This is a genomic window from Massilia yuzhufengensis (assembly GCF_900112225.1).
GTDB lineage: Bacteria > Pseudomonadota > Gammaproteobacteria > Burkholderiales > Burkholderiaceae_D > Telluria > Telluria yuzhufengensis.
In genome coordinates this window covers 1-57,671 of the sequence record NZ_FOLD01000019.1, presented here as the reverse complement: position 1 = coordinate 57,671, position 57,671 = coordinate 1, and the positions used below count along the sequence as shown (strand labels likewise).

The following is a 57,671-nucleotide window of genomic DNA, read 5'->3' as shown; positions in this document are numbered from 1 at the left end:
CGAAGCCGACGGCAGCTGGAAGGTGTCGGGCTACGCCGTCAGGTAAGGCGCCTTAGATCTCTCCGCCCTGCAGTTTCCACAGTTCGGTGGGCAGGGCCGGCGGCGCGTCCGGCTGGAAGAAGGCCGAATCCTGGATGTGCGAGGTGGTGATGTAGATCGTGCCGTCCGGGCCCTGGGTGAAGGTGTCCGGCCAGCGCAGGCGCTTGTCGTGCACCAGCACCCTGGGCCGGCCTTCGGGCCCCGCATCGAGGTCGCGCACCTTCACCGCATCGTCTTCCACGGCGCTGAGCAGCATCCGGTTGGAGCCGCGCGGGATCAGCAGGCCGTCCGAGACGCCGTTCTTGCCGAAGTCCTCGACCTCGCCGCCGATGTCCTTGCCCGCCAGTCCCTTGCCAAGCAGGGTGGCGGTGGCGATGCGGTACAGGGTGTCGCCCTTGATCGCCTGCCAGTACAGCCAGCTTCCGTCGTCGGACAGCGCGATGCCGTCGGCCGAGAATTCCACGCCGCGCCCGTCCGGCCGGCGCAGCACCTTGCCGTCGGCCTTCACGTCCAGGCCTTTTTGCACCTGGGTCGACGGATGGCCGTCGAGCAGGCGCGTCGTCTTGCCGCTCTTTAGCTCCACTACCAGGATCGCGCCGACCACGCCGGAATCGGTGATGAAGGCGAACTTGCCGTCGCTTGAGAAGCGCACATCGTTCAGGTAGGAGCCCTGCGGTGCGGCCTCGTCGTCGAAGGCGATGGTGCGCGCCACGCGGTCGGTCGCCAGGTCCACCTGCACCAGCTTGGCGCCGCCGGCGACCAGGTGCGACTGCGCCGGCGCGGCCGGATCAAGCACCCACAGGCTGCCGCGGCCGTCGGCCACGATGCTCTGCACGCAGACCCAGTGCTCGCCTGGATCCAGCTCGTCCTTGCGGGCGTTGCGCCAGGCGTTCCATTGCTTGTCGGGGTAGGGGCGCAGCGCGCCCCCTTTGCCCACTTCGGCGACCGATACCGCCGTGTCCTCGGTCCAGCGCGGGAAGTTCACAAAGATGCGGCCATCCTCGGACACCGATACGCCGGTGACCTGGTGTTCGAAGGCGGCCACCTGTTCGATGGTCCAGGGCGATGCGTGTGGCTTGCTCATGCGGCTCCTCTCAGGGCTTGGGTGGTGGCGCGGCGGCGCGGCGCGCGCGGGGTTTTCCTTGGCTTGGGCCGCAGCTTTTCCTCTTCCTGCTCGCGGCTCAGGCGCTGCTGCAGCATCGCCAGCACCGCGGCTTCCTCGGGCTGCAGCGAGTGCAGGTCCTCGAGCAGCTGCTGCTCCGTGCGTTCGCGCATCACTTCCAGCACCGTGCCGTCCAGGTAGGCGTCCAGCACCGCCGGGTGCACGTAGCACTTGCGGCAGATCGAGGGCGTGTTGCCCAGCTTTTCGGATACCGACTCGATCGCGCGCACGATATTCTTCTTGGCCTGGGCCTCCGAATCGAACTTCTCGAACTCCTGCAGCGCCAGCGCGGCCAGCACGGTACCGGACCAGGTGCGGAAGTCCTTGGCGGTGTAGTCTTCGCCCGTGATACCGCGCAGGTAGTCGTTGACGTCGCTCGAGTCGATGCTGTGGGTCTCGCCCGCGTCGTCGACATACTGGAACAGCTCCTGGCCAGGCAGGTCGCGCGAACGCGCGATGATCCGGGCCAGGCGGCGGTCGCGCACCTGCACCTTGTGATAGACCCCGCTCTTTCCGCGGAAGCTGAACACCACTTCGCTGCCTTCCACCTTGGCGTGGCGGTTGCGCAGCGTGGTCAGGCCGAAGGACTTGTTGGTGCGCGCGTATTCCTCGTTCCCGACCCGCATCATGGTCGCTTCCAGCAGGGCCACGATGGTGGCCAGTACCTTCTCGCGCGGCAGGCCGGGCAGGCCGAGGGCGCGGTCGACTTCGGCGCGGATGGCGGGCAGGGCCTGGCCGAAGTTGAGCATGCGCTCGTACTTCACCTCGTCGCGCACGCTGCGCCACTTGGCGTGGTAACGGTACTGCTTGCGCCCCTTGGCGTCGCGGCCGGTGGCCTGCAGGTGGCCGTTGGCCTGGGGGCAGATCCAGACCTCGGTCCAGGCGGGCGGGATCACCAGCGATTTGATGCGGGCGAGCGTGTTCTCGTCGGTGACCCGGTCGCCGCTGGCGTCGAGGTAGTGGAAACCCTCGCCGTCCTGCTCGCGCCGGATGCCGGGGCGGTCGTCGAGGACGTAGCGCAGCCCGGCGGCCTTGGCGGCGGCGGGCGGGTCGCTGAGCGGATTGTCGGCGCTTCCGTTTTTTTCACTGTGCATGGCGTGGCTTCCCAGGGTCAGGTTGCCCGATGCTACGCCGAAGCGGACGCGGGCTCCGTTCGGGAGATAACCTTGGCAAAGTGCGGAAGTGCGGGGTGAGATGAGGTTTGCGGCAACCGCCAGCCTCCGAACCGTCGTAGGCACCAGTGGTGCGTACGACGCGACGGCTCAGCGCGTGGCCGCCCCCGCCTGCGCCAGCAGCTCGCTCAGCTGCACCGTATTGACCGGCTTGACCATGTAATGGTCGAAGCCCGCGTCGCGCGCCGCGTCGCGGTCTTGCTGGCGGCCGTAGCCGGTGGCGGCAACCAGCACGGCGCCGGCGGTTTGCGGCAGGCGGCGCAGGCGGCGCGCCAGTTCGTTGCCGTCCATGTCGGGCAGGCCGATATCGAGCAGGCAGACCTGTGGCGCGAAGCTGGTGGCCATGGCGATGGCGTCCTGGCCGTTGTAGGCGATCTCCACCCGGTGCCCGCCGGCGGCCAGGAACAGGTTGAGCGTGTGCGCGGCATCGAGGTTGTCGTCCACCACCAGCACCCGCAGCGGGGCCTGGGCGGTGGCGGCGTGGCGCACGGCTTCGGCTACCGGCGACTCGGCTTCCTGGGTGAAACGCGGCAGGCGCACGGTGAAGGTGCTGCCCTTGCCGCTGCCGGCGCTGGCGGCGCTCACGCTGCCGCCATGCAGCTCGACCAGGCTGCGGGCCAGCGCCAGGCCCAGGCCCAGGCCACCCTGCGAGCGGTCGGGCGTGCGTTCGGCCTGCGTGAACAGGTCGAACACGCGTTCGACCAGGGCCGGCTCCATGCCGATGCCGTCGTCGGCCACGGTCAGCAGATAGTCGTCGCCGTCCTCGGCCAGGCGCAGCTGGATGTGGCCACCCTCGGGCGTGTACTTGGTGGCGTTGCCCAGCAGGTTGGCCACCACCTGCACCAGCCGCTTGTGGTCGCCCTTGACCCTGGCCGTGTCGAGCGGCAGCTCGAGCACCACCTTGTGTCGGCGCGCGGTGATCAGGGGGCGGATCTGTTCGGCCGCGTCGTCCACCACCTTGCGCAGGTCCAACACCTGGGTCGACAGCGACACCAGGCCGCGCGTCACGCGCGACACGTCCAGCAGGTCGTCCACCAGGCTGGTCATGTGCTCGACCTGGCGCGCGATGATGGCGCAGGTCTGGGTGATCTGGGCGTTGTCGGAGTGGAGCAGCTTGAGCAGGTGGGCGCCGGTGCTGATCGGCGCCAGCGGATTGCGCAGTTCGTGGGCCAGCATCGCCAGGAACTCGTCCTTGCGCTGGTCGGCCGCACGCAGTTCGCGCTCGGCCTGGCTGCGCGCGGCTTCCTTGGCCTGCAGCGTGGTCGCCATTTCATCCAGCGCGGCGGCCAGGCGGCCGATCTCCTCGCGGCTGTAGCCGATGCCGGTGCGGGCCCCGAGTTCGCCGGCGGCGATGCGGCGCGCGGTGTCCATCAGCTTGCGCACCCGCTGCACGATCAGGATGTCGCCCGCCAGCCAGGCCGCGAGCAGCGCCAGCATGGTGGTCACGCCCAGGCCCAGCAGCGACACCAGCTGGGCTTCGCGCGCCGCCGCGGTGATGATCTCCATCGGCACGCCGATCGTCACCGTGTATTCCGACAGCGACGGTCCGCCCACGCGGGCGAAGGCATGCAGGCGCTCGATACCGTCTTCGCCCAGCAGCACCACCGGGCGCAGCGCCGGGTCGCGCATGGCCGCGAGCAGGGACGGGCTGATTTTCTTGCCGAACCAGCGCTCGGGGTCGGGCCGGCGCGAGATCAGGGCGCCGCCCGCGTCGGCCGTTTCCAGGATCGAGCCGAGCGGCAGGTTGATGTCGTTCACAAACGTGTCCAGGCCGGCCAGGTCCATCGCCGAGAACACCACCGCCACGACCTTCCCACTGCGGTCGGTGACCGGGTAGGTGAGGTTGATCGTGTGCTTGCGGATGACGCGCCCGAAGATGTAGTCGCCGGCGATGAAGCGGCGCTCGGCGATGGCGCGCCGGAAGTGGCGGCGGTCGCCCAGGTTCACCGGGTGCAGCATCGGCACCGCGCTGCAGGTGATGTCGCCGTTCAGGGCGATCAGTCCGAAGTTCACATAGCCTTCGTTCCGGTCCAGCACATCGGCCAGCAGCGCGTTGCAGCCGCGCGCATCGCCCATCAGGTCGGGCACGCTCACCAGGTCGACCAGGATCTGGCGCGCGCGCTCGATCGACTGTGCCTCGTTGGCGGCGGCCAGGCCAGTCAGGCGCTGCAGGTTTTCCTGGGACGCGCGAATGGCCGCTTCCCGCTCGCGCACCCCGCCCAGCAGCGTCATGATGGCAATGGGCGTGATCGCCAGCGCCACCAGCAGCATCAGGCGGCTGCGCAGGCTATCCAGGCGTAAGCGCGACAGCAATCGGTTCATCGGGGTCTTTACAGGAAATGTGCAACGAAGGGGTGCAATACGTTTCCGCATTGTACTAAAACATTCGGGTACAAATGTTCCGATTGCGTTTCGCCGGCGGGGCAATGCCGGACATTAGTTGACACCTAAAGCATCTGCCCATGTAATATATGCGCAACACCAGATCGGGAGCAGGAATGAACATCGTGTGCGTGGGCGGCGGCCCGGCGGGCCTCTACTTCGGACTACTGATGAAGAAGCGCCATCCCGGCTACACCGTCACCGTCGTCGAGCGCAACCGCGCCAGCGATACCTTCGGCTGGGGCGTCGTGTTTTCCGACCAGACGCTCGGCAACCTGGCGGCGGCCGACGAGCCGAGCGCGCGCGCCATCCTGCAGTCGTTCAACCACTGGGACGACATCGACGTCCACTTCAAGGGCCGCAGCGTCAGCTCCGGCGGCCATGGTTTCTGCGGCATCGCGCGCAAGCGCTTGCTGAACATCCTGCAGGAGCGCGGCGCCGAACTCGGGGTGCGCCTGGAATTCGAGCACGAGGTGCGCGACGACGCCGAACTGGCGCGCGACTACGGCGCCGACCTGGTGGTGGCCTGCGACGGCGTCAACAGCGCCGTGCGTAACCGCCACGCCGCCGTGTATGAGCCCGAAGTCGAGCAGCGCCAATGCCGCTTCGTCTGGCTCGGCACCCGCAAGAAGTTCGACGCCTTCACGTTTGCCTTCGAAGAGACCGAATTCGGCTGGTTCCAGGCCCACGCCTACCAGTACGACGGCGAGACCTCGACCTTCATCATCGAGACGCTCGACGCCACCTGGCGGGCGGCCGGGCTGGATGCGATGGAGCAGGGCGAGGCCCTGGCTTTCTGCGAGCGCCTGTTCGCGCGCTACCTCGACGGCCAGGGCCTGATGGCCAACGCCGCGCACCTGCGCGGCTCGGGCATGTGGATCCGCTTCCCGCGCATCGCCTGCCGCCAGTGGGTGCATTGGACCGAGGCGGGCGGGCGCCGCGTGCCGGTGGTGCTGATGGGCGACGCCGCCCACACCGCCCACTTCTCGATCGGCTCGGGCACCAAGCTGGCGCTGGAGGATGCGATCGAGCTGGCGCGCTGCCTTGAAGATCCCGCCGCCAGCCTGCCGGTGGCGCTGGAGGCGTACGAAGCCGCGCGCCGGATGGAAGTGCTCAAGCTCCAGAGCGCGGCGCGCAACTCGATGGAATGGTTCGAGAACGTGCAGCGCTACACCGCCATGGAAGCCGAGCAGTTCGCCTACTCGCTGCTCACGCGCAGCCAGCGCCTGTCGCACGAGAACCTCCGCCTGCGCGATCCGGCCTATGTCGGCGATTTCGAGCGCTGGTTCGCCGAGCGCGCCGCCCGGCAGGCCGGCGTCGCGCCGGCGCCGCAGCCGGCCCCGCCCATGTTCACCCCGTATAAAGTGCGCGACGTGCTGCTGAAGAACCGCGTGATCGTCTCGCCCATGGCGCAGTATTCTGCGGTCGACGGCACGGTCGGCGACTTCCACCTGGCCCACCTGGGCGCGCGCGCGCTGGGCGGCGCGGCGCTGGTGATGGCCGAGATGACCTGCGTCTCCGCCGACGCCCGCATCACGCCGGGCTGCCCGGGCCTGTACGCGCCTGAGCACACGGCGGCGTGGAAGCGCATCGTCGATTTCGTCCACGCCGGCAGCGACGCGAAGATCGGCATCCAGCTCGGCCACGCGGGCGCCAAGGGCTCGACCCGGCCGATGTGGGACGGCATCGACCTGCCGCTGGAGGAGGGCAACTGGCCGCTGGTGGCGGCCTCGCCGCGCCAGTACCTGGAAGGCGTGTCGCAGGTGGCGCGCGAAGCCACGCTGGACGACCTGGAACGCATCAAGGCCGGCTTCGTGCGCGCCACGCAGGCGGCCGCCGAGGCCGGTTTCGACTGGCTGGAACTGCACTGCGCCCATGGCTACCTGCTGTCGAGTTTTATCTCGCCGCTGACCAACCAGCGGGTGGACGCCTATGGCGGGAGCCTGGAGAACCGCTGCCGTTATCCGCTCGAGGTATTCGCCGCCATCCGCGCCGCGTGGCCCGCCGGCCTGCCGATCAGCGTGCGCCTGTCGGCGCACGACTGGGTCGAAGGCGGCATCACCCCGGACGACGCGGTAACGATCGCGCGCCTGTTCAAGGCAGCCGGCGCCGACATGATCGACTGCTCGTCGGGCCAGGTCAGCAAGGAAGAAAAACCGGTGTACGGGCGCATGTTCCAGGCGCCCTTCGCCGACCGCATCCGCAACGAGGCCGGGATCCCGACCATTGCGGTGGGGTCGATCTATGAAGCCGACCATGTCAACGGCATCGTCTCGGCCGGCCGCGCCGACCTGTGCGCCGTGGCCCGGCCGCACCTGGCCAACCCGGCCTGGACGCTCAACGAAGCCGCGCGCATCGGCTACACGGGCGCCGCCTGGCCGCGCCAGTACCGCGCCGGCAAGCAGCAACTCGAACGCAACCTCGAACGCGAGCGCCAGCTGCAGGCGGCAGGCGCCGGCTTGAGCCCGCAGCAGCTGGCCGCGCGCCTGCTCGAAGGCTAATCTACTACCAGGAGTTCTCCATGCATTACCTACCGGGCGAGTCGCACCGGCTGCCGGGCAGCCGCGCCAGCCTCGCCAGTTACCAGCCGACCCACTTCCAGTACGCCGTGCAGGACAAGGTGGCCACCATCACCCTGAACAGGCCGGAGCGCAAGAACCCGCTCACTTTTGACTCCTACGCCGAGCTGCGCGACCTGTTCCGCGCGCTGGCCTATGCTGACGATGTCAAGGCGATCGTGCTCACCGGGGCGGGCGAGAATTTCTGCTCGGGCGGCGACGTGCACGAGATCATCGGGCCGCTCACCAAGCTGGACATGCCTGGCCTGCTGGCCTTTACCCGCATGACGGGCGACCTGGTCAAGGCGATGCGCGCCTGCCCGCAGCCGATCGTCGCGGCGGTGGACGGCGTCTGTGCCGGCGCGGGTGCGATCCTGGCGTTGTCCTCGGATATACGCTACGGCACCGCACGCAGCAAGACGGCCTTCCTGTTCACCCGCGTCGGCCTGGCCGGCTGCGACATGGGCGCCTGCGCGCTGCTGCCGCGCCTGATCGGCCAGGGCCGGGCGGCCGAGCTGCTCTACACCGGCCGCGCGCTCAAGGGCGAGGAGGCCGAGCGCTGGGGCTTCTTCAACCGCCTGTGCGAGCCGGATGCCGTGCTGGCCGAGGCCCAGGCCTTCGCGCGGGCGCTGGCGGGCGGCCCGACCTTCGCCCACGGGATGACCAAGAAGATGCTGCAGCAGGAGTGGAACATGGGCGTGGACGAAGCCATCGAGGCCGAAGCCCAGGCCCAGGCGATCTGCATGGCCACCAACGACTTCCACCGCGCCTACCACGCCTTCGTGGCCAAGGACCAGCCGACGTTCGAAGGAGACTGAGATGGCCGACCGCGACTACCTCGACTGGCCCTTCTTCGAACCCCGGCACAAGGCGCTGGCCTTGCAACTCGACGCCTGGGCGGCCGAGCACATTCATCAGCGGCACGGCAGCGACGTCGACGCCGCCTGCCGCGCGCTGGTGGCGCAACTGGGACAGGGCGGCTGGCTGCACCACGCCATCGGCGCCGGCGGCGCGCCGATCGACACCCGCGCCATCTGCCTGATCCGCGAGACGCTGGCGCGCCACGCCGGCCTGGCCGATTTCGCCTTCGCGATGCAGGGCCTGGGCAGCGGCGCGATCTCGCTGTTCGGGACCGAGGCCCAGCAAGAGGCCTGGCTGCCGCGCGTGGCCTCGGGCGCGGCGATTGCCGCATTCGCGCTGTCCGAGCCGCAGGCCGGTTCCGACGTCGCCGCCATGCAGTGCGCGGCAAGCCTGGACGGCGACAGCTACGTGCTCGATGGCGAAAAGACCTGGATCTCCAACGGCGGCATCGCCGACTTCTATGTGGTCTTCGCGCGTACCGGGAGCGGCGGGGGCGAAGGAGGCCGCGGCGCGAAGGGCATCTCCGCCTTCATCGTCGAAGCCGATGCGCCGGGCCTGTCGATCGCCGAGCGCATCGACGTGATCGCCCCGCACCCGCTGGCGCGCCTGCGCTTCGATGGCTGCCGCATTCCCGCCGCGAATCGCATCGGCGAAGAAGGCCAGGGTTTCAAGGTGGCGATGGCCACGCTCGACGTGTTCCGCACCTCGGTCGCCGCAGCAAGCCTGGGCTTTGCCCGCCGCGCCCTCGACGAAGCCCTGCAGCGCGCGCGCCAACGCGCGATGTTCGGCAAGACCCTGGCCGACTTCCAGCTCACCCAGGCCAAACTGGCCGAGATGGCCACCGGCATCGACGCCGCCGCGCTGCTGACCTACCGCGCCGCCTGGCTGCGCGACCAGGGTCGCCGCGTGACGAAGGAAGCCGCCATGGCCAAGCTGAGCGCCACCGAGACCGCCCAGCAGGTCATCGACGCGGCCGTGCAGATGTTCGGCGGCCAGGGCGTGGTCAGCGGCGAAACCGTCGAGACCCTGTACCGCGAAATCCGCGCACTGCGCATCTACGAAGGCGCCAGCGAAGTCCAGCTCCTGATCATCGCGCGCGAACTGCTGGCAGGAGACGCCGCATGATCGAGATCCTGCAACCACCGGGCTGGGTGCGTCCGAAGGGCTACGCCAACGGCGTCGCCGCCAGCGGGCGCCAGGTCTATGTCAGCGGCATGATCGGCTGGGACGCCGAGTGCCGCTTCCAGACCGACGATTTCGTGGCCCAGACCCGCCAGGCGCTGGAAAACATCGTCGCCGTGCTGCACGAAGCCGGCGCCGGGCCGGAACACATCGTGCGCATGACCTGGTACGTGCTGGACCGCCGCGAATACCTCGACGCCGGCCCCGCCGTGGGCGCCGCCTACCGCGACGTCATCGGCCGCCATTTCCCGGCCATGAGCGCGGTCCAGGTGGGCGCTTTAATGGAAGAACGGGCGCGGGTCGAAATCGAAGTCACTGCGGTCGTCCCATGAAACATCAACGTCGCAACTTCGGGGTCAGGTCTGACATTTGGACACGAGCCCGGCTGTAGGCATGTGCAGCGCCATCATCTGATTTTCCATGCTGAAAACCACGCTGGTATTCCTCGTCATCCTGGCGCTCGCCCGGCCCGCATCGGGCCAGAGCGCTGCCGATTGCCCGCCAGCTAGGGCGAACGTCGAGGCAGTGGCGCAGACAAAGGCACTGCTGGCTTCAGTAAGCGCAGCGATGGACCAGCAACAGGCCAGCCTGGAGGCCGGCATGCGCGCAGCCGCCGCCAGGGCAAGATGGAGCGAGCAGGAACGCGCCGCATTCTTCCGGGCACTGCTGCGGTCCAAGCCGAATGCCGACTTCGAGCGCAAGATCGGCAAGCTAACGCAGGAATTGCGCGGCTTGCTGAATGCGTCGCAGCGCGGTGACATCAAGGGCCCTGAGGCAGAATGCCGCCATGGCGCGCGCCTGCGGGCACGCGTCGGGCAGCTGAAGTCGGTGTATGAGCAGCAGTCCACCTATCTCACCGGGCAGCTGGGCAAGGTAACAGCACCGTAGCGCGCCATGGTGCAAGGTCATCGTGGCATTATCATGCGACATGCTCGCATTGAAGGCAAGACGCCACGCCGCTGTCGCCGCCGCCATCATCTTGGTCGGCAGCGCATGCTCGCGCGGCTCCGGCATCAGTCCTGCCATCCGCGAGTTGGTGCGGGAGAGCAAGACCGGGACGATGCAACTTGCGGACGCCACGCCGTTCACGTGGGACCAGGTCTACCTGTTCGATCCCTACACGCCACGGTCCGAGGTGTGCCGCGCATTGCGCATCCAGGCCGATGAATGTGTTCGCCTGGTGCCGTTCGAATCGACCGACGATGGCGAGATGTCGATTGCCTTCCTACAGCATGGCCAGCTAATCCACTACACGGCGCATAGCCGTAGCAATGGCGACTTCGCGCCTGCGCCGGCTGCACAGCCGCTGTCGGCGAAATCCGCCGTTTTTCGCATCGTGCGCGAGGAAACCGCTGGCGAAAGGCGTTTCCTGCTCAGGCTGGTGGAAAGCTAAGGACCTTCTACCTTTCCCTTTGAGGTCTGGTTTTTGGACACGAGCTCTGCACTGCCTGAGCTGCGGTGGCAGCCCAGGATCGATTCCAGTGGCGTCCCGGCTTGCGCAAATAAAATCCGCAATCCCACGGTCGAGCTCGTGTCCAAATGTCAGACCTGACCCCGAAGTTGGGTGAGCGCCGGGGGGTGGGCATTTCTGGTACGGTGGCTTCCACTGGAATCGATGGGGAGGCACCATGAACAAGCAGATCGTCCGAGTGATCGAGAACTTCGAGGACGCCGAACGGGCGCGCCAGGCCTTGCTGGATGCCGGCTTCGACCGGGAAGGGATCGACATTACCCACACCGGCGACGAGGCCGGGCCTTCCGAGGCCAATTTTACGGTCGGCGATTCGCCGCATGCCAAGGGCGGCACCGACTACAAGGATGTGTTCGCCCCGGGGCTGGAAATCGGCAAGTGTGTCGTCACCATCACCGGCGATGAAGCGCAGCTGCAACGTGCTGCCGAGATCCTCGACTACCACGGTGGCAAGGATAACGATCCGGCCCACCGGCATTGATGCGAACGGGCGGCGCGGGCCGCCCGCTTGACGGCATCAGCTCCAGCTCAAGTCGGTTTTGCTGAGCGGCAGCTGGCGCACCCGCTTGCCCGTTGCGGCGAAGATCGCATTGCACACTGCCGGGGCCAGCGGCGGCAGGGCGGGTTCGCCCAGGCCGGTCACCGGGTTGGCGGTCTTGATGAAGTGCGTTTCGATCTTCGTCGGCGTGTCCGGCATGCGCAGCAGCCCGTAATCGTGGAAATTGCTTTGCACGATGCGCCCCTTGTCCAGGGTCAGCTCCGGGAACATCATGGTCGACAAGCCGTCGATCACCGAGCCTTCGACCTGGTTCTCGGCGCCCGACAGGTTCACGATCTGCGCGCCCACGTCGGCCGCCACCACCACCCGATCGACTTTCAGCTTGCCGTCGCGCGACACCGTCACCTCGGCCACCTGGGCCACATAGCCGCGGTGGCTGAAATGGAAGGCGATGCCCTGGCCCTGGCCGCGCGGGAAGGTTTTCTTGCCCCAGCCGGCGCGCTCGGCCACCTCACGCAGCACGTTGCGCATGCGCTTGACGTCGTAGGGCAGGCCGCGTTCGGTGCTGGCCGGCACCAGGTCCCGGTCGCCCAGCAGCTCCATGCGGAAGGCCAGTGGATCGCGCCCGGCCGCGTGGGCCAGCTCGTCGATGAAGCTGTGCAGCACCCACGCGAACACGCAGCTGCCCGGCGCCCGCCATGGGCCCATCGGGATGCGGCATTCCAGGTTGGTCTGTTCGACCTGGCAGTTGGCGAGCCAGCGGCCCGGGAATTCATCGGCGGCCAGGCTGCCGCCGCTGCCCGCGGCGAGCACGCTCTTGCCGTCGCGTTCGACCCGGTTGGCGAAGCTCACGAAGTGGTTGTGCCAGGCGACCGCCTTGCCGGCCGCATCGACGCCGCCGCGCAGGAAGTGGAAGCCGCCCGGGCGGAAGTGGTCGTGCTGCAGGTCGTCTTCGCGGGTCCAGGTCAGCTTGACCGGCGCCGCCACCTTGCGGGCGATGGCGGTGGCTTCGACGATGAAGTCCGAACTCAGGCGCCGGCCGAAGCCGCCGCCGCTGCGGATGATGTGCAGGGTGATCTTTTCCTTCGGGATGCCGAAGGTGGTGGTCACCAGCGCCTGGCCGGCGCCCGGGTTCTGGGTTGGCGCCCACAGTTCGAGCGAACCGTCTTCCGGCTTGAACAGGGCGGTGCAGTTCTGCGGCTCCATGCTCGCGTGCGAGATGAAGGGATAGCTGTAGGCCGCTTCCACCACCTTGGCCGCGCCGGCCAGCGCGGCCGGCACGTCGCCGTCCTTGCGCACGGTGGCGGCGCCCGCCTTCTTCGACGCGGCCTGGGCCTGGGCGGAGAAGCCGGCCCAGCTGTGGCCGGCGCCTTCGCCTTCGTCCCACACCACTTCCAGTGAACGGCGCGCGCGCAGCGCGGCCCAGGTCGAGGTGGCGACGATCGCCACGCCCGGGCGCAGGCCGTTCAGGTTGGCCGTGCCTTCGATGAGGAAGGCGTCCTTCACGCCCGGCATCGCCTTGACGGCGTCCAGGTTGGCGCTCACCGGCTTGCCGCCAAAGACCGGGCACTTGGCGTACACCGCGTACAGCATGCCCGGCAGGCGCACGTCAATGCCGAACAGCGGGCGGCCGGCGACGATGGCCGCGTTGTCGACGCCGCCGACGCGGGTGCCCAGCAGGGTGAAGGTGGCGGGGTCTTTCAGCACCACCTGGGCCGGGTCCGGCACCGGCAGCTTCGATGCGGCTTCGGCCAGCGCGCCGTAGCCGAGCCGCCGTTTGCTCGGACCGTGGATGACGGCGCCGTTCGCGGCCGTGCACTCGGCCGCCGGCACTTTCCAGGCATTGGCCGCGGCCTGCACCAGCATCGTGCGCGCGGTGGCGCCCAGGCGGTGGAAGTTCTCGTAGTTGTTCGGGGTCGAGCTCGAGCCGCCCGCTCCTTGCGGTCCATACAGCGCCGTATCGAGGTCGCCCTGGACGACGCGCACGTCCTTCCACGCCACTTCCAGTTCTTCCGCGATTACCATCGGCAGCGAGGTCTTGATGCCCTGGCCGATTTCCGGCTGCTTGGAAATCAGGGTCACGCGGCCGTCGCGGCCGATGCGGATGAAGGCGTTCGGGACGAAGTCCGGGGAAGGGCTGCCGGCCGCGCGTGCGGTAGCGGCCAGCGCGCCGTCGGCCGACATGCCCAGCATGAAGGCGCCGGTGACGGCGCTGGTGCGCAGGAAGCCGCGGCGCGAAGCGGAGAGTGGGGCGCTCATTTCCTGTCCTTTCCGGTGGCGGCGATCGCGGCGGCGCGGTGGATGCCGGCGCGGATGCGGGTGTAGGTGGCGCAGCGGCACAGGTTGCCCGCCATCGCTTCGTCGATCTGGGCGTCGGTCGGCTTCGGGTGCTGCTTGAGCAGGTGGCAGGCAGTCATGATCTGGCCCGACTGGCAGTAGCCGCACTGGGGCACGTCGAGTTCCTGCCAGGCCTGTTGCAGCGGGTGCTGGGCCTTCGCGTCCAGGCCTTCGATGGTGGTGATCTTCTGCTTGCCCACGCTCGCCACCGGCGTGACGCAGGAGCGCGCCGGCACGCCGTCGATGTGCACGGTGCAGGCGCCGCACTGGCCCAGGCCGCAGCCGTACTTGGTGCCGACCAGGCCGAGCGTGTCGCGCAGCGCCCACAGCAGGGGCGTGTCGGGTTCGACGTCGACGGCCAGCGCCTTGCCGTTGATCTGCAGCGTATAAGAACTCATGGGAGGGCCTGTCGGTGAGCGGGGAAACCGCCATGCTAATCGAATCGCGCGGACTCAACAATAATGTTGTTTGCTTTGCAGAATCAGGCGGTGAGTGGGAGTATATTATGTAATACTTTGTCATCCTGCTGATCAGTTCCGTCAATTCATGACCACATCAGCTCCACGCCTTGCCTCAGGCAACCTCAAGCTGCGGCTCGCCTCGGTGGCGGCCGTGCTCGTGTTCGCCGCAACCCTGCTCGTCACGCTGTCGACGCTCGCCGTCGCCGAGCGCGGCATGAAAGCGGTGATCGGCGACCAGCAGTACACCCTGCTGTCGGGCGCCGCTTCGTTCATGGATGACCGCCTGGTCGAGCGCCTGGCCCAGGTCAATGCGCTCGCCACCGGCATCCCGCCGGGGATGCGTACCGACTGGCAAGCCATGCGACCCTTCCTGACCGGCCAGGTCAGGCTGTGGGGCGCCGACGAATACCTGAACATCGTCGTCTTCGACGGCAAGGGCGACCTGCGGCTGTCGCTGCGCGAGCTGCCCGGGCCGGCGGCGCTGAACGCGCGCGGCACCGATTACTTCGAGCGCACCCTCGAGACCCGCAAGGCGGCCATCTCGCGCCCCATCCGCAGCCGCCTGACCGGCAACCACATCGTGATCTTCAGCGCACCGGTGCTCGACCAGACGAAGAAGGTGGTGGCCGTGGTCACCGCCAGCGTCGACCTGCGGCGCTCCGGTTTCCTGCGCCAGATCAGCAACCTCAAGCCAGGCAAGACCGGCTACCTGTTCCTGATGACCGCCGAAGGCGTGATCATCGACCACCCGGACGAAACCCGATTGTTCCAGCATGTCGGCGCCACCCCGGGCGTCAATGTCGGCACCGAACGCGCCCTGGCCGGTTTCGAAGGCTGGCTGGAGGCGCGCAGCAAGGATGGCAGCGACTCGATCTATGCCTACAAGCGCCTGCGCGCCACCAACTGGATCCTGGCCGCCCGCTTTCCTACCGCCGAAGCCTTCGCGCCGCTGGACGCGATGCGCCGCAACGCCTTCTTCAGCGCCGGTGGCCTGGCGCTGGCGGCCGGCCTGCTGGCCTGGGTGCTGGTGTTCCAGCTGCTGGCGCCGCTGCAGTCGCTGCGCGACAACGTGGCCGCGATCCGCGCCGACGATGCCGGCATCGAGGTGCTGCGCGACGGCCGCAGGGATGAAATCGGCGAACTGGGGCGCGCCTTCCATGCGCTGATGGCCGAGCGCGAACAGTCCGAACGCGAGCGCGCCGCCAGCGAAAAGCGGCTCCAGCTCATCACCGACAACCTGCCGGTACTCATCTCCTACATCGACCGCGAGCACTGTTTCTGCTTCGGGAACGCCACCTACGACAAATGGTTCGGCGTGACCGCCGCCGCGCTGGCGGGCATGCCGATCGCAAAGGTACTGGGCGAGGAGACCGCGGCCGACATTTATCCCTACCTGGAACAGGCCTTCGGCGGGCACTCGGTAACCCACGAAGTGCGGATCCCGGTGCGGGGCGACCCGCGCATCCTGCAGGCCACCTACATCCCCGACCACCAGCCCGACGGCAGCGTGGCTGGCGTGTATTCGCTGGTGCACGACATGACCCACGTGAAGGAGGTCGAGGAACAGCTGCAGCAGCTGGCGCGGGTCGACACCCTGACCGGCATCGCCAACCGCCGCATGTTCGGCGAAACCCTGCACCACGCGCTCGACCGCGCGCGCCGCAGCAGCAAGCCGCTCGGGCTGGCCTACCTCGACATCGACCACTTCAAGCGCATCAACGACAGCCACGGCCACGGCGTGGGCGACGAGGTGCTGAAGGAGTTCGCGCGGCGCCTGACGGTGGGCGTGCGCGCGACCGACACGCCGGCGCGGCTGTCGGGCGACGAGTTCGTGGTCATTTTCGAAGAAATCGGCACCCGCGCCGAGGCCGAGCGGCTGGCCGGAAAGATCGTCGAGGCGATGCGCGTGCCTTTCCGTACCAGCGCCGGGCTGGTGCAGGCCTCGACCAGCGTCGGCCTGGCCCTGTCGCAGCCGCGCCTGGAGCAGGAACAGCTGCTGGCGGCGGCCGACAGCGCGCTGTATGCCGCCAAGGGGCAGGGGCGCGACGGCTTCGCGTTCTTCGAAGGCTGAAGCGCGTCTACAGGCCTTGCGGGTAGGTTTCCGGCGGCTCGCCGGAATGCCAGCCGCTGGTGGGGTCGAGCGGCGTGACGGCGCTGCTGCGGTCGATGTGGATGACGGCGTCGAACTGGCGCGGCAACTGGGCCAGGAAATAGTGGCTGTTGCGCTCGGTGCGCGGCAGGTAGAGCACCCCGATCGCGCGCTCCAGCCGTTCTTCCATCAGCAGGTCGCGCGCCGCGCCTGGGGTGCGCGGCGGCAGGAAGAAGCGCTCGATGCCCACGCCGTGCAGCAAGTGCTCGTAGCTGCCGGGCATGCCCGGGCGCACGTGCTTGTGCAGCGCTGGCCCATCCCACTCCGAGGCTGCCGTCACCCGTCCGTCGTAGGTGGTGAAGCCGATCAGGCAGGCGTCGTCGCCGTAGGCCTTGCGCGCCAGTTCGCCGACGTTCCATTCGCCCTGGCGCCCGATCTCGGTGGCGCGCGCGTCGCCGATGTGCGAGTTGTGTTCCCACACCACGATCCTGGCCGGGGCGCCGTCGCGCGACAGGTGGCGCGCGAGCGCGTCCAGGGTTTCTGCCATGTGGCTGTCGCGCAGGTTCCACGACGAGATGCGGCCGCGGAACATGGTGCGGTAATACTCTTCGGCGTTTTTCACCAGGCGCGCGTTCTGCTGCGCGTGGAAGAACGCGTCTTCCGGGCTGGAGCCGGCCGCGCCGTCGGCCCGCATGTAGTCGCGGGCACGCTGCTGCAGTTCCTGCAGCGCCGCATCGACCCCCTGCTGGCAGGATTCGGACAGGCCGACGCCGGTGGCGTAGCCGTAGTGCTGGCCGTCTTCGCCGTAGTGGTCGAAGCAGGCGTAGCGCTGGCGCGCCTCCTGCGCGGCGGCCGGATCGACGTCGTCGAGGTAGCGCAGCACTTCCTGGATCGAGGTGAACAGGCTATACAGGTCGAGGCCGTAGAAGCCGGCCTTGGCCGTCCCGGAGGCGGCGTTGTGGGTGCGCAGCCACTCGACGAAGGCGAGCACCGAGGTGTTGCGCCACATCCAGGCCGGGAAGCGCTCGAAGCCGGACAGCGCGGCGCGCCCGTCCGGGTCGGCGCCTTCGCCGCGCACGTAGCGGTTGACGCGCCAGGCGTCGGGCCAGTCGGCTTCGACCGCCACCGCCGTGAAGCCTTTTTCCTCGACCAGGCGGCGGGTGATGCGGGCGCGCTCGTCGTAGAACTCGGCGGTGCCGTGGGTGGCCTCGCCCAGCAGCACGAAGCGCGCGTCGCCGACCAGCTCGAGCAGGGCGTCGTAGTCGGACGCCGCCCCGGTGAGCGGGTGGGCCGCCGCGCGCAGCGTGGCGCTGCCCGGGTCGGTGGCGCTGGCCATGGCGTGTTCCCGCTGCCCGGCGCCGTCAGTGCAGGTACTGGCTGTCCTGCTGCGCGGGCTGGGGCAGGTAGCCGCCCCCCTCGCGCTGCTCGCGCTGCGGCGGCGTTGGCAGGTCCAGGCCGCCCACCTTGTAGGGTTTGTTGCGCGCGCTGTGCATCAGGAGGGCCAGCCCGGCCAGGCCGACCAGCAGGCCGCCGGGCGAGCGGCGCATCAGCCCGAGCACGCCCAGCACGCTGCCGCCCAGCAGGGCCGGGCCGGAGGCGTCGGGGCGGGCGCGGTGGCCCGCCAGGCTTTCGCCCAGGCCGTGCAGCCATTGCGACAGGCCGCCTTCGCGCGCGTCGGACGCGTAGCGGCCGTTCGATTCGTAACTGTTGCGCCCGCCGGTCTCGCGGCTGCTGCCGAAGCGTTCCCTGGCCCGCCCGGCGCCTTCCTCGATGCGTCCGGCCGCATTGCGGGCGCTGCGTTCGGCCTGGTCGAGCAGCGGCGCGGCCTTCGCCTGCACGCGGCCGGCGCCGCGCGTCAGGGCGCCGGCCGCGCTGTCCTTGAGGTGGGCCAGGCCCTCGCCCGCGCTGTGCAGGGCATGGTCCACCGAGGCGCCGGCATGGGCCCCCGCATCGCGCACGGCGGACACGGCGCGCGACCGGCGCGCGGCGCCGCGTTCGGGGTCGAGCAGGTACATCAGCAGGGCACCCGCAGCCGCGGCGCCCAGCCACTTGCCTACGCTGCCAACATCGGTTGCGGTCTCGGTTGGAATCGGTTTCATGCTCGCTCCTTGTCTGTTGTTATGTTAGTGCCGGCCGCGGGGCGAGGCCGGTGTGGCCCACGCCTGCGCCAGCAGGTCCTGCACTTCTTCATCGCCGGTCTGCCCGAACGTGCGGTAATACTGTCCCACCGCATGGAAGCGTGGCGGGGCGAGCGGGCAGACCACCTCGTCGACCTCGCGTTCCAGCATGCCGACGGTGTCGGGCGCGCCGACCGGCGCCGCCACCACCAGCCGCGCCACCGGGTGGCGCCGCACCACCTGCACCGCGGCCAGCATGCTGGCGCCGGTGGCGATGCCGTCGTCGACCAGGATCACGCAGCGGCCCGCCAGCCGCGGGGGCGGGCGGCCGCCCCGGTAGAGGCGGTCGCGCCGTTCGAGCTCGCGCATTTCGCGCCCGGTGACCTGGTCCACCTGTTCCTGCGTCACGCCCATCAGGCCCGGCACGCCCGCCTGCAGCACGCGCACGCCGCCGCTGCCGATCGCGCCCATGGCGTATTCCTCGTGGTGTGGCATGCCCAACTTGCGCACCAGCAGCACGTCGAGCTCCGCGCCCAGCGCCTGCGCCACTTCGAAGGCCACCGGCACGCCGCCGCGCGGCAGGCCCAGCACGATCGGGTCGTCCTGACCGGCATGGTGCTGCAGCCGCCGCGCCAGCAGGCGGCCGGCGTGGGCGCGGTCCTTGTAGCCTTCGGAATACGGCATGGCACACCAGGCAAAAAACTCAATGCAAACACAGCCATGCCGCGCCGCGGCAGGGCGCCGCAACGCGATGGGGAACCAGCGCCAGCGGTGCCGGCGACGGATCGCCGGCGGGCGTTACTGGATGGTCAGGCGGCGTGCTTCCGTGCCCTGCTTTTTCGGCAGGCTCAGCTGCAGGACGCCGTTCTCGAGCCGCGCCTGTGCCGCACCGTCGTCGACCTCGGTGGGCAGGGCAAAGCTGCGCATGAACCTGCGTGCGGTGCGTTCAGCATACACCACGGTTTCGCCCTCGCGGCGTTCGTTTGCCTTACGGCATTCCGCCTCGATCGTGATGCGCTGGCCATCGACCGACACCTTGACGTCGTCCTTCTCCACGCCCGGCAGTTCGGCCTGGATCTCGAAGGTTTTCTCGGTCTCGGTGACGTCCAGGCGCGGTGCGGCGTCGATGCCTTCCCAGCGCTGGCCTTGCGCCAGCGGCGCGAAGAAATCCTCGAACATGTTCTCGACCATGCGGCCGAACTGGTCTTCGACGGAACCCGGGCGGTAGGCCGCCAGCCCCGGGTTGTTCCTCCTGATGATGTTCATGTTCGCCTCCATGAAGAACCTTGATCTTGCCGGCAGGCGCCGACAATGTATTTATAGGTCGGCGGAAAGCGGTTTTCAAGAGGGGCGGGCGGCCGCGCCGCCCCGGCCTCAGCCGAGCAGGCGGCGGTGGAAACGCAGGTGGTCTTCGATGAAGCTGGCGATGAAGTAATAGCCGTGGTCGTAGCCGGCGTGGCGGCGCAGCACCAGCGGCTGGCCGGCCTGTGCGCAGGCCTGTTCGAAGGCTTCCGGGTAGAGCTGCTCGGCCAGGAACTTGTCGGCCAGGCCCTGGTCGACCAGGATGCCGCCGGGGAAGGGCGCCGTGTCCATGTTCTTCATCAGCTCGGTGGCGTCGTACTGCGCCCAGGCCGCCTGGTCGGGCCCGAGGTAGCCGGCAAACGCTTTCCGGCCCCACGGGCAGCGCATCGGGGCGGCGATGGGGGCGAACGCCGATACCGAGTGGAACAGCTCGGGGTTGCGCAGCGCCAGCATCAGCGCGCCATGCCCGCCCATCGAGTGCCCGAAGATGCCGACCCGCGCCGGATCGGCCGGCAGGCTCGCCAGCACCTGCGCGCGCAGTTCCAGGATGTGGCTGTACATGCGGTAGTGGGCGGACCAGGGCGCTTGCGTCGCGTCGACATAGAAGCCGGCGCCGGCGCCGAAGTCCCAGCTGTCGGTCTCGCCCGGCACGCCGGCGCCGCGCGGGCTGGTGTCGGGCGCGACCAGGATCAGGCCTTCCTGGGCCGCCACGCGCTGGGCGCCGGCCTTGGTCATGAAGGTCTCTTCGGTGCAGGTCAGGCCGGCCAGGTAGAACAGGACCGGCAGGCGCTTGCCTTCGGCGCCGGGTGGCAGGTAGACGGAAAAGCGCATCGGCAGGCCGATGGCCTTCGACTGCATGCTGTAGAAGCGCTGGGCGCCGCCGAAGCAGGCGTGTTCGTTCAGGAGGTCAAACATGGGGTCGCCAGGGAAGTGATCAATACCGCAAGTATGCCTTGCGCCGCCGTGCCGTGCCAGTCACACGAATCCAAAAGCGCCGAGCAGGGCGCCGGCGCCGAGCACCCACAGCAGGTGCAGGCGGGTACGCCAGATGACAATGCAGCTGGCCGCCGCCAGCAGCCAGAGCGGCCAGCTGTCCTTGCCCGGGCCGGCGGTGGCGAGCAGCCAGCTGGTGGCCAGCAGCATCCCGATGACGACCGGGGCCATGCCCTGCTTGAAGGCGCGCACTGCGCGCAGTTCGCGGTTGCGGTGGCCCCACTGCGCGACCTGGTAGGTAAAGATGGTGGACGGCAGCAGGATGCCGGCCATGGTCACGGCAACGCCCGCGAAGGCGGCGGCCAGGCTGCCGGTGTTCATGCCCACGTGCCAGCCCATCAGCGCGACGAACAGCACGTTGGGCCCGGGCGCGGCCTGGGCCAGCGCAATCGCGTCGCTGAACTGCGCCTGGCTCAGCCAGCCCTTGTCCTCGACCAGGAAGCGGTGCATGTCCGAGGTGGTCGAGATCGCCCCGCCTAGCGACATCAGCGACAGCATCAGGTAGTGGACGAACAGCGCCAGCCAGTCATGCCAGCCGAACACCAGTTGCGGCGCGTTCATGGACGCAGCCGGCGCCAGGCCAGCACGCAGCCCAGGCCGCCAAGCGGCGGCAAGACCCACACCAGCGGTGCGCGCAGCCACGCCAGCAGCACGAAGGCGCAGGCGGCGATCGCGGCGCACCAGGGCAGCGGCATCGGGTTCTTCGCCAGCGAGGTGGACAGCTTGAGGCCGGCCGCGGCGATCAGCCCGGCCGACACCGCCGCCATGCCGCGCAGCGCGCCCGCCACCGCCGGGTGGGCGGCATAGCGCGCATGGAGGGCGGCCAGCAGCAGCACCAGCACCAGCGGCACGGCGATCAGGCCGGCCATGGCGGTCAATGCCCCGGCCAGCCCGAACCAGCGGGTGCCAAGCATCATCGCCAGGTTGACCACGTTCGGCCCCGGCATGATCTGCGCCACCGCCCAATCCTCGACGAATTCCTCGTGCGTCAGCCAGCGCTTGCGCTCGACGATCTCGCGCTGCACGACCGGCAGCACGCCGCCGAAGCCCTGCAGGGCCAGCACGGTGAAAGAGACGAACAGGTCGGCCAGCGATGCGGGGCGGGGGCGTGCAGGGGGCGGGGCGCTCATCGCGGCATTATCGCCGGGCGCCCGCGGCCCTGTCCATGCGCGCCCGGCTTGTCAGCCGCCGCCGATGCCGCGCATGACCTTGCCGGTGCCGCCGCAGTTCGCGCAGGGCTTGCCGCCGGACAGCTTGCCGCTGCCGCCGCAGGCCTCGCAGACGTCTTCGCCGGCGCCAGGGGTGCCGGGTTCGGCTTCATCGCCGGGATTGAGGTCGGGTTCGGGCTGGATGCTCATGGATGGCTCGCTGGTAGTGGGTCGCCCGGCGATTGTAGGCGGGGCCCGGGAGAGGCGGCGCAGCGCTGGGTTCGGGCATTCGCCAAGCATAAAAATAAAAGCCATGGTTTGATTCATATCTGGTATTGACATTGTTTGTGCATACCCCATACTCCGGTGCAGCCGCACAATCCTTTACCCCGAAAGGCCAGGCGCACATGAATCCAGTACGTTCCCCAATGACCAATCCAAGCGACGCCCCCGGCGCCGCCGAGGCCCGGCGCGATGCGCGCCTGTGCGACATCGTGGACGACGGCATTGCGCTGATGCGCGTCGCCGGCACCCTGTCCGCCCTCGAGTACCTGAAGTCCCATGCCGTCGATGGCCAGGTCATCATGCGGGTGTTGCTGGAGCCGGGCAAGCGGCGCGGACGGGCCGGCCTCGCCGCGGTCTGAACCGCATCCGACCAGCCCACGTAAGCGCTTGATTTTTGGGGCTATCGGCGATGCCTTCCCAATAGGCAAATTGTTGAAAGCCGCACGGATGGCGGCGCTTGGCGTGTCAAGCCCCTGCTTTTCCACATAGTTATTCACAGACTTTGTGGATATCCGGAAAACTTCCACGCAATCCGGGACTTAGCGGCTGTTTCGCATGTAATCCATGACTAGCCTGCATACAATCCCCGGTTTTCAAGAAAATTAAGACTAGCGCTGATTATTTCTGCTTGCGCAAAACAACTGGATAAATGTACAGTATGGCATTCCCAACGAATTGCGCGCCATGCCTGCCGTCCTTGACCAGCCAGCCCTTGAAGATCCCTTCGCCGGCCTGAACGCCGAACAGCGTGCGGCGGTCGAGCACGACATCGGCGCGGCGAACGTGCGGCCGCTGCTGGTGGTGGCCGGCGCCGGCTCGGGCAAGACCAATACGCTGGCGCATCGCGTCGCGCGCCTGATCCAGTCCGGCGCCGACCCGCAGCGCATCCTGCTGCTGACCTTCTCGCGCCGCGCGGCCGGCGAGATGACCCAGCGCGCCAGCGGCGTGCTGCACCGCCTGCTCCGACGCGGCGCAAGCGCGCACAGTCCCGTGACCCTGCCCTGGGCCGGCACCTTCCATGCGATCGGCGCGCGCCTGCTGCGCGAGTACTCCGGCCGCATCGGGCTGGACGAATCCTTCACCATCCACGACCGCGGCGACTCCGAGGACCTGATGGGCCTGGTGCGCCACGAGATCGGCCTGTCGCAGACCGAGAAGCGCTTTCCCTTGAAGGGCACCTGCCTGTCGATCTATTCGCGGGTGGTCAATAGCCGCGACCCGCTGGAACAGGTGCTGCAGTCCACCTTCCCCTGGTGCAGCGAATGGGAAGGACAGCTCAAGACCCTGTTCGGCGCCTACGTGGACGCCAAGCAGGAGCAGAACGTGCTGGACTACGACGACCTGCTGCTGTTCTGGGCCGAGATGGCGGCCGACCCGGAACTGGGGCCGGAAGTCGGCGCCCGTTTCGACCACGTGCTGGTCGACGAATACCAGGACACCAACCGCCTGCAGGCCGCTATCATCACCGGCATGAAGCCGGGCGGCGAGGGCGTGATGGTGGTGGGCGACGACGCCCAGTCGATCTATGGCTTCCGTGGCGCCACGGTGCGCAACATCCTCGACTTTCCGAAGCAGTTTACCCAGCCCGTCCACCTGATCACGCTGGAGCGCAACTACCGCTCGACCCAGCCGATCCTGGACGCTTCCAACGCCCTGATCGCCGCCGCCCTCGAACGCCATGCCAAGACGCTGTGGACCGACAAGGCGTCCAGCATCAAGCCGCAGCTGGTGCTCATTCCCGACGAAGCCGAGCAGGCGCGCTGGGTATGCAACCGCATCCTGGAACACCGCGAAGCCGGCATCGCGCTGAAATCGCAGGCGGTGCTGTTTCGCGCGGCCAGCCACAGCGCCGCGCTGGAGCTGGAGCTGATGCGCCGGAATATTCCGTTCGTGAAGTTCGGCGGTCTGAAGTTCCTGGAGGCGGCCCACATCAAGGACGTGCTGGCCGTACTGCGCTTCGCCCAGAACCCGACCGGGCGCATGGCGGGTTTCCGCGTCGCCCAGCTGATCCCCGGCATCGGCCCGGCCACCGCCACCCGCCTGCTCGATGCGGTGGGCGAGGCGGCCGACCCGGCGGCGGCGGTCGAAGCCTTCGTGCCGCCGGCGAAAAGCAGCATCGACTGGGCCGCCTTCAGCGCCCTGTACCGGCGCCTGCGCACGCCGGGGCTGCGCTGGCCGGCCGACATCGAGCTGGTCAAGCAGTGGTACCTGCCGCACCTGGAGCGCATGCACGACGACGCCCAGGTGCGCGCGGCCGACGTCGAACAGCTGGCCGCGCTGGCCGGCGGCCACGCCACCCGCGAAAGCTTCCTTGCCGAAATCACGCTCGACCCGCCGGAAGCGACCAGCGACCGCGCCGGCCCGCCGCTGCTGGACGAGGATTATGTGATCCTCTCCACCATCCATTCGAGCAAGGGGCAGGAATGGAAATCGGTGCATGTGCTCAACGTGGTGGATGGCTGCATCCCGTCGGACATGAGTACCGGCAACCAGGACGATATCGAGGAAGAGCGGCGCCTGCTCTACGTGGCCATGACGCGCGCCCGCGAGCACCTGCAGCTGGTGGTGCCGAACCGCTTCTTCATCAAGCAGCAGGCGCAGATGGGCGATCGCCACGTGTATGCGGCGCGCACCCGCTTCATCACGCCCGCGATGCTGGGGCATTTCGAGGAACATACCTGGCTCAGCGCCGATACCCGGCACGAGCGCAAGCCGGTGCCGGAGAGCGTGCGCATGCTGGTCAGGGAGCGCGCAAGGAACGCGTGGAAATAGCCGACGATGGGGCCGCGTTAGGGACTTATCCCCCGTCATCATATTTTGTAGGAATTTACCGCATACCCGCGTACTGCACGAAAGCTGTGCACTGCTAAGTCATTGATTTAATTGGTATTTCATTTTGCCTGCAGAACGGGCATTTTGTTGAAACCCGCACCATTACTGGTCTTGCGGCTTGTCAAGTGGTGCTTGTCCACATAGTTATCCACAAAGTTTGTGGATATCGAAGAATTCTCAAGCGAATCAAATACTTAGCCTCGGCGGTTGATCTGGCTCAAGGTCCAGTGCGGCTGCCAGGCGCCGCAGCGCGTCCAGTGCACCCATCTGTAGTGCCACGCCACTGTCCACCGCCGATTCGCGCGGATTGACGCGGATGACCGGCACGCGCTGCGATTCGGCCATGCGCCGCACCGACGGGATGTCCACGCCCGCCCCGAGCTCGACCACGGCCAGGCGCCTGACGCCGGCGCGCCAGCGGCTGAAGCGGGCAAACTGTGCCTCGGTCCGGGCCGGCAGCCAGGCACTATCGTTGAACATCAGGATGTTCGGCCTTGCCAACGCCCCGCAGTGCGGGCACAGCGGATGCGGCGAGACCAGCCGGCAGGCATCGGCGTCGACTTCCGGAACGAAGCCGTCGGCCGGCCAGGTGGCGTCGCTGCAGGGCTGCGTGCATTGCAGCTGGTGGATCGAGCCGTGGCATTCCACCACCGCGTCCGCGCCAAATCCGGCGCGCTGGAATTGCCCGTCGACGTTGCTGGTAAAGACGAAGCTGCCTTGCGCCATGCGCGCGGCCATGGCGCCCAGGATGGCGTAGCCGGCGTGCGGCCGGGTGGCGCGATACAGGGCCAGCCGATGGCCGTAGAAACCCCAGGCCAGGCGCGGCTCGGCGTCGAAGCTGGCCGGGCAGGCCATCTCGTGGAAGGCGACGCCGCGCCGGCCGAGCGCCGGATAGGCGCGCCAGAAGCCGCTGCTGCCGCGAAAGTCCGGCAGGCCGGAATCCACGCCCATGCCGGCGCCGGCCGCCACCAGCAGGCCGTCGGCGCCTTGCAACAGCGCCGCGGCGCGGACGATGGCGTCGCTAGTCGGCGGCATGCCCGGCCTCGCGTTTGAGCCTTTCCAGTTCGGCCAGGAAGCGCTCGGCCGCCAGGCCCGGCGCCCAGGGTTCCCACGGGGTGCAGCCGTAGTAGGCCGCCAGCGGATCCTGTTCCAGCACGTGGGCGCGGATCTTGAGCGTGCGGCGCACCTCGTCGCGGGTCCAGCCGGTGACATGCACGGCTTCGCTGGCGGCCGCGAGGCGGTCGGCCTGCTTGTGCAGCTTGTGCTCGCGTTCGGTCCAGGCGGGCAGACCGTAGCGCAGGAACACCACCTGCTCCAGACGCCTGGTCAGGGCGCGGAACCCTTCGCCCAGGAAGGGCTTGATGACCGAGACCGCGTCGAAGCCGAGCAGCCCTTCCTCGGCGTCGTGCAGCAGTTCGCGCAGTTCCTGCAGCGGTGTGGTGGCTGGCGCCACCGCGCGGCGCAGCAGCATCACGGCGATCGAATGCTGGGCCACCGACAGCGGCAGCGGCCAGGCCGAGTGCCCGCCCCAACGGTAGGTGCGCGCCAGGCCCAGCGCCAGGTCGGCGTCGTCCCAGTCGAAGGGGGTCGGGTTGAGCAGGTCCAGCCGTTTGCCCGACGGCATGCGCACCCAGGCGCGCACTTCCTCCACCATGGCATCATCCTGTCGTCGTGATCGATGCCCGATTCTACACATCCGCTCGCCATCCCGCGCGCCCCGTCACGGCTGGCCATGGCGTAGCCGGCCTCGATGTGGTGTTCGATCGAGGTGCGCGAAAAGTCGTAGTCCTTCGACGCCGCTTCCCCCGCCAGCGGCTCGCGCGTCAGGCGCGTGATGTCGAGCGTCGTGTCTTCGCCCATCAGCTGCACGAAGGTGGGCCAGGCGCGGATGCGGCCCGCGTCTTCCGGCGCGACCAGGGCCAGGATGCCGGTGACGAGTTTGCGCAGGTCGCTCAGCACCGCCTGTTCGCGCCGGTGGCCAGCAGCAGCTTGCCGTAGTGGATCTGCCCGGCGCGGTCGGTGGCGGCGACCTGGCGCTGCGGGTCGACCGCCAGCACCCGGGCGGCGCGCAGCACCGCGACCTCGTGCTCGGCGTAGAAGTCGGGGCCGGGCACGGGCGGCGGCGCCTCGTCGGCGCGCAGCAGGCGGGTGGCCAGCGGCGGGCGGTGGTAGGGCAGGGCGTCCTCGGCCGCGACGATGGCGATCCGGCCCCGGGCGCCTTCCAGGCGCAGGGTTTCGGCGGCGGTGGCGCTGGCCAGCCCGCCGCCCACCAGCAGGAAATCCACATGGTCCATGCAGCTTGGAGTGCCGGCGGCGCCGGATGTTGGCGGGCTGCTGTGGCGTTTTTGTCCCGTGGGCCACCCGGCCGGCCAGATTTTCCGCATAATTGATGCAAGCAAAGATGCCCGGCCGCCGACTCCCTACACTGGACCGGCCAGGCGGGCGGGCCCCGCGCACAGGAGGCGGCAATGACAAACGACAGGCAGCTCGAATGCGACGTGCTGGTCGTGGGCGGCGGCATCAATGGCGCCGGCATCGCGCGCGACTGCGCCGGGCGCGGCCTGAGCGTCATCCTGTGCGACAAGGACGACCTGGGCGCCCATACCTCGTCGGCGTCCAGCAAACTCATCCACGGCGGCCTGCGCTACCTCGAGCACCGCGAGTTCGGCCTGGTGCGCAAGGCGCTTGCCGAGCGCGAGCTGCTGCTGCGCAGCGCGCCCCACATCATGCATCCGCTGCGCTTCGTGATGCCGCACGACGCCGGCCAGCGCCCTGCCTGGCTGATCCGCGCCGGCCTGTTCCTGTACGACCGGCTGGCGCCGCGCGACTTCCTGCCCGGCTCCGAATCGGCCGACCTGGCTTGCCACCCGGCCGGCGTGCCGCTGAAGCCGGCCTTTACGCGCGGTTTCGTGTACTCCGACGGCTGGGTCGACGACGCCCGGCTGGTGGTGCTCAATGCCATGGACGCCCGCGAGCGCGGCGCAATGGTGCTCACCCACACCCGCTGCACGGCCTTCGAGCGCCACCCTGGCCACTGGATGGCCACCCTGGCGCACGCGGGCGGCGCGCAGCGGGTGAAGGCGCGCTGCCTGGTCAATGCCGCCGGCCCCTGGGCCGCCAGCGTGGCCCAGCTCGCGACCGGCACGGCGCCGGCGCGCCGCCTGCGCCTGGTCAAGGGCAGCCACATCGTGGTGCCGCGCCTGTTCGACCACCCGTTCGCGTATATCTTCCAGCACCCCGACGGCCGCATCGTGTTCGCCATGCCCTATGAAGGCGCGTTCACCCTCATCGGCACCACCGACGTCGAGTTCCAGGGCGACCCGGACCAGGTCGGCATCGCGGGGAGTGAAACCAGCTACCTGTGCGAACTGGCGAACCGCTATTTCCGCCACCAGCTCACGCCCGGCGATGTGGTGTGGAGCTACTCCGGCGTGCGCCCGCTGCTCGAGGACGCCGCCGCCAGCGCCGCCGCCGCCACGCGCGACTACTTGCTGGGGCAGGACAGCGCCGCGGCGCCGCTGCTGTCTGTCTTCGGAGGCAAGATCACCACCTACCGCCGGCTGGCGCAGGAGGGGAGCGACTGGATCTGCCGGGCGCTGGGCCGCGCAGCGCCCGCATGGACCGGTAATGCGCTGCTGCCGGGCGGCGACCTGTTCGGGCCGGTCCCTGGCAGCCGCGGCGTGCTCGAATTCGGCCGCTGGGTGGCGGCGCTGCAGCAGCGCCATGCCTGGCTGCCGCCGGCGCTGGCGCAGCGCTGGGCGCGCGCCTATGGCACCCGGGTCGAGGTATTGCTGGGGGACGCCGGCAGTATCGCAGGCCTGGGCGAACAGGTCGCGCCCGGCCTGTACGCCGCCGAACTGCGCTACCTGGTGCGCCACGAGTGGGCGCGCTGCGCCCAGGACGTGCTGTGGCGGCGCTCCAAGCTGGGCCTGCACCTGCCGCCCGGCTGCGCGGGCGATATCGACGCCTGGATCGCGGCTTGCCGCCAGGGCCTGGGCGCGGCGCCGCTGACCGAAACGGCCTGGTAGGGCTATCATGGCCTTTCCGTCCCAATATCAAGGAACCCGATGCGGATTTGATCGGCGTGCGCCAACGGAGTACACTCACGTCCTACTTCGCACATTCCCAAATCATGACTAACGGTAAAAAAAGCCTTGCCGGCGAATCAAGGGTGAAGACATCCAAAGCTGCCCGGGTTCCGGGCGTCAAGACAGTCAAGCAAATTGATTCTAAAGGTAGCTTTGACCTGGAGGCTATCAAGAAAGGACTGCCATCCCAGCACCAGCGCTTACTGGACCGACAGCAGAATATACTGCGGACGATTCGCGCGCGTAACCTTGCGTCTGGTACTGATACTGTCAAGCTTTCCCCTGCCAAAATTCAGGAAATCGCGCACGATGTAGGAATCTGGACGGGCACTGGCAAGCTCGCGGCCGCCTATAAAAAATGATCGATCTGCCCGGTGGTGAACTGGTCGTGGCTTACCACGGGTGCGATTTTCATGTTGCAACCAGTATCATTGGGGCGGAATCCGACACTTTTTTGCATCTTCGACCCAGCAAGAATCCTTACGATTGGCTCGGTGACGGAATCTATTTTTTCGAAGATGATTTCGAACGTGCTTGGCAATTTGCACGGTCGTCCGCTGAAAATGCAGCTAAGCAGTACTCGGCGAAGCCGATCGAAATACCGTATGTATTGGGTGCGGTCATCCGTCTGGGCAATTGTCTTGACCTGTCGAAGCAGAGCGGGATTGTCGAGTTCAAAGCCGCATTTGAGGAGTTGGAAGCGGGGCGCCAGGAAGACCAGGTCCTTCCAGTGAATCGTGCTGCAGGCCCCGATGATGATGAGATGATTCTGCGTAACCTTGATCGAGCCGTCATCAATTACATCCACGGGAAGCGAATCAAGGAGAGCAAGGCGCCCTACGATTCTGTTCGTGGATATTTCCATCAAGGTAAGCTGGCCTTCGCGACTTCGGCAATTGGTCAGTTATCGCATGTGCAGATCGCGATGAGAAATGCCGCCTGTATCCTCGGTTACTTTCATCCAACCGCAACCTTGATCGATCCCTTCCAGGGCTTGAACAAAGTCGGTCGGCTACCTTATAAAACGGGTCCGAAGTAATTCCACCTTGTTCTCTGCGGCAATTACATGACCGGCTGTGGCGCCGAGCGAATTCGGGCTGGCGGCGCGGCCGACCGAACCGGCAAGAAGCCGCTATCATGGCCTACAGCCCCAACACGAAGGACCCCATGCGTCTTTACACCAGTCCCCGTGCGCCAAACCCGCGCCGCGTCACCCTGTTCATGGCGGCCAAGGGCATTACCGGCGTCGAGCTGGTCGACGTCGACCTTAACGCCGGCGCCCATCGCAGCAGCGAATTCCTCGCGCTGAACCCGATGGCGCGGGTCCCGGTGCTGGTGCTGGACGACGGCCGCGCCCTGAGCGAGACGCGCGCCATCTGCACCTATCTCGAAGGCCTGTACCCGGAGCCGAACCTGATGGGGGTGGACGCCACCGAGCGCGCCTTCATCGAAATGGCCGACCGCCGCATCGAATTGCACCTGATGCTGCAGACGGCGCAGTGCGTGCGCCATTCGCACCCGGGGCTGGCGGTGCTGGAGCAGCCGCAGTTCCCGCAGTTCGGGGCGGCGCAGGGAGACAAGATGCGCGAGACGGCGCGCTGGCTCGATGGCGAGCTGGCGCGGCAGCCCTGGGTGGCGGGGGAGCGCTTCACGATTGCCGATATCACGGCGTTTTGCACGCTGGAGTTTGCGCGGGGGCTGATGCGGTTCCGGCCGGGGGCGGAAGGGATGGGGCATTTGCAGGCATGGCGCGACAGGATCGCGGCGCAATACGGTTGACCTGTCGTCGGCCGCGCGTTCAACTACCCTGAAAGCTACCGCACCCGTTTGTACCAGCCACCTTCGCCAAACAGGTGCTGGTAATCCTCCACCGCCGCATCGCCCGGCGCGAGTTCGCGGTCCAGTCCCAGCACGCCGAACAGCGACAGGCTGTCGCGGAACAGGCGCAGCACGCGCTGGCGCAGCAGCGGCCCGAAATCGGGCAGCACCCGCCGGCAGACGATGGCGTGGAACTCGTTGAACGAGGCGTCCGTCACCAGGCTGTACTGCGCCCAGGTGATGCGCTCGCGCAGGCGCGGCAGCAGCCGCGCTTCGCCGCCGCTCACCTCGAAGTAGTCGGCCAGCCGGCCGCCGCCGCCGCTCGCCGCGTACCTGGACTGGGCCTGCTCCAGCTGTTCGGCCGGCAGGCTGGCGTTGCGCGCTTCGAGCAGCAGCTCGTCGCTGCCCAGGGTCGCGAACACCTCGGTGCGGGCGTACAGCTTTTCCTCGGCCAGCAGGATCGCCAGCGTCCACGCTTCGCCCACGCCGGCAGGCTCGGCCAGCCACACTTTGGGCAGGGCGGTGGGGCGCAGGCTGTCGCCCAGCGCGATGCGCAGGCGGCGCGTGTCGCCGGGATGGTCGAACAGCTCCGCCTTGGGCACCGCCAGCGCGCGCACCATGTCCTGCGCCACACCGGCTTCGTGCAGCACCCGTTCCTGCAGGCCCGAGATGGTCTCCAAGTCGCGCGCGCGCAGCATGGCCAGCAGCCGCTCGCGCAGGGCGGTGCGCCCATAGCCACGGAAATCGACACCGAAACGCTGGTACAGGGCTTCCAGCAGCAGTTCGATCTCGAGTTCCTCGGTCGCCTGGACGGCGGCAAACCCGGTCCAGGCGCTGCTCTCGCCCATCAGTGCAGCCAGACGCGCATCATCGACAGCAGCTGGGCCACATCGACCGGCTTGGTGATGTAGTCCGAGGCGCCGGCGGCGATGCACTTGTCGCGGTCACCCTTCATCGCTTTCGCGGTCAGGGTGATGATCGGCAGCGAACGGAATTTCGGGATGCGGCGGATCGCCCGCATCGTGTCGTAGCCGTCCATCTCCGGCATCATGATGTCCATCAGGACGATCTCGATGGTCGGGTCCTTTTCCAGCACTTCGATGCCGTCGCGGCCGTTTTCGGCGAACAGCACCTGCATCTGCTGGCGCTCCAGCAGCGTGGACAGGGCGAAGATGTTGCGCAGGTCGTCATCGACGATCAGCACCTTGCGCCCGGCCAGGCCGCCGTCGAGCGCGTGGATCTCTTCGAGCATGCGGCGCTGGTTTTCCGGCAGGCTGGCTTGCGAGCGGTGCAGGAACAGCGCCGTCTCGTCGAGCAGGCGTTCCGGCGAGCGGGCGTCCTTCATGACGATGGTCTTGGCGTAGCGCTTGAGCTTCGTGACTTCCTTGCGCGACAATTCCTTGGCCGTGTAGATCACCACCGGCAGGTCGCGCAGGCGCTCGTTGGCGCCGATGCGGTCCAGCAGGTCGAAGCCCGAGATGTCCGGCAGGGTCAGGTCCAGCACCATGCAGTCGAAGTGCGAGCTTTCCAGCGCTTCCAGGGCCGCGCCGCCGGTGTCGACGGTGACCATGTGGATGTCGGTGTTGCCGATCAGGGCCACGATCGATTCGCGCTGGGCCATGTCGTCTTCCACCACCAGCAGCGAACGCTTGCCACCCATCAGGAACTTCTGGATGCGCTTGAATTCCTCCGCCATCACCTCGCGGCTGACCGGCTTGTTGATGTAGGAGATCGCACCCTGGCGCAGCGCGCGCTCGCGCTCGCGCAGCGAGGACATCACGTGGACCGGGATGTGGCGGGTGTTCGGGTCGCGCTTGAGGCGGTCGAGCACCGTGAAGCCGTCGATGTCGGGCAGGTCGATGTCGAGCAGGATCGCGGACGGCAGGTAGTCGCGCGCCAGCGACAGGGCGGAGTCGCCGCGCTGGGTCACGATGGCCTTGAAGTTCTTCTCGCGCGCGTAGTCCAGCAGCACGGTGGCGAAACGCTCGTCGTCTTCCACGATCAGCACCGACGGGTCGCCCGGGGTCACCAGGCCGCGGTCGTCGAGCACCGACGAGTATTCCACCAGCGAGGTGGCATCGATGGCCTCGATGGTCGCCAGCTCCGGCTGCTGGTGCATGGCCGGCTGGTAGGTCACCGCGGCCGCCATCGGCGGCGGGGCCAGGCGGGCCGGCTGCGGCTGGCGGGTCTGCTCGTAGTTGACGAAGCCGGCGCGGTTGTACGGCAGGTAGAGGGTGAAGGTCGAACCGATGTTGACGGTGGATTCGACGCGGATCTCGCCGCCCAGCAGACGCGCCAGCTCGCGCGAGATCGACAGGCCCAGGCCGGTGCCGCCGTATTTGCGGGCGGTCGAGCCGTCGGCCTGCTGGAAGGCCTCGAAGATCAGCTGCAGCTTGTCGGCCGGGATGCCCACGCCGGTGTCGCGCACCGAGAAGGCCAGCACCGCGTCGGCGTGCACCAGGTTCGGGTGGTCGTGGGTCCAGCCGCTCGAGACCAGGCTGATGTGCATCGAGACCGTGCCGTGGCTGGTGAACTTGAACGCGTTCGACAGCAGGTTTTTCAGCACTTGCTGCAGGCGCGTGGTATCGGTCATCACCGCGGTCGGCAGGTTGTCGGCCAGGTCCACCTCGAAGCCGAGGTGCTTGGCTTCGGCCATGTGGCGGAAGGTGCGGTCGACGTAGTTGCGCAGGTTCAGGAAGCGGTATTCCGACACGTCCAGCGTGACGGTACCCGACTCGATCTTGGACAGGTCGAGAATGTCGTTAATCAGGGTCAAGAGGTCGGAACCGGATCCGTGGATGGTCTTGGCGAATTCCACCTGGCGGCCCGACAGGTTGCCGTCCGGGTTATCCGACAATTGCTGGGCCAGGATCAGCAGCGAGTTCAGTGGTGTACGCAGCTCGTGCGACATATTGGCCAGGAACTCGGATTTATATTTGGACGACAGCGCCAGCTGGGTCGCTTTTTCTTCCAGCGCCAGCTTGGCCTGCTCCACCTCGCGGTTCTTGCGTTCCACCTCGATGTTCTGCTCGGACAGCAGGCGCGCTTTTTCGGCCAGTTCCTGGTTGGTCTGCTGCAGTTCCTGCGCCAGCGACTGCGACTGGGTCAGCAGCGACTCGGTGCGGCTGTTCGCCTCGATCGTGTTCAGGACCACGCCGATCGATTCCATCAGCTGGTCGAGGAAGGACAGGTGGGTTTCGGTGAAGCGGTCGAGCGACGCGATCTCGATGACGGCCTTGACCTGCTGTTCGAACAGGATCGGCAGCACCACGATGTTGTTCGGCGGCGCCGCGCCCAGGCCCGAGGACACCACGATGTAGTCGCGCGGCACGTCGGTCAGCCAGATGCGGGTTTTCTCCAGCGCGCACTGGCCCACCAGGCCTTCGCCCGGCAGGAAGGAGGTCGGCAGCTTGCGGCTGGAACGGTAGCCGTAGCTTGCGATCATGCGCAGGCGTGCGTCGGTTTCCTGCGAATCCATCATGTAGAACACGCCGTGGTGGGCCGACACCAGCGGCGCCAGCTCGGACAGGATCAGCTTGGTCACCGCCTGCAAGTCGCGCTGGCCCTGCAGCAGGCGCGTGAAGCGCGCCAGGTTGGTCTTGAGCCAATCCTGCTGCGCGTTCTTCTGCGTGGTTTCCTTCAGGTTGCGGATCATCTCGTTGATGTTGTCCTTCAGGTAGGACACCTCGCCGCGCGCTTCCACCTGGATGGAACGGGACAAGTCACCACGGGTCACCGCGGTCGCCACCTCGCCGATCGCGCGCATCTGGTTGGTCAGGTTGGCCGCCAGCTGGTTGACGTTCTCGGTCAAGTCCTTCCAGGTACCCGCCACACCCGACACGTTTGCCTGTCCACCCAGTTTACCTTCGGTACCCACCTCGCGCGCCACGCGGGTGACTTCGGAGGCGAACGAGGACAACTGGTCGACCATGACGTTGATGGTGTCTTTCAGTTCCAGGATCTCGCCCTTCACGTCCACCGTGATCTTCTTGGACAAGTCGCCACGCGCCACCGCGGTCGTCACCGCCGCGATGTTACGCACCTGGCCCGTCAGGTTCGAGGCCATGAAGTTCACGTTATCGGTCAAGTCTTTCCAGGTGCCGCCGACGCCCGGCACGTAGGCCTGGCCGCCGAGTTTACCTTCGGTACCCACCTCGCGCGCCACGCGCGTGACTTCGGACGCGAACGAGGACAACTGGTCGACCATGACGTTAATGGTGTTCTTCAGTTCCAGGATCTCGCCCTTCACGTCCACGGTAATTTTCTTGGACAGGTCGCCGTTCGCCACCGCGGTGGTCACCTCGGCGATGTTACGCACCTGGCCGGTCAGGTTGCCGGCCATGAAGTTCACGTTATCGGTCAAGTCTTTCCAGGTACCGGCGACACCCGGCACGTTCGCCTGGCCGCCCAGGCGGCCCTCGGTACCGACCTCGCGCGCCACGCGCGTGACTTCGGAAGCGAAGGAGTTCAGCTGGTCGACCATGACGTTGATGGTGTTCTTCAGTTCCAGGATCTCGCCCTTCACGTCGACCGTGATCTTCTTGGACAAGTCGCCGTTCGCCACGGCGGTGGTCACGTCCGCGATGTTACGCACCTGGCCGGTCAGGTTACCCGCCATCGAGTTGACCGAGTCGGTCAAGTCCTTCCAGGTGCCGCCCACGCCCTTCACCTGCGCCTGGCCGCCCAGCTTGCCCTCGGTACCGACTTCGCGCGCCACGCGCGTGACTTCGGATGCGAACGAGGACAATTGGTCGACCATGACGTTAATGGTGTTCTTCAGTTCCAGGATCTCGCCCTTCACATCCACCGTGATCTTCTTGGACAGGTCGCCGTTCGCCACCGCGGTGGTCACCGCCGCGATGTTACGCACCTGGCCCGTCAGGTTCGAAGCCATGAAGTTCACGTTGTCGGTCAAGTCCTTCCAGGTGCCGCCCACGCCCGGCACGTAGGCCTGGCCGCCGAGTTTACCTTCGGTACCCACCTCGCGCGCCACGCGCGTGACTTCGGAGGCGAAGGAGCGCAGCTGGTCCACCATGACGTTGATGGTGTCCTTCAGCTGCAGGATCTCGCCGCGCACGTCAACCGTGATCTTTTTGGACAAGTCGCCGTTCGCCACCGCGGTGGTCACTTCGGCGATGTTACGCACCTGGGAGGTCAGGTTACCCGCCATCGAGTTGACCGAGTCGGTCAAGTCCTTCCAGGTACCCGCCACGCCCTTCACCTGCGCCTGTCCGCCGAGCTTACCCTCGGTACCGACTTCGCGCGCCACGCGCGTGACTTCGGACGAGAACGAGGAAAGCTGCTCCACCATGGTGTTGGCGGTCATTGCCGCGCGCAGGTACTGGCCTTTCAGCGGGTGGCCGTCCACTTCCAGCGCCATGGTCTGGGACAGGTCGCCTTTCGCCACGGCGCCGATGACGCGCGCCATCTCCGTGGTCGGGCGCACCAGGTCGTCGATGAGGGTGTTGACCGAACTGATGATCGTGGCCCAGCCGCCCACCACGCCCGGCAGGTCGGCGCGCTGGGTCAGGTGGCCTTCGCGGCCCACCACGCGCGACACGTCCGTCACCGTCTCGACCATCTTCTGCTTGGTTTCGATGATGTCGTTGAGCGTATCGGCGATCTTGCCGGAGACGCCAGTCCAGTCCGCGGGCATGCGTACCGAGAAGTCGCCTTTTTTCAGCGCCATCAGGGTCGTCAGCAGAAGCTTGACGTCCAGCTGTTCGCCCATGTCGGTCATTGTGTTCATCGACTAGATCCTTGTTTCGCGTGTTGGGTAAGAGTGTGGGCCGCCGAAGGCCCAGGCCTGCGACTGTGACATGTGAAATTGAATGACGATACTCTTGAATATATTCAAGTCAAGTATCTGGTGCACGTTTGTCATGCAAATCTTGCAATTTGGAAAATTTGGGACGGGAATCCGGCGGAGCGTAGCTTACAGTCGAGTTCGGAGGCGCACGATTGCGTCCGAGATGTTGTATTGCTACTACAAAACAAAACTTAAACAGTATCAAGATCGGTTTCTGTTTCTTTTGGTGATACTTCGTGGCGCCAGAGTCAACTAGGATGTAAACCACCTTGAACCGGTATTGTCCATGATCGACACTGCGTTATTGCTTGAGTTAATGGAGGCGAAAGACGACCTGCGCTGGAGCGAATGCCTGTTCCGGCTCGCGCGCAGCCAGGGTTTCGAGCAGACACTGTTTGGCGTGGTCCCGTCGCGCCATGTGCGTTTCGAGAACGCTTTCACCCGCAGCAATTATTCCTCGGAGTGGCGCAGCCGCTACGACGCCAATGGTTTCGCCTATGTCGACCCGACGGTGGGACATTGCGTGACCAGCACGCTGCCGCTGGTGTGGGCGCCATCGACCTTCGCCACGGGGGCGCCCGGGGCGCTGTACGAAGAAGCCAGTGCCCATGGGATCCGTAGCGGCGTCACCTTGCCGGTGCACGGCCCGAATGGGGAGTTGGGAATGATCAGTTTTGCATCCGACGCCCGTCCCGGCATCCCGTTCGAGCGCTCGATCATGGAAGTCTTGCCCGCGCTGTCCCTGGTGCGCGACTATGCGTTCGCTTCGTCGGCGGGCCTGCGCGACGCCAGGCCGGATCCGGTGCTGCCGCGCCTGACCCGGCGCGAGCGCGAGGTGCTCCAATGGGTCATGGTTGGCAAATCCTCATGGGAGGTCGCCCGGATCACCAATTGTTCCGAGGCGACCATCAACTTTCACCTGGCGAACGTGCGCCAGAAATTCGGCGTCAACACGCGCCAGCAGGCGGTCGTCAAGGCAATCGCCCTTGGCCTGATCACGCCTGAAGATCACCATCGCTGAGCCGGCCGTTGACGTAGAGGCGCAGCAGGATGGCCACCGGCGCCGGCACGGCCAGCCCGGTTTCAAAGCGGCTGCCGCTCGACTGGGTCACGCCGAAGCGGCTCCAGAAGCGCTCCTGGCTTTCCCGCTTGGCGATCCGCAGCCGCCGCAGCTCGTGTGGAGCGGCCCGCAGCAGCCCGCCTGATTGCGCCGCATGCTGGGCTTCCAGTTCAGCCGCCAGTGCTTCGCACATCACTTCGTTTCCCATGCTTGCTCCTCTCGGTTGCTATGCCAACTGGAAGTATTTCATATGCAAAGCAAATGACTACCTAGCAGAGCTGATAGTTCCGATCCTGCCCATCTTGCATGAATCTTGTATGCGAAATGCATAGCTTTGATCCACCACAAGCAGGGCTTTGATCCACCACAACCAGGAGCTGAACATGACAATGCAAATTAAAATCGCTGCACGCCGTGAGTTCAAATCGAAGGATCTGTGGGAGATGCACACGCTGCGCGCCAAGGTGTTCCAGGGGCGGCTGGGCTGGGAAGTCCCGGTCCTGTCCGGCATGGAAATCGATGGCTACGACGCGCTCGACCCGGCCTACATGCAGATGCGCGAACCGGGCGGCCCCCTGCGCGGATGCTGGCGCCTGCTGCCGACCGAAGGCCCGTACATGCTCAAGGATTCCTTCCCGCAACTGCTCGAGGGGCAGGATGCGCCGAGCGACCCCCGCATCTGGGAACTGTCGCGCTTCGCCCTCGAGACCGACAAGGAGAACCGCTACGGGTTCTCGCACATGACGATGGAGTCCTTCGAAGCGGTGGTGCGCTACGGGATCGAGAACGGCCTGACCCATTACGTGACGGTGACCACCACCGCGATGGAGCGCCTGACGCGCCGCGCCGGCGTGGTCACCAGCCGCCTCGGCGAGCCTCAGGTGATCGGCATCGAGAACGCGGTGGCCTTCTACGTGGACGTGCAGGCCACCTGGGACGCGCTGTTTGCCCAGCGCATGGCTTCCTAGTTGCGCAATTGGCGGCGCAGGAAGGTCCAGGCCAGCGCCCACATGCGCGCGGTCTGGGCATTGTCGGCGGCGCCCGCATGGCCGCCTTCCAGGTTTTCCCAGTACAGCAGCTCGTGGCCCTGTTCGAGCATGCGCGCGGCCATCTTGCGCGCGTGGCCCGGATGCACCCGGTCGTCGCGGGTCGAGGTGGTGAACAGGATGCGCGGGTAGCGCCGTCCCGCTTGCACCTGGTGGTAGGGCGAGTAGCGGCCAATCCACGCCCATTGGGCGGGGTCGTCCGGATCGCCGTATTCGTCCATCCAGGACGCGCCGGCCAGCAGCAGGTGGTAGCGCCGCATGTCCAGCAGCGGCACCTGGCACACGACCGCGTTGAACAGTTCGGGGCGCTGGGCCAGCACGGCGCCCACCAGCAGGCCGCCATTGCTGCCGCCCATGATGCCGAGCCGGCGCGGGCTGCTGATCCCGCGCGCGATCAGGTCTTCGGCCACCGCGATGAAATCGTCGAAGGCGCGCTGGCGGTGCTGTTTCAGCGCGGCCTGGTGCCAGCGCGGGCCGAATTCGCCGCCGCCGCGGATGTTGGCCACCACGTACACGCCGCCGTCTTCGAGCCAGGCGCTGCCGCTGATCGCGCCGTACGAGGGCTTGAGCGCCACTTCGAAGCCGCCGTAGCCATACAGCAGCGTGGGATTGCTGCCATCGAGCCGGGTGGCGCGCGCCATGACGGCGAAGTAGGGCACGCGGGCGCCGTCCGGCGAACAGGCTTCGAACTGCTCGACCCGCAGCCCGCCGGCGTCGAAGAAGGCGGGCATCGCCTTCAGCGCTTCCGGCTCGCCGCCGCCGGCTTGCGCCAGGTAGAGGGTGGTCGGCTCGGTAAAACTGGTCCGGCTCACGAAATACCGGTTCGACGCCACCCGGTCGTAGGCCCAGGTGTCCAGCGCCGCATGGGTCCCGCCGCTGCCGGGCAGTGCGACCGGGTGCGACTCCCATGCGCCACCCGCACGGCGTAGTTCGACGATGCGGTTGCTGACCTTGTCGAGCACGGTGAGCAGCAGGGCGTCGCGGGTGACTGTCACCCCGTCGAGCGAACTGGTGGGTGTGGGAGTGAACAGCAGCGCGAAGGCGCACGCCCCGGCCACGAAGGCGTCGAAATCTGCCGCCAGCAGCGCGCCCTGCGGGTAGCGCGCGCCCCCCGTTTCCCAGTCCGAGCGCAGTTCGATCACCACCTGGTCGCGCACCGCGAAGGCATTCGCGTCTGCGGGTTTCGTCAGCTTGACCAGGCTGCCGCCGCGCCGCACGAACAGTTCGCTGCTGTAGAAGCCGGCCTGGCGCAGCACGAATTCGCGTTCGAAGCCGGGGGTGGCGTCCTTCCAGGCGCAAGCCGACAGGTCGTCCGGGCGCGCTTCGAACACGGTGATTGCGGCCGCCAGCGGCGTGCCGCGCCGCCACTGCTTGACGATGCGCGGATAGCCCGATTCGGTCAGCGAGCCGGGGCCGAAGTCGGTGCCGACGAACAGGGTGTCGCGGTCGATCCAGGCGACGTCGCTTTTCGCTTCCGGCAGGGCGAAGCCGCCGGCCACGAATTGTCGGCCGGCCAGGTCGAACTCGCGCAGCACGTGCGCGTCGCCGCCGCCGCGCGAGAGCGAGACCAGGCAGCGCTCTGCCGTCGGTTCGAGCCAGGTGGCGCCGCCCCAGACCCAGTTTTCGCCTTCGAGGCGGGCCAGCGCGTCGAGGTCGATCACCGTTTCCCAGCCTGGCTCGGGCAGGCGGTACTGGTCCAGCGTGGTGCGGCGCCACAGCCCGCGCGGGTGGGCGGCGTCGCGCCAGAAGTTGTACAGCAGGCCGCCGTGGCAGCCGGCATAGGGAATCTTCGCAGTGGAATCGAGGATGCCCCGCAGGCGGGTGCGCAGGGCGTCGAAGCCGGGGGAGGCCTCGAGCTCGCCCTCGGCGAGCGCATTTTGCCCGGCGACCCAGGCCAGCGCGCGTTCGCCTTCCACCTCCTCGAGCCAGAGGTAGGGGTCGGCGGCGTCCTGGGATGGTGGTGGCATGGTGTTTTACCAATTTTGGTGAGTATGGGTGAGTAATGGGACAGCCGGATTGCCTATACTAGCAATATCGAGCAGGCAGAACCGCACCACACACCTGGAGCCGCATTGCATTCATCGCCGACCGCAAGCCTGGCACCCACTCCCGCCGCCGACAGCGCGCAGCGGGGCGCGAGCGCCGCCCCCTGGGTGGCCGGGCTCGCGCTGTCGCTGGCGGTCGGTGCGCTGTGCTACCGGATCGCCGCCGGCACCATCGAAGACGACGCCCGACGCCGCTTCGACAACGTGGCCCGGCTGGCGCAGGAGCGGGTAGCGGCCGCCATCGCCTCGTATGCGCGGGTGGTGCGCGGCATGGCGGCGCTGCATGCGGCCAACGACGAACCCCTGTCCCGGCGCCAGTTCCGCCGCTATGTCCAGGCCCTCGACCTGCCGCAGCAGTTCCCGGCGATCGAGGCGGTGTCCTTCATCGCCCACGTGCCGCATCGGGAGCGCGAGGCCTTTGTCGCGGCCATGCGCGAGGACCGCAGCGTGAACCCGGCCGGCAACCCGCGCTTCGACATCCGCCCGGCCGGCCAGCGCCCCTTTTATGAAGTGATCGCCTGGGTCGAACCGTCCACCCTGCCGGTCGACCGGCTCGGCATGGACATCGCGGTGCAGCCGAACGTGGCGGCGGCGCTGGCCCGGGCGCGCGACCGCGGGACCATCAGCGCCTCGGGCCACCCGGTGCGGCTCGAGTGGCCAAGGCCGCACACGGCGCTGGGCATGCGCGAGCCGCTCTATCTGGGCGGCGGCGTGCCGCCCACCCTCGCGGAGCGGCGCGCGCGCTACCTCGGCAGCATCGGCATCGCGTTCTCGGTGGACGAACTGGTGCGGCGTGCGCTGGCGCCGGACAGAGGGCTGGCGGTGTCGCTGAGCCTGTACAGCGAGACCGGCGGGCCGCGGCCGGCCTCCCAGCCCGCGTCGCTCGTGCTGCAGCCGCAGGACCGGCTGCTGGTGGGGCCGGACGTGCGCGGCGCGCCTGCGTCGAACGGGCGCTTCGCGACCGTGCTCGGGATCGACTATGTGGGCACCCGCTGGAAGGCGCATTTCTCGGCCGACCGCGCCGCCATGGCGGTGGGCGCCGACCGCTACCTGCCCTTGCTGGCCTTCGGCTCGGGCCTGGGCGGCACGCTGCTGGGCTTCGCGCTGTTCTTCAACCTTGTCCGCTCGCGCCGCGCGGCGCTCGACCAGCGCCTGCTGCTCGACACGGTGCTCGACAACCTCGACGCCTACGTCTACCTGAAGGATGGCGCGCGGCGTTTCCGCTACGTCAACGCCAAGAGCGCGGCCCTGATCGGGAAACCTGCCGCCGCCATCATCGGACGGCTCGACCATGAGGTCATGTCGGAGGCGTTCTCCCGTGACAGCTGGGAGCGCGACCGCGCCGCGCTGGAGCAGGGCCACCGCCAGGTAAGCCAGGTCGAACTGCCGCTGCCGGACGGCGCGGTGCGCCAGATGTGGAGCGTGCGGGTGCCGCTGCATCCGGAAGGCGAGATGCCGGCCGTGCTGTGCATCTCGACCGACGTCACCGCGCTGCACGAACTGCGGGCCCGGGCCGACGCCGCCAACCAGGCCAAGAGCGCCTTCCTGTCGAACATGAGCCACGAGATCCGCACCCCGATGAACAGCATCATCGGGATGACCCACCTGGCGCTGCGCGGCGGTGCCGACGCGCGCCTGCGCGGCTACCTGGAAAAGATCTACCACTCGGGCCAGCACCTGCTGGGCATCATCAACGACATCCTCGACTTTTCCAAGATCGAGGCCGGCAAGCTCGAACTGGCGCCCTGCAGCTTCATGCTCGACGCCCTGATGCGCAACGTCGAGCTGCAGCTGGGCCAGGCCGCCGCCGCCAAGGGCCTGGGCTTCGACGCCGAGATCGCGCCCGAACTGATGCGCCCCTTGCGCGGCGACCCGCTGCGCCTGGAACAGGTGCTGCTGAACTTCGCCGGCAACGCCGTCAAGTTTTCCGAGCACGGGCGCATCGTGCTACGCGCCCGGCTCGAGCGCGCCTTCGGCCCCGAGCTGCTGGTGCGCTTCGAGGTGCAGGACAGCGGCATCGGCATCGCGCCCGACAAGCTGGCCGGCCTGTTCACCCCCTTCCAGCAGGCCGACCCCTCGGCCACGCGGCGCCATGGCGGCACCGGGCTGGGACTGGTGATCAGCAAGCAGCTGGCCGAACTCATGAACGGCACGGCCGGCGCCGACAGCGTGCCGGGGCAGGGCAGCACCTTCTGGTTCACCGCCTGCCTCGGGCTGGACGAGGGCGCCGCGGGCGGGGCCGGCCTGGGCGCCGCGCCCTCGGCCGCGGCCACCCGGCTGGACGGCTGCGCGGTGCTGCTGGTCGAGGACAACAGCTTCAACCAGCAGGTCGGCCGCGAGCTGCTGGCCCAGGCCGGCGCCGCTGTGCTGGTGGCCGGCAATGGCGTGGAAGCGCTGGAAGCACTGGCGCGCCAGCGTTTCGACTGCGTGCTGATGGACGTGCAAATGCCGGTGATGGACGGTTTCGAGGCGACCCGGCGCATCCGCGCCGACCCGCGCCTGGCCCCCACCCTGGTGATCGCGATGACCGCCAACGCCGGCGTCGACGACCGCGCGCGCTGCCTGGAAGCGGGCATGGACGAATTCCTGACCAAGCCGGTGGTGCCGGAGCTGCTGGCGGCGACCATCGCGCGCTGCCTGGGACGCAGCGCGGCGCCGGTGCCGGATGTCGCCGACGCGGCGCCGGCGGGACAGGGCGGCGGGGTGGTCGACCTGGCGCTGCTTGGGGCCAGCTTCGACGGCGACCCGGACAAGATGCGTAAATACGCCTTCCTGTTCGTGGCGACGGCGCGCGCGGCGCTGGCCGAGATCGACGCGGCCCTGGCGGCGGGCAATGTCGCGGCGGCGGCGGCGGTGGCGCACCGCATCAAGTCCTCGGCGCGCGCGGTCGGCGCCGGCGAGTTCGCGGCCGTGTGCGACGACCTCGAAGGGCAGCTGTCGCGCCCGGCCCAGGCGCGCGCGCTGGCCGCCCGCCTGCGCGCCCAGCTGGCCCGGATCGAGCGCGATATTACCGCCCAGCTCGGCATTCGCGCGGACGATCAGGCGCCCGGCACTGTCGGTTCGGGCGCCGCTCCGGTATCATGCGGGGATGAGTGAGATTTCTTTCCAACCGTTTGTCATTGGTGTCGCCGGCGGAAGCGGCAGCGGCAAGTCCACGGTGTCCCAGCAGGTGCTGGCTTCGTTCGGCGCCGACGTGGTGTCGGTCGTGATGCAGGACGACTATTACTGCGACCAGTCCGACCTGAGCCCCGAGGTGCGGCGCCGCCAGAACTACGACCATCCGCAAGCCTTCGACTGGCCCTTGCTGGTCCAGCACGTCCAGGCCCTGCGCAACGGCGAGACCATCGCCATGCCCGAATACGACTTCACCATCGACAACCGTTCCAGCAACACCATTACCGTCAAGCCGGCCCCGGTCATCGTCATCGAGGGCCTGTTCGCCCTGTACGACCCCGACTTGCGCAACATGATGTCGCTCAAGATCTTCGTCGATACCGCCGCCGACGTCCGTTTCATCCGGCGCATGCAAAGGGATATCAACGAGCGTGGCCGTTCGGTCGAGAGCATCGTCGGCCAGTACCTGGAAACGGTGCGCCCGATGCACAAGCAATTCATCGAGCCGACCAAGCGCCACGCCGACGTCATCCTGCCGCATGGCGCCAATGGCCCGGCGGTCGATGTCATTACCACCAAGGTGGCGAGCGTCATCGGCCAGCTCAAGCGCCCTTGAGGCGCCCGCCATCCTGAGCCCCTGAACCGCCCGAGCAACCCGATGTCCGACCCGATCACCCCCGGCTTGTTGATTTTGCACGGCAACCAGATGGAATTGCTGCGCAGCGCCATGTTCGACTGGGTGCGCAGCCATCCACTCGGGCCGCTCGAGCAGGAAACCATCCTGGTGCAATCGAACGGGGTGGCCGAGTGGCTCAAGATCGCCATGGCCGAAGACATGGGCGTGTGCGCCGCCACCCGCGTGGCGCTGCCGGCGCGCTTCCTGTGGGAAGCCTACCGCGGCATGCTGGGGCGCGAGCGCGTGCCCACCCGCGCCCCGTTCGACAAGGACCCGCTCACCTGGCGCCTGATGCGCCTGCTGCCCTCGGTGCTGCACGACCCCAGCTATGCGCCGCTGGCCCAGTTCCTGGGCGACGGCTGCCCGGAGCGGCGCCTGCAGTTGGCCGAACGCCTGGCCGACCTGTACGACCAGTACCAGGTCTACCGCGCCGACTGGCTGGAAGACTGGGAAGCGGGCCGCAACCAGCTGCGCCGCGCCGCCGGCGAGACGGTGCCGATGGCGCCGGACCAGAAGTGGCAGGCCTGCCTGTGGCGCGAGATCCACGCCAGCCTGCCGCCAGAGCAGCGCGTCACCGGGCGCGCCAGCATCCATGCCCAGTTCCTGGCCGCGGTCGAGGCGGGCCGCGCGCCGGTGTCGCGCCTGCCGCGCCGGGTGATCCTGTTCGGCATGTCGACGCTCCCCTACCAGACCCTGCAGGCGATCGCCGCGCTGTCGCGCCACACGCAAGTGCTGTTCGCGGTGCCGAACCCCTGCCGCTTCTACTGGGGCGACATCATCGAAGGGCGCGAATTGCTCAAGGCCGCGCGCCGGCGCCAGCAGCCGCGCGGCGGCGCCGACCTGTCGCTGGTGCCGGTCGAGGAGCTGCACGTCCACGCCCACCCGCTGCTGGCGAGCTGGGGACGCCAGGGGCGCGACTTCGTGCGCATGCTCGACGAATTCGATAACGGCGAGGGCGCGCGCTACCAGAACATGCGGGTCGACCTGTTCGACGACGCCGAAGGCGACACCCTGCTGCACCAGGTGCAGGCCGCCGTGCGCGACCTGCTGCCGCCCGGCGAACATCCGCAGCTGCCGCCCGCGCGCGAAGACCGCTCGATCGAATTCCACCTCACCCACAGCGTCCAGCGCGAGGTCGAGGTGCTGCACGACCAACTGCTGTCCTGGTTCGCCCAGGACCCGAGCCTGCGCCCGCGCGACATCGTGGTCATGATGCCGGACATCGACGTGTTCTCGGCCGCGATCCATGCGGTGTTCGAGCAGCACCGCCGGTTCGACGCGCGCCACATCCCCTTCGAGATCGGCGACGTGCGCGACCGCAGCGTCAACCCGCTGCTGGTGGCGCTCGAATGGCTGCTGCGCCTGCCGCAGCAGCGCTGCCGCCAGAGCGAAGTGCGCGACCTGCTCGACGTGCCGGCGGTGGCGGCGCGCTATGGGCTGGACGCCGACGACCTGCCGATATTGGGGCGCTGGATCGAAGGCTCGGGCGTGCGCTGGGGCCTGGACCGCGAACACCGCGCGGGCCTGGGCCTGGGGTCGGCGGGCGAGCAGAATGCCTGGATCTTCGGGGTGCGCCGCATGCTGCTGGGCTACGCCAGCGGCGCCGGCGCCAGCTTCGCCGACATCGAACCCTACGCCGAAGTGGGCGGCCTGGACGCCGCGCTGGCCGGCTCGCTGGCCCAGTTCATCGAGACCCTGCTGCAATGGCGCGCCGCGCTGGTGCAGGAGCGCACCCCGGCCGAATGGGGCGAGGCCGCGCGCGCGCTGCTGGCGGCCTTCTTCCACGCCGGGATCGAGGCCGACCGCCTCACGCTGGCCCAGCTGAACGAGGCGCTGCAATGCTGGCTCGAGACCGTCGATGCCGCCGGGTTCGACGAGCCGGTGCCGCTGGCGGTGCTGCGCGAAGCCTGGCTCGGCCAGCTCGACCAGCCGACCCTGAACCACCAGTTCGTGTCGGGCGGCGTCACTTTCTGCACCCTGATGCCGATGCGCGCCGTGCCCTTCCGCGTGGTGTGCCTGCTGGGCATGAACGACGGCGACTTCCCGCGCCGCGCCAGCCAAGCCGACTTCGACCTGCTGGCCATGCCCGGCATGGCGCGCCCGGGCGACCGCTCGCGCCGCGACGACGACCGCTACCTGATGCTGGAAGCCCTGCTGTCGGCGCGCGACAAGCTGTATGTGAGCTGGGTCGGGCGCAATGTGCGCGACAACAGCGAGCAGCCGGCCTCGGTGCTGGTGGCCCAGCTGCGCGACTACCTGCACACCGGCTGGAACCTGGATTTGTCGGAGCGCACCGTCGAGCATGCGCTGCAGCCTTTCAGCCGCCGCTATTTCGAGCATGGCGGCCTGCTGACCTATGCCGGCGAATGGCGCTCGGCGCACGGACTGGACGACGGCGCGGGGGTCGAGGCGCTGCCGCCCTACGAGCTCGAACCCGGCTACGTGCTCAAGCTCGGCGAGCTGGCGGCCTTCCTGCGCCAGCCGGCGCGCTACTTCTTCCGCCGCCGCCTGGGCGTGGTGTTCGCCGATGCCGCGCTGGTGGGCGAAGACGAGGAGCCGTTCGCGCTCGACGCGCTGGAGCGCTACTTCCTCGAAGACGAGCTGCTCGACGACAGCGGCCCGGTGGAGGGCGCCGCCGACGTGCGTTCCGCGCTCGCCACCCGCGCCGGGCGGCTGGCGCGCGAAGGCGTGCTGCCGATCGGCCTGATGGGCCGCCACTGGCAGCAGGAACTGGTCGAAGGCCTGGTGCCGGTGCGCACGGCCTGGCTGGCGCTGGGGGCGCGCTTCCCGCAGGCCGCGCCCAAGCGCGCGGTGAGCCTGGGCCTGCGCGACGGCCTGGTGCTGGACGACTGGATCGACCGCCTGCGCACCGACGGCGCCGAGACGGCCTGGCTGATGCAGGTGTCCTCGAAGGTGCTGGACAAGGAAGGGCGCCCGCGCGGCGACAAACTGATCGGCCCCTGGCTGCGCCAGCTCGCGGCCAGCGCCGCGGGCGCGCCGGTGGCCGGCCACCTGGTCGCGCGCGACGCCGTGCTGGCGATGGCGCCGCTCGACCCGGTCGAAGCCGCCGCCACCCTGCACGAGCTGGCCGCGCTGTGGCGCAGCAACCTGGACCGGCCGCTGGCGGTGGCCTGCAAGACCGCGCTGGCGCTGCTGCAGGACGGCGAGCCGCGTACCGTGTACGACGGCGGCTACGAGATTTCCGGCGAGGTCAGCGAATTGTGCCTGGCGCGCCTGTGGCCCGACTTCGCGGCGCTGCTGGCGGCCGGCGACTGGCCGCACGTGGCGCGCGACCTGTACGGGCCGCTCGCCGACTGGATCGAGGCCGGCGTCACGGTCACGCCGCTGGACGGGGGGGCGGCATGAGCCAGCACCTCGACCCCTTGCACTTCCCGCTGCACGGCTCGCGCCTGATCGAGGCCTCGGCCGGCACCGGCAAGACCTGGACCATCGCCGCGCTCTACCTGCGCCTGGTGCTCGGGCATGGCGGCGACGAGGCCTTCGCGCGCCCGCTGCTGCCAAGCGAGATCCTGGTGATGACGTTTACCCGCGCGGCCACGCGCGAGCTGGCCAACCGCGTGCGCGAGCGCCTGGTCGAAGCGGCCGCCTTCTTCCGCGGCCAGCTCGCCATCGACGACCCCTACCTGCGCGCGCTGGCCGATACCTACCCGGGCGAGGGCGAGCGCAGCGTCGCCGCCCACCGCCTGGTGCTGGCCGCCGAGACCATGGACGAGGCGGCGATCTTCACCATCGACGCCTGGTGCCAGCGCATGCTGCGCGAGCACGCCTTCGATTCGGGCAGCCTGTTCGACGAAGAGCTGGTCAGCGACGAGCGCGCCCTGTTCGAGGACGCCGCCCACGATTACTGGCGCCAGCATGTCTATCCGCTCGGCGCCGGCGCGCTGGACTCGGTGCGCGCGTGCTGGAAGGATGTCGGCGCGCTCAAGCTGGGCGTGCGCGAGCTGGTGGCGCGCACCCACCTGCTGGGCGAGAGCCCGGACGAGCCGCTGGGCGTGCTGGTGGCGCGCAGCGAGCGCGCGCTGCGCGCCGAACTGGCCACCTTGAAGGAAGGCTGGGCCGGGCGCGCCGACGAGATGGAACGCTGGATCGCCGGGCACCGCGAGCGCCAGCCAAAGTGCTTCAACGGCAACAAGATGCGCGCCGAGTCGCTGGCCCGGTGGTTCGAGGCCCTGCGCGCCTGGGCCGCCGACCCGGCGCTGGCCGTGCCCGACCTGAACGACACGGCATGGAAACGCCTGTGCCCGGACGGGATCGTGGACGCCTTCAGCAAGGACTTCGTGGCCGAGGTGCCGGCCTGTTTCGAGGCCACCGCGCCGCTGCGGGAAGCCTTGAGCGCGCTGCAGCCGCTGGCGCACGCGCTGCTGCGCCACGCCGCCGGCCACATCGCCCGCCGCATGCGCGAGCTGAAGGCGCGCAACCGCCAGTTCGGCTTCGCCGACATGCTCGAGCGCCTCAAGGCTGCGCTCGAGGGCCCGAATGGCGAGGCGCTGCGCCAGCGCATCGTGCTGCAGTTCCCGGTGGCGATGGTCGACGAATTCCAGGATACCTCGCCCGACCAGTACCGCATCTTCGACCTGCTGTACCGGGTCGCGGCCAACGCGCCGCGACAGGGGCTGTTCCTGATCGGCGACCCGAAGCAGTCGATCTACGGTTTCCGCGGCGCCGACATCCACAGCTACCTGGCGGCGCGCCGCGCGACCGACGGGCGCCACTACCAGCTGGGCGTGAACTACCGCTCCACCGCGCAGCTGGTGGAGGCGGTGAACCAGCTGTTCCGCCATGCCGAAGGGCAGGGCGGTGACGGCGGCTACCCGGCCGGCGCCTTCCGCTTCCGCCGCGGCGCCGACAACCCGCTGCCGTTCGAGGCGGTACAGGCCAAGGGCCACCGCGAGCGCCTGGTCGGCGCCGACGGGCCCCGGCACGCGATGACGGTGTGCTGCGCCGGCCCCATGGGCCAGGAAGCCTACCGCGACTATTTCGCCCACCACTGCGCCGAGCACATCGTCGGCCTGCTGGGCGACGAGCGGGTCGGCTTTTCTGACGGCGAGCGCTTCCGCCGCCTGATGCCGGCCGATATCGCGATCCTGGTGCGCGACCGCCGCGAAGCGGCCGCCGTGCGCCGCGCGCTGGTCGAGCGCAAGGTGGCCAGCGTCTACCTGTCGGACAAGGATTCCGTGGTCGAGAGCGAGGAAGCGGCCGACGTGCTGCGCTGGCTGTACGCGGTAGCCAACCCGCTCGACGGCGTGCTCGCGCGGGCCGCCTTCGCCACCCGCACCGCCGGCCTGGCGCTGGGCGAGCTGGCGCGCCTGTCGTCCGACGAGATGGCCTGGGAAGCGCGGGTCGAGCAGCTCAAGAGCCTGCACGGCGCCTGGCAGCGCCAGGGCGTGCTGGCCATGCTGCGCCGCTTCGTGCACGAACTCAAGCTGCCCGCGCGCCTGCTGCGCGAGCCGGGCGGCGAGCGCCGCCTGACCAACCTGCTGCACCTGGCCGAACTGCTGCAGGAGGCCAGCACCCAGCTCGAAGGCGAGCAGGCCCTGATCCGCTGGCTGGCCGAGCAGGTCGATGGCGTGGGCGAGGGCGGCGACGAGCGCGTGCTGCGCCTGGAGAGCGACGCCGAACTGGTCAAGGTGGTCACGGTGCACAAGTCCAAGGGCCTGGAGTACCCGCTGGTCTACCTGCCGTTCGCCGTCACCGCGCGCCGCACCGACCGCCGCAACCGCGCCTTCTTCGAGTTCGTCGGCGACGACGGCGCGCGCCGGCTCGACCTGAGCATGGGCGACGAATCCCTGGAGGCGGTCGACCGCGCGCGCCTGGAAGAAGACCTGCGCCTGCTGTACGTGGCGCTCACGCGCGCCCGCCACTTCCTGTGGCTGGGCGTGGCCCCGGTCAGCGGCCGCAGCAAGAGCGAGAACCGGCTGCATGAATCGGCGCTGGGCTACCTGCTGGGCGGCGGCGCGAAGCTCGAGGCCGAACGCCTGCGCGAATACCTGGAGCGCCTGCGCGGCGGGGTCGAGGGCATCGAGCTGCACGATGCCGGCGAGCCGCAAGGGCGCACCCTGCTGGCGCGCCAGGACGCGCGCCCGGACCTGCTGGCCGCGCCCGGCTACGAGGCCCGCTTCGAGCGCGACTGGTCGATCGGCTCGTTCACGTCGCTGGTGCGGCATGCCGTGGCGCCGCCGGCGCCGATGCGGGCGCAGGAAGAAACCCTGCTCGAGGAAGACCCGCAGCTGGCCACGCCGCCGCGCATCGCCGACGCGCCCTGGCACCGCTTCCCGCGCGGTTCGGTCCCGGGCAACTTCATGCACGAGCAGCTCGAATGGATGGCCCAGGAAGGATTCGAACGGGCCGACGAGCCGGAGTTCCTGGTGCGGCTTGGCCAGCGCATCGAGCGCGCCGGCTGGGGCCACCGCCAGGACGACGCGCTGGCCTGGCTGCACGCGGTGGCCACCACGCCGCTGCCGCCGCTGGGGGTGGCATTGTGCGGCCTGGCCGACACCGTGCCGGAGCTGGAGTTCTGGTTCCCGAGCGAGCGCCTGGACGTGGCGCGCCTGGACCGGCTGTGCCGCGCGCGCCTGATGAAAGGCATCGAGCGCCCGGTGCTGCCCGAGCGCGTGCTGCACGGGATGCTCAAGGGCTTCGCCGACCTCGTGTTCGAGCACGAGGGGCGCTTCTGGGTGCTCGACTACAAGAGCAATGCGCTGGGGCCGGGCGACACGGCCTATACCCAGGCCGCGATGGAGCTGGGCATGGCGGCCCACCGCTACGACATCCAGGCCACGATCTACATGCTGGCGCTGCACCGCCTGCTGCGCAGCCGCCTGGGCGAGGCCTACGAGCCGCACCGCCAGCTGGGCGGCGCCATCTTCCTGTTCCTGCGCGGGATCGCCAACCCGGACACGCGCGGCTGCTGCGTGCTGGCGCCCGACCTGGCGCTGCTGGGCGGGCTCGAACAACTGTTGGACGAGGACGGACATGGCTAAGGCCGAAGCGAACATCGCGCTGCTGTGGAGCGAACTGGCGCGCCTGGGCGAGGAGGGCGAGCTGCGCCGCCTGTCCTGCGCCTTCGCCCGTTTCATCGCCTCGCTGGGCGCGGCGCCGCCGGCGCTGGTGCTGGCCGCCAGCGTGCTGTCCGAACTCGAAGGCCACGGCCACAGCTGCCTGCTGCTGGACGACCTGGCCGCCGGCCCCGCCGCGCTGCTGGGCTGGAGCGAGGAGCAGTGGAAGGACCTGGCGCGCCACGCCGGCCCGCTGCCCAAGAGCGCGCAAGCCTGGGCCCAGCTGCTGGGCGGCTGCGAACAGGTGTGGGAGACCAGCGCCTTCAATTATGACCAGCCGCTGGTGCTGGACGGCGCGCGCCTCTACCTGCGCCGCTACTGGCGCGACGAGACCGTGGTGGCGCAGGCGGTGCGCGCGCGCGCCATGCAAACCCGCGAGGTCGATGCGCACGAGGTGCGCGGCTGGCTCGACCTGCTGTTCGCCTCGCAGCGCGAAGCGGAGGCGCCGGACTGGCAGAAGCTGGCCTGCGCGATCGCGCTGCGCGGCTCGGTGGCGATCATCACGGGCGGCCCCGGCACCGGCAAGACCTATACCGTGGCGCGCCTGCTGGCGCTGCTGTTCGCCACCGCGCCGCAGGCGCACAGCCAGCGCATCGCGCTGGCCGCCCCCACCGGCAAGGCGGCGGCGCGGCTGAAGCAGTCGATCGACAAGGCCTTGACCGAACTGGCCGACAAGGTCGGCGCGGCGCTGCCGCTGCGCGAACTCACCCAGCGCATGGGCGCCGCGCGCACCCTGCACAGCCTGCTCGGCGCGCGGCCCGACACCCGCGCGTTTGCCCACCACCGCGGCAACCCGCTCGACGTCGACGTGCTGATCGTGGACGAAGCCTCGATGGTCCACCTGGAGATGATGGCCTCGCTGCTCGATGCGCTGCCGCCCACCGCCACCCTGGTCCTGCTGGGCGACAAGGACCAGCTGGCCTCGGTGGAGGCGGGCGCCGTGCTGGGCGACCTGTGCCACGACGCCCAGGCCGGTGGCTACGACGCCGCGACCCTTGCCTACGTGCGCGCGGCCAGCGGCGAGCAGCTGCCACCCGCGTTCGCGGGCGACGCCGGCGCGCTGGCCCAGCAAACCGTGATGCTGCGCCACAGCCGCCGCTTCGGCGGGCCGATCGGCCAGCTGGCGCTGGCCGTCAACGCGGGCGACACGGGGCGCGCCGAACAGGTGCTGCGCGCGGGCGAGTCCAGCGTGCGCTGGATCGAGAACGCCCAGCAGCAGCAGCTGCTGCAACTGGCGCAGGCCGGCTACGGTTCTTTCCTGGATGTGATGAATACCGGCCCCAGCGGCCCATTGAACACGAATCATGAACAATGGGTGCGCCAGGTGCTGCAGCGCTTCGAGTCTTTCCGCATCCTGTGCGCGGTGCGCGACGGCGAGTGGGGCGTCTCGGGCCTGAACGAGGCGATTGCCGCGCGCCTGGCCCAGGCCGGGCTGCTCAAACCCGGCGGCGAATGGTATGTCGGGCGTCCCGTCATGGTCACCCGCAACGACTACGGCACCGGCGTCTACAACGGCGACATCGGCCTGACCCTGGCCGACCCGGCCCGTCCCGGCGCGCTGCGCGTGTATTTCCTGGAAGGCGAGGCGGTGCGCAGCGTGCTCGCCACCCGCCTGCGCAATGTTGAAACGGCGTTCGCCATGACGGTCCACAAGTCGCAGGGTTCGGAATTCCGCCACACCGTGCTGGCGCTGCCGCGCGAACGCGGCGCCGTGCTCACGCGCGAGCTGGTCTACACCGGCATCACCCGCGCCAGTGAGATGTTTACCCTGGTCACGCCGGCCGGCGCCGTGCTGGCCGAGGCTATCGGCACGCGCACCCACCGCACCAGCGGCCTGCGCGGGATGATCGCCGCGCGCTGAACCCGAGATTACCCGGTATGGATAGTTGCGCTGGGGAACTGGCGGCTATAATCCTTGCTCTCTCTCCAGCCAGGAACGCCATGCCCCGCACGCCTGCCACCGTCTTCCTTTGCGCCTTCTTCCTCGCCGCCAGTGTGGTGGCCGCACCGCGCGAAAGCGCGATCGCACTGGAGAACAGCGGCGTCATCGCCGGCACGCTGGCGCTCCCGGAAGGCGCGGCGCCGACACCGGTGGTGCTCCTGATCGCCGGCTCCGGGCCGACCGATCGCAACGGCAACAACCCCGCGATGCAAAACAACAGCCTGCAAGGCCTGGCGCATGCCCTGGCCGCGTCCGGCATCGCCAGCCTGCGCTACGACAAGCGCGGCATTGCCGCCAGCCGCGAAGCGGGCGGGCGCGAGGCCGACCTGACGCTCGACCGCTACGCCGACGACGCCGCGGCCTGGGTGCGCCTGCTCAGGAAGGACGCGCGCTTCGGCAAGATCGTCATCGTCGGCCACAGCGAAGGTTCGCTGATCGGCATGCTGGGGGCGCAGCGCGGCGGGGCCGACGCCTTCGTGTCGCTGGCCGGGCCCGGCGAGCGGCTGTCGGTTGTCCTGCGGCGCCAGCTGGCCGGCAAGCTGCCGCCGGACCTGATGAAGGACAGCGAGCGCATCCTGTCCGCACTCGAGCAGGGGCAGCTGGCCGGCGACGTGCCGCCGATGCTGGCGGCGCTATACCGCCCCAGCGTCCAGCCTTACCTGGTGTCCTGCTTCAAGTACGATCCGGCGCAGGAACTGGGCAAGCTGCGCATCCCGGTGGCCGTGATCCAGGGCAGCACCGACCTGCAAGTGGGCGTGGACGACGCCCGCAAGCTGCACCAGGCCCGGCCCGGCGCGCCGCTGGTCATCGTCAAGGGCATGAACCACGTGCTCAAGATGGTGGAAGGCGACCTGGCGGCGCAGTTGCCCTCGTATTCGAATCCTTCACTGCCGGTGGCGGAGGCACTGGTGACGGAACTGGCGGGTTTCGTCAAGGGAGTGGTGCAATGATCGGCCAGCCGGCAGCACCGGCCTTGCACATCGTGTGCCCGCGCCAGATGCGGGCCTTGCCCATCCTGGTGTCCCTCGCCGGGCTCGGCGTGCTGGTGTCGGCCACGGCCAGGCAGCTGGGCCGCGGAGCAGCCGATGTGCCCTACCTCTCCTTCGGCGTGGTCCTGCTGATGGGGGCCTGGCTGTGCCTCATCCTGTACCGCAACCTGCTGTTCCGGGACGAACTGGTCCTCGTGCAAAGCGGCGAAGCGCCGGACGCGCGCACCTTCACCCTGGCCGCGGCCAGTGTCCGCGCAGTGCGCGCCTGTCCGGCCCCGGCGCCCTCGTCCTACGACGGCAGGTGGGAAGCGCTCGGCTTCGGCGAGGGACGCATCGAGATCGACACCGACTCGCACCGCTACCGCTTCGGCGTGGGCCTGGACGAGCACATGGTGGGCTCGACCGTGGACCGGATCGCCGCCTTCTGCGGGCTGCGCGGCCATTAACGCCATCACTCTTCCCAGGCCTTGATCGAGGCCAAACGCGGCGAATCACTGTGGTTTTCGTGCGAACTCGGCCGTATCCCGGCGGTCTTAAATCATTCAGAGCAAGGCTAGACAATCCACTTTAGTGTAAAGAATCAAGTAGGGAGGGAGCGTGCAGCCAATCGATGAGCAGACGGGTGGTTTCCGCGCCAGCTTCGACAGCCGGGCCCGGCCGGCGTCACCGGCGCTCGTGTTCGACATGCCGGAGGCCAACCCGCTGGCCGGCGCATGGCGGCGCTGGCTCGCCCGCTCCTTCGACGTCTGGTGGCAGACCGGCCTGGTGGCGCTGGTGGCCGGCAGCATCCTGGGCCACACCTCGCCAGCCTTCCTGCACTGGCTCGAAACCCCCTTCGGCTGGAAGCTGTTCGGCCTGGCCTGCGTGCCGGCGGCCCTGGTGCTGGACGCCTTCATGGCGGCCCTGGCCGGCAATACGCCGGGCAAGGCCTTGCTGGGCCTGCGGGTCATGACCGTCGATGAGCGCGCACCCGACTTCGTCGAACTGCTTGGCCGCAACCTGGGCCTGTGGCGCGCCGGACTCGGCCTGGCCCTGCCCGTGGTCAGCCTGTTCACGATGGCGCGCCAGGCCATGCGTCTGCGCAAGGGCCTACCCGCCAGCTACGACGGCAAGCTGTTCGAGGTGCGTGCCCAGCCGGTCGGATGGTGCCGGAAAACCGTGTTCGGCGGGCTGTTCGGGTCGCTGCTCCTGCTGATCGTGTCGCTCGACTCGGCTGACCGCCAGGACAGCCGCGAAATGGCCGCCATGATGGCCGCGCCGCCCACCAGCTGGACCAACCCGGCGACCGGCCGCAGCGTGAATATCGCGGCGCAGTGGAAGGTCGAGGAAATCGCCGACGCCGACGGCGCGCTGCAGCACCGCTTCACCCAGCACAGCGGCCATGCGGTCGTGCTGTTCACGCTCGACGAGCATGCCGACACCAGCCTGCGCCACCACGTGCGCGCGCTGGCCGGCGGCCTGGCCGACGGCTTCGAGCTCCCGGGCGGCTACTTCAAGGAGTACCGCGGCAAGCCATCCTGGGTCGCCGCCGGAGAAGAAAAATACGGCCCGGCACGGGTGCACCTGCGGGTGGTGCAGGTCGATGGCCAGGCCTGGCGCGTGATGGTCACGCAGGTCCCGCCCGAGGCCTACACCGACGACCTGGTGCAGGAATTGACCGAGTCGTTGTGGGACAGCGTGACGCCGCCTTGACGTGAAATAGCAAAGGGGCTTTGCGGCCCCTTTGTTGACGTGTCGCTACCAAGCGAACGCAGTGCGATGCGACCCGCAGCTTATTTCTTGCGGCGCTTCGGCGTGACCTTCACCACCTTGGCGCGCTTCTTCACGGCCTTGACCTTGCTGTTGCCGGCGCTGGCCTTGATCCGGGCACGGCTCGCGCTCGCCTTGATGCTGGCGCGGCTGGATCCGGCCTTGAAGCGCGGGGCGCGGTTCGAGGCGCGGGCGATGATGGGAGCTTCTTCGCCGGTGATGAAGCGGCGCACGTTGAGCGCGTCGAGGATGCGGGCCGACGAGGCGCTGGCGTTGAGCAGCACCATGGTGGCGTTCTTGCCGCCGGCCTTGATGTTCATGATCAGGCAGCGGCCGGCTTCCTGGATATAGCCGGTCTTCGACAGGCCGATGTCCCAGCCCTTGGCGCCGACCAGGCGGTTGGTATTGCGGTACTCGACTTCGCGGCCGTTGATGTTGATGAGATCCTTCGACTCGGTGGTCATGTTGGTGATCTCGGGATAGCGCGACGAGGCGCTCGCCATTTTCACCAGGTCGCCGGCGGTCGAGCGGTTGCGCGGGTTCAGGCCGGTCGGCTCTTCGATGACGGTCTGGGTCATGCCCAGGGCCGCGGTCTTGCGGCGCACAGCAGCCTTGAAGCCTTCCTTGCCGCCCGGGTAGGTACGGGCGAGGGCGGCGGCGGCGCGGTTGTCCGAGGACATCAGGGCCAGTTGCAGGACGTCGCGGCGCGAGATCAGGGCGCCGACCGGCACCCGCGAGCTGCTGTGCTTGACGGTGTCGACGTCGCTGCGGTCGATCTCGATCAGTTCGTCGAGGTCCTGGCGCGCGTCGAGCACGATCATCGCGGTCATCAGTTTGGTAAGCGATGCAATCGGGACCACGCGGTCCGCGTTCTTCTCCAGCAAAATCTTGCCGGTGTCATCTTCTACCACGAGCACCGATTGCGAGCCGAAGGGCACGGCGATAGCCGCAGCCGAAAACGACATCAATACGGTGGCAAACAATTTTTTGAGCATTGTCGGGTTCTGGAATTCGTACGTTGAGCGGGGGGCGCCGGGGAGGCGCAGTCAACAATCTAGCTGTAGGGCAACCCTAAGTGTTGAAAGATAGCATCTAGGTTGATGCATGTCTATGGCGCACAAGCAAAATTGGGGCTGTGTGTCGGAATTTATGTTCAGTTTAACGATTTGCTTGGCAGCTCGTCCATGAGAATTGCCAGAACGACCGCAACTTAATGAAAAAGGCGCTGTCACCCTTTGCTATGGATGGGTTTGATTGCCAGGCGCAGCAATCCCTCGGCAGACGTGACCCGCCCGCCATCGAGCGCCCTGCGCCAGCCCATGTAGTTCGTCAGGTAGCGGGATGCGACGCCGTGGAAGCGCGCCAGCCA

At 68.4% G+C, this 57,671-nt stretch carries 46 protein-coding genes and 2 pseudogenes (1 of these 48 running past the window's edge); 25 read left to right on the top strand and 23 right to left on the bottom strand.

All coding sequences use genetic code 11. From position 1 onward, the window contains the following. Positions 1-46: the 3' end of a DUF4019 domain-containing protein gene (locus tag BM031_RS15785; protein WP_177207781.1), read on the top strand. 410 nt of this gene lie to the left of the window's left edge; 46 of the gene's 456 nt are visible here — the last part of the coding sequence; its start codon lies beyond the left edge, outside the window; its stop codon occupies positions 44-46. A 6-nt stretch (positions 47-52) separates the two neighbouring features. On the opposite strand, the gene BM031_RS15780 is transcribed toward BM031_RS15785, so the two are convergent. From BM031_RS15780 to BM031_RS15770, 3 genes are all read right to left on the bottom strand, one after another. Then, positions 53-1,123 (bottom strand): L-dopachrome tautomerase-related protein, encoded by a 1,071-nt coding sequence (locus BM031_RS15780; RefSeq protein WP_091875519.1) that lies wholly within the window; start codon positions 1,121-1,123, stop codon positions 53-55. After that, positions 1,120-2,295 (bottom strand): DNA topoisomerase IB, encoded by a 1,176-nt coding sequence (locus tag BM031_RS15775; RefSeq protein WP_091875518.1) that lies wholly within the window; start codon positions 2,293-2,295, stop codon positions 1,120-1,122. Before BM031_RS15775 ends, BM031_RS15780 begins: the two co-directional genes overlap by 4 nt. Positions 2,296-2,463: 168 nt before the next feature. Further along, entirely contained in the window at positions 2,464-4,695 is a 2,232-nt protein-coding gene (locus BM031_RS15770; RefSeq protein WP_091875517.1) for a hybrid sensor histidine kinase/response regulator, read from the bottom strand. 176 nt (positions 4,696-4,871) lie between these two features. Here BM031_RS15770 and BM031_RS15765 point away from each other — a divergent pair, with 176 nt between their 5' ends. The 7 genes from BM031_RS15765 to BM031_RS15735 all read left to right on the top strand — a co-directional run bounded on the left by BM031_RS15765 (position 4,872) and on the right by BM031_RS15735 (position 11,308). Then, complete coding sequence (locus tag BM031_RS15765; RefSeq protein ID WP_091875516.1) at positions 4,872-7,256, top strand: bifunctional salicylyl-CoA 5-hydroxylase/oxidoreductase; 2,385 nt, start codon at positions 4,872-4,874, stop codon at positions 7,254-7,256. Between the two features lie 20 nt (positions 7,257-7,276). Then, entirely contained in the window at positions 7,277-8,131 is an 855-nt protein-coding gene (locus BM031_RS15760) for an enoyl-CoA hydratase family protein (protein WP_091875515.1), read from the top strand. Between the two features lies 1 nt (position 8,132). After that, positions 8,133-9,299, top strand: a complete 1,167-nt coding sequence (locus tag BM031_RS15755) for an acyl-CoA dehydrogenase family protein (RefSeq protein WP_091875514.1) — start codon at positions 8,133-8,135, stop codon at positions 9,297-9,299. Beyond that, the gene (locus BM031_RS15750) at positions 9,299-9,688 is read left to right on the top strand and encodes a RidA family protein (RefSeq protein WP_091875577.1); all 390 of its coding nucleotides are present in this window, start codon (positions 9,299-9,301) and stop codon (positions 9,686-9,688) included. The genes BM031_RS15755 and BM031_RS15750 overlap by 1 nt, the downstream gene beginning before the upstream one ends. A gap of 88 nt (positions 9,689-9,776) precedes the next feature. Next, positions 9,777-10,244, top strand: a complete 468-nt coding sequence (locus tag BM031_RS15745) for a hypothetical protein (RefSeq protein ID WP_143084610.1) — start codon at positions 9,777-9,779, stop codon at positions 10,242-10,244. Positions 10,245-10,284: 40 nt separating this feature from the next. Further along, on the top strand, positions 10,285-10,749 hold the full coding sequence (locus tag BM031_RS15740) for a hypothetical protein (RefSeq protein ID WP_091875512.1): 465 nt from the start codon (positions 10,285-10,287) through the stop codon (positions 10,747-10,749). Positions 10,750-10,984: 235 nt separating this feature from the next. Beyond that, the gene (locus BM031_RS15735; RefSeq protein ID WP_091875511.1) at positions 10,985-11,308 is read left to right on the top strand and encodes a hypothetical protein; all 324 of its coding nucleotides are present in this window, start codon (positions 10,985-10,987) and stop codon (positions 11,306-11,308) included. Between the two features lie 36 nt (positions 11,309-11,344). Here the strand turns inward: BM031_RS15735 and BM031_RS15730 are convergent, their stop codons facing one another. Together BM031_RS15730 and BM031_RS15725 are read right to left on the bottom strand one after the other, a co-directional pair. Next, positions 11,345-13,585 (bottom strand): xanthine dehydrogenase family protein molybdopterin-binding subunit, encoded by a 2,241-nt coding sequence (locus tag BM031_RS15730; RefSeq protein WP_091875510.1) that lies wholly within the window; start codon positions 13,583-13,585, stop codon positions 11,345-11,347. Then, entirely contained in the window at positions 13,582-14,061 is a 480-nt protein-coding gene (locus BM031_RS15725) for a (2Fe-2S)-binding protein (protein ID WP_091875509.1), read from the bottom strand. Before BM031_RS15725 ends, BM031_RS15730 begins: the two co-directional genes overlap by 4 nt. Positions 14,062-14,209: 148 nt before the next feature. Here BM031_RS15725 and BM031_RS15720 point away from each other — a divergent pair, with 148 nt between their 5' ends. Then, positions 14,210-16,195 (top strand): sensor domain-containing diguanylate cyclase, encoded by a 1,986-nt coding sequence (locus BM031_RS15720; protein WP_229408938.1) that lies wholly within the window; start codon positions 14,210-14,212, stop codon positions 16,193-16,195. 7 nt (positions 16,196-16,202) lie between these two features. Here the strand turns inward: BM031_RS15720 and BM031_RS15715 are convergent, their stop codons facing one another. The 8 genes from BM031_RS15715 to BM031_RS25590 form a co-directional block, all read right to left on the bottom strand. Beyond that, positions 16,203-17,549 (bottom strand): erythromycin esterase family protein, encoded by a 1,347-nt coding sequence (locus BM031_RS15715; RefSeq protein ID WP_091875508.1) that lies wholly within the window; start codon positions 17,547-17,549, stop codon positions 16,203-16,205. A gap of 25 nt (positions 17,550-17,574) precedes the next feature. Then, a complete protein-coding gene (locus BM031_RS15710) occupies positions 17,575-18,312 on the bottom strand; it encodes a hypothetical protein (RefSeq protein ID WP_091875507.1) in 738 nt (245 codons plus the stop codon). Between the two features lie 24 nt (positions 18,313-18,336). Then, on the bottom strand, positions 18,337-19,014 hold the full coding sequence (locus tag BM031_RS15705) for a phosphoribosyltransferase (protein WP_091875506.1): 678 nt from the start codon (positions 19,012-19,014) through the stop codon (positions 18,337-18,339). 114 nt (positions 19,015-19,128) lie between these two features. Next, positions 19,129-19,596: an Hsp20/alpha crystallin family protein gene (locus tag BM031_RS15700; protein ID WP_091875505.1), complete on the bottom strand. Its 468-nt coding sequence runs from the start codon at positions 19,594-19,596 to the stop codon at positions 19,129-19,131. 108 nt (positions 19,597-19,704) lie between these two features. Beyond that, the gene (gene fghA, locus BM031_RS15695) at positions 19,705-20,547 is read right to left on the bottom strand and encodes an S-formylglutathione hydrolase (protein ID WP_091875504.1); all 843 of its coding nucleotides are present in this window, start codon (positions 20,545-20,547) and stop codon (positions 19,705-19,707) included. A gap of 60 nt (positions 20,548-20,607) precedes the next feature. Next, positions 20,608-21,186, bottom strand: coding sequence for a chromate transporter (locus BM031_RS15690; RefSeq protein ID WP_091875503.1), 579 nt, complete (start codon positions 21,184-21,186; stop codon positions 20,608-20,610). Then, positions 21,183-21,755, bottom strand: a complete 573-nt coding sequence (locus BM031_RS15685) for a chromate transporter (RefSeq protein ID WP_091875502.1) — start codon at positions 21,753-21,755, stop codon at positions 21,183-21,185. The genes BM031_RS15690 and BM031_RS15685 overlap by 4 nt, the downstream gene beginning before the upstream one ends. A 51-nt stretch (positions 21,756-21,806) precedes the next feature. Further along, the gene (locus BM031_RS25590) at positions 21,807-21,983 is read right to left on the bottom strand and encodes a hypothetical protein (protein WP_177207780.1); all 177 of its coding nucleotides are present in this window, start codon (positions 21,981-21,983) and stop codon (positions 21,807-21,809) included. Positions 21,984-22,201: 218 nt separating this feature from the next. Here BM031_RS25590 and BM031_RS15680 point away from each other — a divergent pair, with 218 nt between their 5' ends. Further along, entirely contained in the window at positions 22,202-22,417 is a 216-nt protein-coding gene (locus BM031_RS15680) for a hypothetical protein (RefSeq protein WP_091875501.1), read from the top strand. A gap of 325 nt (positions 22,418-22,742) precedes the next feature. Continuing rightward, positions 22,743-24,830, top strand: a complete 2,088-nt coding sequence (locus BM031_RS15675) for an ATP-dependent helicase (RefSeq protein ID WP_091875500.1) — start codon at positions 22,743-22,745, stop codon at positions 24,828-24,830. A 246-nt stretch (positions 24,831-25,076) separates the two neighbouring features. Here the strand turns inward: BM031_RS15675 and BM031_RS15670 are convergent, their stop codons facing one another. From BM031_RS15670 to BM031_RS15655, 4 genes and pseudogenes are all read right to left on the bottom strand, one after another. Beyond that, the gene (locus BM031_RS15670) at positions 25,077-25,925 is read right to left on the bottom strand and encodes an SIR2 family NAD-dependent protein deacylase (protein WP_091875499.1); all 849 of its coding nucleotides are present in this window, start codon (positions 25,923-25,925) and stop codon (positions 25,077-25,079) included. Then, positions 25,912-26,544, bottom strand: a complete 633-nt coding sequence (locus BM031_RS15665; protein WP_218147608.1) for a phosphohydrolase — start codon at positions 26,542-26,544, stop codon at positions 25,912-25,914. The genes BM031_RS15670 and BM031_RS15665 overlap by 14 nt, the downstream gene beginning before the upstream one ends. A gap of 131 nt (positions 26,545-26,675) precedes the next feature. Further along, positions 26,676-26,849: pseudogene (locus BM031_RS26390) on the bottom strand (DUF3734 domain-containing protein); the annotation flags it as partial. Further along, entirely contained in the window at positions 26,843-27,184 is a 342-nt protein-coding gene (locus BM031_RS15655; protein WP_091875496.1) for an FAD-dependent oxidoreductase, read from the bottom strand. The pseudogene BM031_RS26390 and the gene BM031_RS15655, both read right to left, overlap by 7 nt. A gap of 174 nt (positions 27,185-27,358) precedes the next feature. Between BM031_RS15655 and glpD the strand changes: the two genes are divergently transcribed. The 4 genes from glpD (at position 27,359) to BM031_RS15640 (ending at position 30,757) form a co-directional block, all read left to right on the top strand. After that, complete coding sequence (gene glpD / locus BM031_RS15650) at positions 27,359-28,918, top strand: glycerol-3-phosphate dehydrogenase (protein WP_091875495.1); 1,560 nt, start codon at positions 27,359-27,361, stop codon at positions 28,916-28,918. Between the two features lie 104 nt (positions 28,919-29,022). Further along, a complete protein-coding gene (locus tag BM031_RS25155; protein WP_143084608.1) occupies positions 29,023-29,340 on the top strand; it encodes a hypothetical protein in 318 nt (105 codons plus the stop codon). Beyond that, positions 29,337-30,017: a hypothetical protein gene (locus tag BM031_RS25150; RefSeq protein WP_143084607.1), complete on the top strand. Its 681-nt coding sequence runs from the start codon at positions 29,337-29,339 to the stop codon at positions 30,015-30,017. The genes BM031_RS25155 and BM031_RS25150 overlap by 4 nt, the downstream gene beginning before the upstream one ends. A gap of 128 nt (positions 30,018-30,145) precedes the next feature. Continuing rightward, positions 30,146-30,757, top strand: coding sequence for a glutathione S-transferase family protein (locus tag BM031_RS15640; protein WP_091875575.1), 612 nt, complete (start codon positions 30,146-30,148; stop codon positions 30,755-30,757). 35 nt (positions 30,758-30,792) lie between these two features. Here BM031_RS15640 and BM031_RS15635 read toward each other — a convergent pair whose 3' ends face one another. Together BM031_RS15635 and BM031_RS15630 are read right to left on the bottom strand one after the other, a co-directional pair. After that, positions 30,793-31,644, bottom strand: a complete 852-nt coding sequence (locus tag BM031_RS15635; protein ID WP_091875493.1) for a CheR family methyltransferase — start codon at positions 31,642-31,644, stop codon at positions 30,793-30,795. Further along, positions 31,644-36,545 (bottom strand): HAMP domain-containing protein, encoded by a 4,902-nt coding sequence (locus BM031_RS15630; protein ID WP_091875492.1) that lies wholly within the window; start codon positions 36,543-36,545, stop codon positions 31,644-31,646. The genes BM031_RS15635 and BM031_RS15630 overlap by 1 nt, the downstream gene beginning before the upstream one ends. Before the next feature lie 346 nt (positions 36,546-36,891). Here BM031_RS15630 and BM031_RS15625 point away from each other — a divergent pair, with 346 nt between their 5' ends. Further along, positions 36,892-37,626: a helix-turn-helix transcriptional regulator gene (locus BM031_RS15625; RefSeq protein ID WP_218147607.1), complete on the top strand. Its 735-nt coding sequence runs from the start codon at positions 36,892-36,894 to the stop codon at positions 37,624-37,626. Here the strand turns inward: BM031_RS15625 and BM031_RS15620 are convergent. Further along, complete coding sequence (locus BM031_RS15620; RefSeq protein ID WP_091875490.1) at positions 37,601-37,873, bottom strand: helix-turn-helix domain-containing protein; 273 nt, start codon at positions 37,871-37,873, stop codon at positions 37,601-37,603. The genes BM031_RS15625 and BM031_RS15620 overlap by 26 nt on opposite strands. A 175-nt stretch (positions 37,874-38,048) precedes the next feature. Here BM031_RS15620 and BM031_RS15615 point away from each other — a divergent pair, with 175 nt between their 5' ends. Continuing rightward, positions 38,049-38,633: an acyl-homoserine-lactone synthase gene (locus BM031_RS15615; RefSeq protein WP_091875574.1), complete on the top strand. Its 585-nt coding sequence runs from the start codon at positions 38,049-38,051 to the stop codon at positions 38,631-38,633. Here the strand turns inward: BM031_RS15615 and BM031_RS15610 are convergent. Continuing rightward, positions 38,630-40,678: a prolyl oligopeptidase family serine peptidase gene (locus BM031_RS15610; protein ID WP_091875489.1), complete on the bottom strand. Its 2,049-nt coding sequence runs from the start codon at positions 40,676-40,678 to the stop codon at positions 38,630-38,632. The two genes, BM031_RS15615 and BM031_RS15610, sit on opposite strands and share 4 nt — an antisense overlap. Positions 40,679-40,783: 105 nt before the next feature. On the opposite strand from BM031_RS15610, the gene BM031_RS15605 reads away from it, so the two are divergent. The 8 genes from BM031_RS15605 to BM031_RS15570 all read left to right on the top strand — a co-directional run bounded on the left by BM031_RS15605 (position 40,784) and on the right by BM031_RS15570 (position 56,245). Beyond that, positions 40,784-43,852 (top strand): CHASE domain-containing protein, encoded by a 3,069-nt coding sequence (locus tag BM031_RS15605; protein ID WP_229408936.1) that lies wholly within the window; start codon positions 40,784-40,786, stop codon positions 43,850-43,852. Continuing rightward, positions 43,845-44,486 carry a uridine kinase gene (gene udk, locus BM031_RS15600; RefSeq protein ID WP_091875488.1) on the top strand — a complete coding sequence of 214 codons (642 nt, stop codon included), beginning with the start codon at positions 43,845-43,847 and terminating at the stop codon, positions 44,484-44,486. The genes BM031_RS15605 and udk overlap by 8 nt, the downstream gene beginning before the upstream one ends. A 42-nt stretch (positions 44,487-44,528) precedes the next feature. Further along, on the top strand, positions 44,529-47,912 hold the full coding sequence (gene recC, locus BM031_RS15595; RefSeq protein ID WP_091875487.1) for an exodeoxyribonuclease V subunit gamma: 3,384 nt from the start codon (positions 44,529-44,531) through the stop codon (positions 47,910-47,912). After that, entirely contained in the window at positions 47,909-51,547 is a 3,639-nt protein-coding gene (gene recB, locus BM031_RS15590; RefSeq protein WP_091875486.1) for an exodeoxyribonuclease V subunit beta, read from the top strand. The genes recC and recB overlap by 4 nt, the downstream gene beginning before the upstream one ends. Further along, positions 51,540-53,483 carry an exodeoxyribonuclease V subunit alpha gene (recD, locus tag BM031_RS15585; RefSeq protein ID WP_091875485.1) on the top strand — a complete coding sequence of 648 codons (1,944 nt, stop codon included), beginning with the start codon at positions 51,540-51,542 and terminating at the stop codon, positions 53,481-53,483. Before recB ends, recD begins: the two co-directional genes overlap by 8 nt. An 80-nt stretch (positions 53,484-53,563) precedes the next feature. After that, complete coding sequence (locus BM031_RS15580; protein WP_091875484.1) at positions 53,564-54,514, top strand: alpha/beta hydrolase; 951 nt, start codon at positions 53,564-53,566, stop codon at positions 54,512-54,514. Next, positions 54,511-54,999, top strand: coding sequence for a hypothetical protein (locus BM031_RS15575; protein ID WP_091875483.1), 489 nt, complete (start codon positions 54,511-54,513; stop codon positions 54,997-54,999). The genes BM031_RS15580 and BM031_RS15575 overlap by 4 nt, the downstream gene beginning before the upstream one ends. A 151-nt stretch (positions 55,000-55,150) precedes the next feature. Then, positions 55,151-56,245, top strand: coding sequence for an RDD family protein (locus BM031_RS15570; protein WP_091875482.1), 1,095 nt, complete (start codon positions 55,151-55,153; stop codon positions 56,243-56,245). Between the two features lie 80 nt (positions 56,246-56,325). Here the strand turns inward: BM031_RS15570 and BM031_RS15565 are convergent, their stop codons facing one another. Both BM031_RS15565 and BM031_RS26030 read right to left on the bottom strand, forming a co-directional pair. Next, the gene (locus BM031_RS15565; RefSeq protein ID WP_091875481.1) at positions 56,326-57,297 is read right to left on the bottom strand and encodes a serine hydrolase; all 972 of its coding nucleotides are present in this window, start codon (positions 57,295-57,297) and stop codon (positions 56,326-56,328) included. Positions 57,298-57,530: 233 nt separating this feature from the next. Beyond that, positions 57,531-57,671, bottom strand: a pseudogene (locus tag BM031_RS26030) (IS1595 family transposase); the annotation flags it as partial.

Coding starts and splice junctions, on each gene's coding strand:
- BM031_RS15780 (WP_091875519.1), bottom strand. CDS start 1,123: ATGAGCAAGCCACACGCATCGCCCTGGACCATCGAACAGGTGGCCGCC.
- BM031_RS15775 (WP_091875518.1), bottom strand. CDS start 2,295: ATGCACAGTGAAAAAAACGGAAGCGCCGACAATCCGCTCAGCGACCCG.
- BM031_RS15770 (WP_091875517.1), bottom strand. CDS start 4,695: ATGAACCGATTGCTGTCGCGCTTACGCCTGGATAGCCTGCGCAGCCGC.
- BM031_RS15765 (WP_091875516.1), top strand. CDS start 4,872: ATGAACATCGTGTGCGTGGGCGGCGGCCCGGCGGGCCTCTACTTCGGA.
- BM031_RS15760 (WP_091875515.1), top strand. CDS start 7,277: ATGCATTACCTACCGGGCGAGTCGCACCGGCTGCCGGGCAGCCGCGCC.
- BM031_RS15755 (WP_091875514.1), top strand. CDS start 8,133: ATGGCCGACCGCGACTACCTCGACTGGCCCTTCTTCGAACCCCGGCAC.
- BM031_RS15745 (WP_143084610.1), top strand. CDS start 9,777: ATGCTGAAAACCACGCTGGTATTCCTCGTCATCCTGGCGCTCGCCCGG.
- BM031_RS15740 (WP_091875512.1), top strand. CDS start 10,285: ATGCTCGCATTGAAGGCAAGACGCCACGCCGCTGTCGCCGCCGCCATC.
- BM031_RS15735 (WP_091875511.1), top strand. CDS start 10,985: ATGAACAAGCAGATCGTCCGAGTGATCGAGAACTTCGAGGACGCCGAA.
- BM031_RS15730 (WP_091875510.1), bottom strand. CDS start 13,585: ATGAGCGCCCCACTCTCCGCTTCGCGCCGCGGCTTCCTGCGCACCAGC.
- BM031_RS15725 (WP_091875509.1), bottom strand. CDS start 14,061: ATGAGTTCTTATACGCTGCAGATCAACGGCAAGGCGCTGGCCGTCGAC.
- BM031_RS15720 (WP_229408938.1), top strand. CDS start 14,210: ATGACCACATCAGCTCCACGCCTTGCCTCAGGCAACCTCAAGCTGCGG.
- BM031_RS15715 (WP_091875508.1), bottom strand. CDS start 17,549: ATGGCCAGCGCCACCGACCCGGGCAGCGCCACGCTGCGCGCGGCGGCC.
- BM031_RS15710 (WP_091875507.1), bottom strand. CDS start 18,312: ATGAAACCGATTCCAACCGAGACCGCAACCGATGTTGGCAGCGTAGGC.
- BM031_RS15705 (WP_091875506.1), bottom strand. CDS start 19,014: ATGCCGTATTCCGAAGGCTACAAGGACCGCGCCCACGCCGGCCGCCTG.
- BM031_RS15700 (WP_091875505.1), bottom strand. CDS start 19,596: ATGAACATCATCAGGAGGAACAACCCGGGGCTGGCGGCCTACCGCCCG.
- fghA (WP_091875504.1), bottom strand. CDS start 20,547: ATGTTTGACCTCCTGAACGAACACGCCTGCTTCGGCGGCGCCCAGCGC.
- BM031_RS15690 (WP_091875503.1), bottom strand. CDS start 21,186: ATGAACGCGCCGCAACTGGTGTTCGGCTGGCATGACTGGCTGGCGCTG.
- BM031_RS15685 (WP_091875502.1), bottom strand. CDS start 21,755: ATGAGCGCCCCGCCCCCTGCACGCCCCCGCCCCGCATCGCTGGCCGAC.
- BM031_RS25590 (WP_177207780.1), bottom strand. CDS start 21,983: ATGAGCATCCAGCCCGAACCCGACCTCAATCCCGGCGATGAAGCCGAA.
- BM031_RS15680 (WP_091875501.1), top strand. CDS start 22,202: ATGACCAATCCAAGCGACGCCCCCGGCGCCGCCGAGGCCCGGCGCGAT.
- BM031_RS15675 (WP_091875500.1), top strand. CDS start 22,743: ATGCCTGCCGTCCTTGACCAGCCAGCCCTTGAAGATCCCTTCGCCGGC.
- BM031_RS15670 (WP_091875499.1), bottom strand. CDS start 25,925: ATGCCGCCGACTAGCGACGCCATCGTCCGCGCCGCGGCGCTGTTGCAA.
- BM031_RS15665 (WP_218147608.1), bottom strand. CDS start 26,544: ATGGTGGAGGAAGTGCGCGCCTGGGTGCGCATGCCGTCGGGCAAACGG.
- BM031_RS15655 (WP_091875496.1), bottom strand. CDS start 27,184: ATGGACCATGTGGATTTCCTGCTGGTGGGCGGCGGGCTGGCCAGCGCC.
- glpD (WP_091875495.1), top strand. CDS start 27,359: ATGACAAACGACAGGCAGCTCGAATGCGACGTGCTGGTCGTGGGCGGC.
- BM031_RS25155 (WP_143084608.1), top strand. CDS start 29,023: ATGACTAACGGTAAAAAAAGCCTTGCCGGCGAATCAAGGGTGAAGACA.
- BM031_RS25150 (WP_143084607.1), top strand. CDS start 29,337: ATGATCGATCTGCCCGGTGGTGAACTGGTCGTGGCTTACCACGGGTGC.
- BM031_RS15640 (WP_091875575.1), top strand. CDS start 30,146: ATGCGTCTTTACACCAGTCCCCGTGCGCCAAACCCGCGCCGCGTCACC.
- BM031_RS15635 (WP_091875493.1), bottom strand. CDS start 31,644: ATGGGCGAGAGCAGCGCCTGGACCGGGTTTGCCGCCGTCCAGGCGACC.
- BM031_RS15630 (WP_091875492.1), bottom strand. CDS start 36,545: ATGAACACAATGACCGACATGGGCGAACAGCTGGACGTCAAGCTTCTG.
- BM031_RS15625 (WP_218147607.1), top strand. CDS start 36,892: ATGATCGACACTGCGTTATTGCTTGAGTTAATGGAGGCGAAAGACGAC.
- BM031_RS15620 (WP_091875490.1), bottom strand. CDS start 37,873: ATGGGAAACGAAGTGATGTGCGAAGCACTGGCGGCTGAACTGGAAGCC.
- BM031_RS15615 (WP_091875574.1), top strand. CDS start 38,049: ATGACAATGCAAATTAAAATCGCTGCACGCCGTGAGTTCAAATCGAAG.
- BM031_RS15610 (WP_091875489.1), bottom strand. CDS start 40,678: ATGCCACCACCATCCCAGGACGCCGCCGACCCCTACCTCTGGCTCGAG.
- udk (WP_091875488.1), top strand. CDS start 43,845: ATGAGTGAGATTTCTTTCCAACCGTTTGTCATTGGTGTCGCCGGCGGA.
- recC (WP_091875487.1), top strand. CDS start 44,529: ATGTCCGACCCGATCACCCCCGGCTTGTTGATTTTGCACGGCAACCAG.
- recB (WP_091875486.1), top strand. CDS start 47,909: ATGAGCCAGCACCTCGACCCCTTGCACTTCCCGCTGCACGGCTCGCGC.
- recD (WP_091875485.1), top strand. CDS start 51,540: ATGGCTAAGGCCGAAGCGAACATCGCGCTGCTGTGGAGCGAACTGGCG.
- BM031_RS15580 (WP_091875484.1), top strand. CDS start 53,564: ATGCCCCGCACGCCTGCCACCGTCTTCCTTTGCGCCTTCTTCCTCGCC.
- BM031_RS15575 (WP_091875483.1), top strand. CDS start 54,511: ATGATCGGCCAGCCGGCAGCACCGGCCTTGCACATCGTGTGCCCGCGC.
- BM031_RS15565 (WP_091875481.1), bottom strand. CDS start 57,297: ATGCTCAAAAAATTGTTTGCCACCGTATTGATGTCGTTTTCGGCTGCG.